Annotated in this window: 57 protein-coding genes and 4 pseudogenes; 23 read left to right on the forward strand and 38 right to left on the reverse strand. The window is 45.3% G+C overall.

Annotated features, from left to right (window positions below; translation table 11 throughout):
* Positions 1-197: 197 nt before the first annotated feature.
* Complete coding sequence (locus QUA54_RS11880) at positions 198-410, forward strand: helix-turn-helix transcriptional regulator (RefSeq protein ID WP_333198146.1); 213 nt, start codon at positions 198-200, stop codon at positions 408-410.
* A gap of 29 nt (positions 411-439) precedes the next feature.
* Here the strand turns inward: QUA54_RS11880 and QUA54_RS11885 are convergent, their stop codons facing one another.
* Positions 440-814, reverse strand: coding sequence for a hypothetical protein (locus QUA54_RS11885; protein WP_172184513.1), 375 nt, complete (start codon positions 812-814; stop codon positions 440-442).
* A gap of 63 nt (positions 815-877) precedes the next feature.
* Here QUA54_RS11885 and QUA54_RS11890 point away from each other — a divergent pair, with 63 nt between their 5' ends.
* Positions 878-1051 (forward strand): DUF2442 domain-containing protein, encoded by a 174-nt coding sequence (locus QUA54_RS11890; RefSeq protein WP_333414797.1) that lies wholly within the window; start codon positions 878-880, stop codon positions 1049-1051.
* 344 nt (positions 1052-1395) lie between these two features.
* Here the strand turns inward: QUA54_RS11890 and QUA54_RS11900 are convergent, their stop codons facing one another.
* The 9 genes from QUA54_RS11900 to QUA54_RS11940 form a co-directional block, all read right to left on the reverse strand.
* Positions 1396-2349, reverse strand: a complete 954-nt coding sequence (locus tag QUA54_RS11900; protein ID WP_172184545.1) for a F0F1 ATP synthase subunit gamma — start codon at positions 2347-2349, stop codon at positions 1396-1398.
* A 128-nt stretch (positions 2350-2477) separates the two neighbouring features.
* The gene (atpA, locus tag QUA54_RS11905; protein WP_333198149.1) at positions 2478-3995 is read right to left on the reverse strand and encodes a F0F1 ATP synthase subunit alpha; all 1518 of its coding nucleotides are present in this window, start codon (positions 3993-3995) and stop codon (positions 2478-2480) included.
* Between the two features lie 118 nt (positions 3996-4113).
* Positions 4114-4659 (reverse strand): ATP synthase F1 subunit delta, encoded by a 546-nt coding sequence (gene atpH, locus QUA54_RS11910; protein ID WP_172184541.1) that lies wholly within the window; start codon positions 4657-4659, stop codon positions 4114-4116.
* A gap of 3 nt (positions 4660-4662) precedes the next feature.
* On the reverse strand, positions 4663-5190 hold the full coding sequence (locus QUA54_RS11915) for a F0F1 ATP synthase subunit B (RefSeq protein ID WP_172184539.1): 528 nt from the start codon (positions 5188-5190) through the stop codon (positions 4663-4665).
* Between the two features lie 87 nt (positions 5191-5277).
* Complete coding sequence (locus tag QUA54_RS11920; RefSeq protein WP_333198150.1) at positions 5278-5745, reverse strand: F0F1 ATP synthase subunit B'; 468 nt, start codon at positions 5743-5745, stop codon at positions 5278-5280.
* A gap of 26 nt (positions 5746-5771) precedes the next feature.
* Positions 5772-6017, reverse strand: a complete 246-nt coding sequence (atpE, locus tag QUA54_RS11925; RefSeq protein ID WP_172184535.1) for an ATP synthase F0 subunit C — start codon at positions 6015-6017, stop codon at positions 5772-5774.
* Between the two features lie 146 nt (positions 6018-6163).
* The gene (atpB, locus tag QUA54_RS11930) at positions 6164-6919 is read right to left on the reverse strand and encodes a F0F1 ATP synthase subunit A (RefSeq protein WP_172184533.1); all 756 of its coding nucleotides are present in this window, start codon (positions 6917-6919) and stop codon (positions 6164-6166) included.
* 27 nt (positions 6920-6946) lie between these two features.
* On the reverse strand, positions 6947-7402 hold the full coding sequence (locus QUA54_RS11935) for an ATP synthase subunit I (protein ID WP_172184531.1): 456 nt from the start codon (positions 7400-7402) through the stop codon (positions 6947-6949).
* A gap of 757 nt (positions 7403-8159) precedes the next feature.
* Positions 8160-8612 carry a nitrate reductase associated protein gene (locus tag QUA54_RS11940; RefSeq protein ID WP_333414798.1) on the reverse strand — a complete coding sequence of 151 codons (453 nt, stop codon included), beginning with the start codon at positions 8610-8612 and terminating at the stop codon, positions 8160-8162.
* A gap of 269 nt (positions 8613-8881) precedes the next feature.
* On the opposite strand from QUA54_RS11940, the gene moaA reads away from it, so the two are divergent.
* Positions 8882-9871, forward strand: a complete 990-nt coding sequence (moaA, locus tag QUA54_RS11945; protein ID WP_333414799.1) for a GTP 3',8-cyclase MoaA — start codon at positions 8882-8884, stop codon at positions 9869-9871.
* On the opposite strand, the gene QUA54_RS11950 is transcribed toward moaA, so the two are convergent.
* The 8 genes from QUA54_RS11950 to QUA54_RS11985 all read right to left on the reverse strand — a co-directional run bounded on the left by QUA54_RS11950 (position 9868) and on the right by QUA54_RS11985 (position 13617).
* Positions 9868-10260 carry a Uma2 family endonuclease gene (locus QUA54_RS11950; RefSeq protein ID WP_333414800.1) on the reverse strand — a complete coding sequence of 131 codons (393 nt, stop codon included), beginning with the start codon at positions 10258-10260 and terminating at the stop codon, positions 9868-9870. The two genes, moaA and QUA54_RS11950, sit on opposite strands and share 4 nt — an antisense overlap.
* 17 nt (positions 10261-10277) lie before the next feature.
* The gene (locus QUA54_RS11955; RefSeq protein ID WP_333414801.1) at positions 10278-10460 is read right to left on the reverse strand and encodes a hypothetical protein; all 183 of its coding nucleotides are present in this window, start codon (positions 10458-10460) and stop codon (positions 10278-10280) included.
* A 154-nt stretch (positions 10461-10614) separates the two neighbouring features.
* Positions 10615-10785: a DUF433 domain-containing protein gene (locus QUA54_RS11960; protein ID WP_445301550.1), complete on the reverse strand. Its 171-nt coding sequence runs from the start codon at positions 10783-10785 to the stop codon at positions 10615-10617.
* Complete coding sequence (locus QUA54_RS11965) at positions 10782-11549, reverse strand: hypothetical protein (RefSeq protein WP_333414802.1); 768 nt, start codon at positions 11547-11549, stop codon at positions 10782-10784. Before QUA54_RS11965 ends, QUA54_RS11960 begins: the two co-directional genes overlap by 4 nt.
* Before the next feature lie 172 nt (positions 11550-11721).
* Positions 11722-11988, reverse strand: a complete 267-nt coding sequence (locus QUA54_RS11970) for a hypothetical protein (protein WP_333414803.1) — start codon at positions 11986-11988, stop codon at positions 11722-11724.
* Positions 11966-12088 carry a hypothetical protein gene (locus QUA54_RS11975; RefSeq protein WP_333414804.1) on the reverse strand — a complete coding sequence of 41 codons (123 nt, stop codon included), beginning with the start codon at positions 12086-12088 and terminating at the stop codon, positions 11966-11968. Before QUA54_RS11975 ends, QUA54_RS11970 begins: the two co-directional genes overlap by 23 nt.
* Positions 12085-12258 carry a hypothetical protein gene (locus tag QUA54_RS11980; RefSeq protein WP_333191884.1) on the reverse strand — a complete coding sequence of 58 codons (174 nt, stop codon included), beginning with the start codon at positions 12256-12258 and terminating at the stop codon, positions 12085-12087. Before QUA54_RS11980 ends, QUA54_RS11975 begins: the two co-directional genes overlap by 4 nt.
* Before the next feature lie 171 nt (positions 12259-12429).
* On the reverse strand, positions 12430-13617 hold the full coding sequence (locus QUA54_RS11985; protein ID WP_333414805.1) for a class I SAM-dependent methyltransferase: 1188 nt from the start codon (positions 13615-13617) through the stop codon (positions 12430-12432).
* 34 nt (positions 13618-13651) lie between these two features.
* Between QUA54_RS11985 and QUA54_RS11990 the strand changes: the two genes are divergently transcribed.
* The 5 genes from QUA54_RS11990 to QUA54_RS12010 all read left to right on the forward strand — a co-directional run bounded on the left by QUA54_RS11990 (position 13652) and on the right by QUA54_RS12010 (position 21246).
* Positions 13652-13774 (forward strand): hypothetical protein, encoded by a 123-nt coding sequence (locus QUA54_RS11990; RefSeq protein ID WP_333414806.1) that lies wholly within the window; start codon positions 13652-13654, stop codon positions 13772-13774.
* Between the two features lie 523 nt (positions 13775-14297).
* Positions 14298-17078 (forward strand): phycobilisome rod-core linker polypeptide, encoded by a 2781-nt coding sequence (locus QUA54_RS11995; RefSeq protein WP_333414807.1) that lies wholly within the window; start codon positions 14298-14300, stop codon positions 17076-17078.
* A 1147-nt stretch (positions 17079-18225) separates the two neighbouring features.
* Complete coding sequence (locus tag QUA54_RS12000) at positions 18226-19611, forward strand: P-loop NTPase fold protein (RefSeq protein WP_333414808.1); 1386 nt, start codon at positions 18226-18228, stop codon at positions 19609-19611.
* A gap of 163 nt (positions 19612-19774) precedes the next feature.
* Complete coding sequence (locus QUA54_RS12005; RefSeq protein ID WP_333414809.1) at positions 19775-20752, forward strand: shikimate dehydrogenase; 978 nt, start codon at positions 19775-19777, stop codon at positions 20750-20752.
* 62 nt (positions 20753-20814) lie between these two features.
* Complete coding sequence (locus tag QUA54_RS12010; protein ID WP_333414810.1) at positions 20815-21246, forward strand: hypothetical protein; 432 nt, start codon at positions 20815-20817, stop codon at positions 21244-21246.
* A gap of 258 nt (positions 21247-21504) precedes the next feature.
* On the opposite strand, the gene QUA54_RS12015 is transcribed toward QUA54_RS12010, so the two are convergent.
* The 3 genes from QUA54_RS12015 to QUA54_RS12025 form a co-directional block, all read right to left on the reverse strand.
* Complete coding sequence (locus QUA54_RS12015; RefSeq protein ID WP_006631083.1) at positions 21505-21792, reverse strand: YggT family protein; 288 nt, start codon at positions 21790-21792, stop codon at positions 21505-21507.
* 236 nt (positions 21793-22028) lie between these two features.
* Complete coding sequence (locus QUA54_RS12020; protein ID WP_333414811.1) at positions 22029-22352, reverse strand: hypothetical protein; 324 nt, start codon at positions 22350-22352, stop codon at positions 22029-22031.
* A gap of 172 nt (positions 22353-22524) precedes the next feature.
* Positions 22525-22893, reverse strand: a complete 369-nt coding sequence (locus QUA54_RS12025) for a YkgJ family cysteine cluster protein (RefSeq protein ID WP_172188354.1) — start codon at positions 22891-22893, stop codon at positions 22525-22527.
* A 346-nt stretch (positions 22894-23239) separates the two neighbouring features.
* On the opposite strand from QUA54_RS12025, the gene psb30 reads away from it, so the two are divergent.
* Positions 23240-23380 (forward strand): photosystem II reaction center protein Ycf12/Psb30, encoded by a 141-nt coding sequence (gene psb30 / locus QUA54_RS12030; RefSeq protein WP_333188310.1) that lies wholly within the window; start codon positions 23240-23242, stop codon positions 23378-23380.
* A 121-nt stretch (positions 23381-23501) separates the two neighbouring features.
* On the opposite strand, the gene recJ is transcribed toward psb30, so the two are convergent.
* The gene (gene recJ, locus QUA54_RS12035) at positions 23502-25583 is read right to left on the reverse strand and encodes a single-stranded-DNA-specific exonuclease RecJ (protein WP_333414812.1); all 2082 of its coding nucleotides are present in this window, start codon (positions 25581-25583) and stop codon (positions 23502-23504) included.
* 371 nt (positions 25584-25954) lie between these two features.
* Here recJ and QUA54_RS12040 point away from each other — a divergent pair, with 371 nt between their 5' ends.
* Entirely contained in the window at positions 25955-26860 is a 906-nt protein-coding gene (locus QUA54_RS12040; protein WP_333414813.1) for a bestrophin family ion channel, read from the forward strand.
* A 73-nt stretch (positions 26861-26933) separates the two neighbouring features.
* Here QUA54_RS12040 and lnt read toward each other — a convergent pair whose 3' ends face one another.
* The 3 genes from lnt to QUA54_RS12055 form a co-directional block, all read right to left on the reverse strand.
* Positions 26934-28685 (reverse strand): apolipoprotein N-acyltransferase, encoded by a 1752-nt coding sequence (gene lnt, locus QUA54_RS12045; RefSeq protein WP_445301551.1) that lies wholly within the window; start codon positions 28683-28685, stop codon positions 26934-26936.
* Between the two features lie 188 nt (positions 28686-28873).
* Positions 28874-29956, reverse strand: coding sequence for a photosystem II q(b) protein (gene psbA / locus QUA54_RS12050; protein WP_333414814.1), 1083 nt, complete (start codon positions 29954-29956; stop codon positions 28874-28876).
* Positions 29957-30503: 547 nt separating this feature from the next.
* Entirely contained in the window at positions 30504-30851 is a 348-nt protein-coding gene (locus tag QUA54_RS12055) for a histidine triad nucleotide-binding protein (protein WP_172188364.1), read from the reverse strand.
* A 2-nt stretch (positions 30852-30853) separates the two neighbouring features.
* Here QUA54_RS12055 and QUA54_RS12060 point away from each other — a divergent pair, with 2 nt between their 5' ends.
* Together QUA54_RS12060 and QUA54_RS12065 are read left to right on the forward strand one after the other, a co-directional pair.
* Entirely contained in the window at positions 30854-31048 is a 195-nt protein-coding gene (locus tag QUA54_RS12060) for a hypothetical protein (protein ID WP_333414815.1), read from the forward strand.
* Between the two features lie 48 nt (positions 31049-31096).
* Positions 31097-32626, forward strand: coding sequence for a YifB family Mg chelatase-like AAA ATPase (locus QUA54_RS12065; protein ID WP_333414816.1), 1530 nt, complete (start codon positions 31097-31099; stop codon positions 32624-32626).
* A 335-nt stretch (positions 32627-32961) separates the two neighbouring features.
* Here the strand turns inward: QUA54_RS12065 and QUA54_RS12070 are convergent, their stop codons facing one another.
* Complete coding sequence (locus QUA54_RS12070; RefSeq protein WP_333414817.1) at positions 32962-33246, reverse strand: type II toxin-antitoxin system HicB family antitoxin; 285 nt, start codon at positions 33244-33246, stop codon at positions 32962-32964.
* Positions 33247-33731: 485 nt separating this feature from the next.
* On the opposite strand from QUA54_RS12070, the gene QUA54_RS12075 reads away from it, so the two are divergent.
* From QUA54_RS12075 to QUA54_RS12085, 3 genes are all read left to right on the forward strand, one after another.
* Positions 33732-35888, forward strand: a complete 2157-nt coding sequence (locus tag QUA54_RS12075) for a helix-turn-helix transcriptional regulator (RefSeq protein WP_333414818.1) — start codon at positions 33732-33734, stop codon at positions 35886-35888.
* Between the two features lie 380 nt (positions 35889-36268).
* Positions 36269-37564, forward strand: coding sequence for an adenylosuccinate lyase (gene purB / locus QUA54_RS12080; RefSeq protein ID WP_333414876.1), 1296 nt, complete (start codon positions 36269-36271; stop codon positions 37562-37564).
* A 302-nt stretch (positions 37565-37866) separates the two neighbouring features.
* The gene (locus QUA54_RS12085) at positions 37867-38592 is read left to right on the forward strand and encodes a M15 family metallopeptidase (protein WP_333414819.1); all 726 of its coding nucleotides are present in this window, start codon (positions 37867-37869) and stop codon (positions 38590-38592) included.
* Between the two features lie 73 nt (positions 38593-38665).
* On the opposite strand, the gene QUA54_RS12090 is transcribed toward QUA54_RS12085, so the two are convergent.
* Entirely contained in the window at positions 38666-39505 is an 840-nt protein-coding gene (locus tag QUA54_RS12090) for an SH3 domain-containing protein (RefSeq protein ID WP_333414820.1), read from the reverse strand.
* Between the two features lie 245 nt (positions 39506-39750).
* Here QUA54_RS12090 and QUA54_RS12095 point away from each other — a divergent pair, with 245 nt between their 5' ends.
* The gene (locus QUA54_RS12095; RefSeq protein ID WP_333414821.1) at positions 39751-41124 is read left to right on the forward strand and encodes an NACHT domain-containing protein; all 1374 of its coding nucleotides are present in this window, start codon (positions 39751-39753) and stop codon (positions 41122-41124) included.
* A 6-nt stretch (positions 41125-41130) separates the two neighbouring features.
* Here the strand turns inward: QUA54_RS12095 and QUA54_RS12100 are convergent.
* Positions 41131-41354 (reverse strand): annotated as a pseudogene (locus tag QUA54_RS12100) (hypothetical protein); the annotation flags it as partial.
* A 773-nt stretch (positions 41355-42127) separates the two neighbouring features.
* Between QUA54_RS12100 and QUA54_RS12105 the strand changes: the two are divergent.
* Positions 42128-44020, forward strand: coding sequence for a glycosyltransferase family 39 protein (locus QUA54_RS12105; protein WP_333414822.1), 1893 nt, complete (start codon positions 42128-42130; stop codon positions 44018-44020).
* A gap of 96 nt (positions 44021-44116) precedes the next feature.
* On the opposite strand, the pseudogene QUA54_RS12110 reads toward QUA54_RS12105, so the two are convergent.
* Positions 44117-44382, reverse strand: a pseudogene (locus QUA54_RS12110) (IS701 family transposase); the annotation flags it as partial.
* A gap of 1 nt (position 44383) precedes the next feature.
* Positions 44384-44836: a Uma2 family endonuclease gene (locus QUA54_RS12115; RefSeq protein WP_333414823.1), complete on the reverse strand. Its 453-nt coding sequence runs from the start codon at positions 44834-44836 to the stop codon at positions 44384-44386.
* Positions 44837-45030: 194 nt separating this feature from the next.
* On the opposite strand from QUA54_RS12115, the gene QUA54_RS12120 reads away from it, so the two are divergent.
* Together QUA54_RS12120 and secD are read left to right on the forward strand one after the other, a co-directional pair.
* Positions 45031-46014, forward strand: coding sequence for an alpha-ketoacid dehydrogenase subunit beta (locus tag QUA54_RS12120; RefSeq protein WP_333025386.1), 984 nt, complete (start codon positions 45031-45033; stop codon positions 46012-46014).
* Between the two features lie 151 nt (positions 46015-46165).
* Positions 46166-47563 carry a protein translocase subunit SecD gene (gene secD / locus QUA54_RS12125; protein WP_333414824.1) on the forward strand — a complete coding sequence of 466 codons (1398 nt, stop codon included), beginning with the start codon at positions 46166-46168 and terminating at the stop codon, positions 47561-47563.
* Between the two features lie 73 nt (positions 47564-47636).
* Here secD and QUA54_RS12130 read toward each other — a convergent pair whose 3' ends face one another.
* Complete coding sequence (locus tag QUA54_RS12130) at positions 47637-47783, reverse strand: hypothetical protein (RefSeq protein ID WP_333414825.1); 147 nt, start codon at positions 47781-47783, stop codon at positions 47637-47639.
* Positions 47784-47786: 3 nt separating this feature from the next.
* On the opposite strand from QUA54_RS12130, the gene secF reads away from it, so the two are divergent.
* Both secF and QUA54_RS12140 read left to right on the forward strand, forming a co-directional pair.
* A complete protein-coding gene (gene secF / locus QUA54_RS12135) occupies positions 47787-48755 on the forward strand; it encodes a protein translocase subunit SecF (protein WP_333414826.1) in 969 nt (322 codons plus the stop codon).
* A gap of 81 nt (positions 48756-48836) precedes the next feature.
* A complete protein-coding gene (locus QUA54_RS12140; protein WP_333414827.1) occupies positions 48837-49217 on the forward strand; it encodes a hypothetical protein in 381 nt (126 codons plus the stop codon).
* 194 nt (positions 49218-49411) lie between these two features.
* Here QUA54_RS12140 and QUA54_RS12145 read toward each other — a convergent pair whose 3' ends face one another.
* The 6 genes and pseudogenes from QUA54_RS12145 to QUA54_RS12165 all read right to left on the reverse strand — a co-directional run bounded on the left by QUA54_RS12145 (position 49412) and on the right by QUA54_RS12165 (position 52832).
* The gene (locus QUA54_RS12145; RefSeq protein WP_333198185.1) at positions 49412-50893 is read right to left on the reverse strand and encodes an ATP-binding protein; all 1482 of its coding nucleotides are present in this window, start codon (positions 50891-50893) and stop codon (positions 49412-49414) included.
* Positions 50894-51478: 585 nt separating this feature from the next.
* Positions 51479-51649, reverse strand: a complete 171-nt coding sequence (locus QUA54_RS12150) for a hypothetical protein (protein ID WP_333414877.1) — start codon at positions 51647-51649, stop codon at positions 51479-51481.
* Positions 51638-51844: pseudogene (locus tag QUA54_RS12155) on the reverse strand (WD40 repeat domain-containing protein); the annotation flags it as partial. The pseudogene QUA54_RS12155 and the gene QUA54_RS12150, both read right to left, overlap by 12 nt.
* A gap of 54 nt (positions 51845-51898) precedes the next feature.
* A complete protein-coding gene (locus QUA54_RS34455) occupies positions 51899-52045 on the reverse strand; it encodes a WD40 repeat domain-containing protein (protein WP_445301552.1) in 147 nt (48 codons plus the stop codon).
* On the reverse strand, positions 52045-52335 hold the full coding sequence (locus tag QUA54_RS12160) for a hypothetical protein (protein WP_333414828.1): 291 nt from the start codon (positions 52333-52335) through the stop codon (positions 52045-52047). Before QUA54_RS12160 ends, QUA54_RS34455 begins: the two co-directional genes overlap by 1 nt.
* 281 nt (positions 52336-52616) lie before the next feature.
* Complete coding sequence (locus QUA54_RS12165; RefSeq protein WP_445301549.1) at positions 52617-52832, reverse strand: AAA-like domain-containing protein; 216 nt, start codon at positions 52830-52832, stop codon at positions 52617-52619.
* Between the two features lie 1103 nt (positions 52833-53935).
* Here QUA54_RS12165 and QUA54_RS12170 point away from each other — a divergent pair.
* Complete coding sequence (locus QUA54_RS12170; protein WP_172191511.1) at positions 53936-54334, forward strand: DUF4342 domain-containing protein; 399 nt, start codon at positions 53936-53938, stop codon at positions 54332-54334.
* A gap of 470 nt (positions 54335-54804) precedes the next feature.
* Here QUA54_RS12170 and QUA54_RS12175 read toward each other — a convergent pair.
* A pseudogene (locus tag QUA54_RS12175) lies at positions 54805-55530 on the reverse strand (transposase); the annotation flags it as partial.
* 376 nt (positions 55531-55906) lie between these two features.
* Between QUA54_RS12175 and QUA54_RS12180 the strand changes: the two are divergent.
* Positions 55907-56743: a hypothetical protein gene (locus QUA54_RS12180; RefSeq protein WP_333414829.1), complete on the forward strand. Its 837-nt coding sequence runs from the start codon at positions 55907-55909 to the stop codon at positions 56741-56743.
* Positions 56744-56847: the final 104 nt, after the last annotated feature.

The following is a 56847-nucleotide window of genomic DNA, read 5'->3' on the forward strand; positions in this document are numbered from 1 at the left end:
GTTAGGAGTTGGGATTCAATCAACTCTCAGCAAAACTTTTCATTATATCATAAAATTATTTTGCAAGAGGTCTAATACATCCCACTTGATGGGATTTGAACTTTGATAGGCGATCGTCTTTAAGTTTTCCAGACGTTGGGGCGATCGCTTTTTACATTACAAGTTTATGACTTATATTAGTCAAAAGTCAAGAGGTTATGGGATTAATTAAGTTGCGGGTTCGAGAATTTGCTGCCGAGAAAGGCTGGACTCTAAAAGAAGTTTCAGAGCGATCGGGCGTAGTCTACAGCACGCTCAGAACCTATGCCCGATCGCCCGGATTAGCAACAGTTGACGTGACAGCCTTGCACAAGTTGGCGAGGACTTTTGATTTGCCGATCGAAGATTTGTATGAGATTGTGCAGGAATAGTCGATCGCTTTTAGGAACTAATTATCCACTCAATATTGCTCGACAGTTGCTAGCATCTGATTGACAGACTCGCTTTGTTGTAGCGCTTCCCAATCAGATGTAACAGGTTGGTAAGAACAGTAACACACCACAATTCGCTCCTCAGTATCGGAAGCAAAAAACTGCTGAACGCGAGTAACTACCCAATCTCCATCTTTTCCGTGGGTAACTCCATTACCGGGGTCAGATAGATTTTCATAATCGCGGGTTTTGTCCCCTACTTGAGGAATTTCTGGGTTTTCTTCCCAAGTCCAATTTTCCCAAAGTATATTAGTGAGACCGCCCCTCGGCATAAGCTGACGTTTTTCCCAGCCGGGAGCACTCATGCTTTCGGTTTTGTAGACAATCCAGATTTTTTTTGCCATTTTTCCTCCCTTTCCTTTAATCTTGGTAATCTTGCCACATATCCTGAAATAATAACTTTTTTAATGGTTGAGTTGCTAGAAATCCCCCAAGCACAAAAAGTAGTTGTTACAGACGACACGCTAACAGTCGATCTATCCGATGGTCGTAGTATTTCTGTTCCTTTAGTTTGCTATCCTCGGCTATTGCACAGCACACCAATAAATCGCCAATTATTGGCGATTTATTGGTGGAAATGAAGGAATCCACTGGCCGGATATTGACGAAGACATTAGCATCAAAAATATCATTCTCGGTAAACCATCTGGAGAAAATCAGAAGTCATTTCAGCGGTGGTTAGAGGAACGCGGGAAGATAGATAGTCTAATCCAAAATTCTGTGGCTTCGGAATTGATATTACCCACAGTCAGGACACGGCAGTGCCGTTTCCCTACAATTAAATCGGTGATGGTTACATCCGAGCGAGGAAGATTGATTATTTTGGGTAGGGAAACGGCATTGCCGTATCCTCAGTTGCTTCAAAAAAAAGCGCCTGAGTTCCCTCAGACGCCTAGCATAAAATCAACAAATTGTCAACCCTAACCTAACCGTTCAAAGCCTCTGCACCGCCGCAAACTTCCAGGATTTCCTGAGTAATTGCTGCTTGCCGCGCCTTGTTATAAGTCAGCGTCAAACTACCGATCAAATCGCTAGCATTCTCACTAGCATTGTTCATCGCCGTCATCCGCGCCGCCAACTCGCTAGCAGCAGACTCTTGCAAAGCCCGCAGCAATTGGTTGTTCAAATACAATGGCAAAAGAGCATCCAGAATTTGCGCCGGATCTTGCTCAAAAATCATGTCGCGGGGCAAACTCTTCTTAGTAGGTGCAGAAACCTTTTCGCGCGATACTTGAAACTCTCCGCCTTTGCTAGTCAAGCGGAAGATTTCATCGTCTTGCACTTCAAAACCTTGGGGGTCGAGGGGCAGCAAAGTTTGAATTACCGGACGCGAACTAATTAGCGACACAAACTTGGTGTAAATTAGCTCAACTCTGTCCACAGTTCCCGACAGGAACAAGGAAAGCAATTCGTCAGCAATTTGCGCGGCTTCCGGTGCTGTGGGAATTTGTTCTAAGTTAGCGTAAGTAGCATCAATCGGCTGTTCGCGGCGTTGGAAATACTGAGTAGCTTTGCGTCCTACCAACACGTATTTGTAGTCTAAGCCTTCAGCTTTGATTTCCTTAGCGCGATTTTCGGCGTATCTGATGATGTTGCTGTTGTAGCCGCCGCACAAACCCCGATCGCCCGAAACTACCAACAGTCCCACCGATCGCACTTCGCGTTTTTTCAGCAGCGGCGAATCCAGGTTTTCAAACTGCAAGCGTTCCGCCAAACCGTACAATACCTCTGCCAGCCGATCGGCAAAAGGCCGAGTTGCAGTCACCTGTTCTTGAGCGCGGCGCACCTTAGCAGCGGCCACCAAGCGCATTGCTTCTGTAATCTTTTTAGTGTTCTTGACCGACTTAATGCGATCGCGAATAGTTTTCAGATTTGCCATAACTTTCTCCTTACATCCTTGCCCGCATCTTCTTAATTAAAACCGCAGATTAACGCAGAGTAACGCAGATCAACTTCAGATTATCTGCGTTAATCCGCGTTCATCTGCGGTTCAAAATTTCTACTTTTCTACGCAGAAACTAGAAAACTTTGCTTGTATTCAGTGATGGCTTCTTTCAGCAGCTTCTCAGCTTCATCAGTCAAGGCCTTTCCGCCTTGAACAATTTCGCCGTACTTCGGCTTGCTAGTCCGCAAATAGTCGCGCAAACCAACTGTAAACTTGCTGACTTTTTCCACAGGAATGTCATCCATATAGCCGTTAATACCGGCATAGATTACAGCCACTTGTTCGTTCATCGGCAGAGGCGAACTTTGGGGCTGTTTCAACAGTTCCCGCAAGCGCTGACCCCGCGACAATTGATTCTGAGTAGCTTTATCCAAGTCAGAAGCAAACTGAGAAAATGCTGCCAGTTCTTCAAACTGCGCCAATTCCAGTTTCACCTTACCGGCTACTTTTTTCATCGCCTTAGTTTGAGCCGCCGAACCTACCCGCGATACCGAAATACCGGGGTTTACTGCGGGACGCAAACCAGCGTTAAACAAGTCAGAAGAAAGGAAGATTTGACCGTCGGTAATCGAAATTACGTTCGTCGGAATGTAAGCAGAAACGTCACCAGCTTGGGTTTCGATAATTGGCAAAGCAGTCATGCTGCCTTCGCCCAAATCGTCGCTCAATTTAGCAGCGCGTTCTAGCAAGCGAGAGTGCAGGTAAAACACGTCTCCGGGATAAGCTTCGCGACCGGGAGGACGGCGCAGCAACAAGGACATTTGGCGGTAAGCTTGTGCTTGTTTGGAAAGGTCATCGTAAATGACCAAAGTGTGCTTGCCTTTGTACATGAAATACTCGGCTAAGCTAGCACCTGTGTAGGGAGCCAAGTATTGCAGGGTTGCGGGGTCGCTAGCGTTGGCTGCTACTACGATCGTGTAGTCCATTGCGCCCTTTTCTTGCAGGACGTTGACGATGTTAGCTACTGTAGAAGCTTTTTGACCGATCGCTACGTAAACGCAGATCACGTTTTCCGATTTTTGGTTAATAATCGTGTCGATCGCGATCGCAGTTTTACCGGTTTGTCTGTCACCGATAATCAGTTCCCGCTGTCCTCTTCCCACCGGAATCATCGCATCAATAGCGGTAATTCCTGTTTGCATCGGTTCGTAAACAGAACGGCGAGAAACAATCCCCGGTGCCGGAGATTCAATCAAGCGAGATTCAGTAGTTTTAATGTCCCCTTTGCCGTCAATCGGACGGGCCAAAGCATCAACTACCCGTCCCAACATTGCTTCACCCACGGGGACTTCAGCAATTCTGCCAGTAGCTGTTACCACCGAACCTTCTTCGATGCCGAGTCCTTGTCCCATCAGCACAGCGCCGACGTTATCTTCTTCCAAGTTCAGTGCAATACCAACAGTGCCGTCGGCAAATTCTAGCAATTCCCCGGACATTGCTTTATCTAAGCCATAAATCCGGGCAATACCGTCGCCTACTTGCAGAACCGTACCGACGTTAGAAACTTTAACATCTTGGTCGTACTGCTCAATTTGCTGGCGAATAATGCTGCTAATTTCGTCTGGTCTGATTGCTGCCATGTCAGTTGTCAGTTATTATTTGTCAGTTGTCCGTTGTCAGTTGTCAATTGTCAGTTGTTCAAAACTACTAACAGTTAACCGCTAACTAAATTAGCTAATAGTTATCAGCTATTAACTATTAAGAATTCAAGCGAAATCCCAAGCGGCGCAATTGTCCTCGCAGGCTGGCATCAATCACTTGAGAGCCTACTTTAATCACGACTCCGCCGATTAAATCTGCGTCTATTTTGGTTTCAATTTCTACTTGCCTTGCGCTTGTCATCGCCTGCACTTTCTCGCGAACAGTTTGCTGCTGAGCGTCTGAAAGCGGGACAGCCGAGGTAACTTCCGCCAAAACAGTTTGGTTGAGTTCTCGGAGCTCGGTCAAGTATTTTTTGCCAATTCCTTCTAAAAAAAGAATCCGTCCTTTGTCTACTAACAGCCGCAAAAAGTTCCGCATCAACGGGTTCATTTCCGATCCCGCTATTCGATCGATTACGGCTTTTTTATCCTGCGGTTTCACCAGAGGACTGCCTAGAAATAGGCGGAGTTCCTCCGAATTTTCTAGCAGGTTCAGCAAGGAGCGGATATCTTCGCCGAACTGCTCTGAGAGGTTGTTAGACTTAGCCAGTGACATCAAAGCGGATGCGTAAGGCTGTAAGACTTCGGTGCTGACTTTACTCACTTTCTAGCCTCCCAGTAACGCAATGCTGCGATCGATTAATTGGTGTTGAGCGTTTTCGTTCAAGCTAGTTTTTAGCTGGCCTTCCACCCTTTCTAATGCCATAGATACAACCGCAGATCTGAGTTGGGCGATCGCTCTTTCTCGATCTGCTTCCAACTCTTGACCCGCTGTTGCTTTCATGCGTTCAACTTCCTGCGCTGCCTGAGCTAGAATTGCTTCTTTGGCTTTCTTCGCATTTTCTTCAGCAGCGGATCGAATCCGTTCCGCTTCTGCTTGCGCTTGAGTCAATTTTTGCTGTTGCTCTGCTAGAGCTGCTGCTGCATCTTTTTGGCGAGTTTCTGCTTCTTTAATTGCCTCTTCGATGCCGGAGCGTCTTTCGCTGAGGATGTTCCCTAAAAAGCCGCGCCCGAAGTAAAACAGCAATCCAATAACAATGATCAGGTTAATCAGGTTGGTTTCTAAAATATCGAAATTTAAACCGAAACCACCTTCCCCGCTAGCTTCTGTGGCTAGCAATAAAACAGTCCCCATGATACTCTTCCATAATTGCGCGTGCAGGTTTGGTGAACCGATTTTAGATTTGAGGATTTACCCAAAATCTCAAACTGTTCGATCGAGCTATTTGACCAGTGCAGTGCCTAATAGCTTTTCAAGAATTTGTCGGCTCAGGACATCTACTTCTTGCTCCAGCGAGCGCATTGCCTCTTGTTTTTGTTGCTCAATCTCTTGTCCTGCCTTTTCTCGCGCCACTTGAGCTTCTTTTTGAGCCTCAGCTACTTTTGCCGACGCGGTTTTTTGGGCATCTGCTTGAGCCGCAGCAATTACTGCTTGAGACTGTTTGCGAGTTTCTCCCAGTTTTTGTTCGTATTCCTGCGCTAATTTCTGAGCTTTCGCCAAGCGTTCCCCAGCAGACACTTGAGTGGTGCGGATGTATTCATCCCGCTCGTCGAGCATCTTTGTCAGGGGCTTATAGAAAACAGCGTTCAGGACTACCATCAAAACTAGGAACTGCAACGCCATAAAAGGCAAAGTTGCATCAAAATCAAACACTTTTAGTTCCTCCTTTGTTTTGGGGCGGAAAGACATCCGCCCCTTTTTGCAGTCCTTCAGTATTAAGCGAAGGGATTAGCAAACAGCAGCACCAATGCAATAACCAGACCGTAGATGGTCAGGGATTCCATGAATGCTAAGCTCAGCAGGAGTGTCCCGCGAATTTTGCCTTCTGCTTCCGGCTGGCGGGCAATACCTTCTACTGCTTGACCCGAGGCATTACCTTGACCGATGCCAGGTCCGATCGCGCCCAAACCAATAGCTAAACCTGCGGCGATAACTGAAGCAGCAGCAACTGTCGGATTCATGATAAATTTCCTTAACTTTGTGTACAGATTGAAAAACAGATAGTGCGTAATTGGTAATTGGTAATTGGTAATTAGTCATCAGTCATTAGTCATTGGACTGCTGATTTCTGACATATCGCTATTAGCCATTAACCAATTCCAGAGTGTTAATCGTGGTGTTCGTCGCCGTGTCCTTCCAATGCTTCGTGAATGTAAGCTCCTGCCAAGGTGGCAAATACCAAAGCTTGAATCGCACTGGTAAACAGACCCAACATCATTACGGGCAGAGGTACAAACAGGGGAACTAACAGCACCAGCACCGCTACCACTAATTCATCCGCTAAAATGTTACCAAATAAACGGAAACTTAGGGAAAGAGGCTTGGTGAAATCTTCCAAGATGGCGATCGGCAACAAAATTGGGGTTGGTTCGATGTACTTACTAAAGTAACCCAAACCCCGCCTGCTGAAACCCGCATAAAAATATGCCAGAGAAGTCAGCAAAGCAAGTGCTACCGTCGTGTTGATGTCGTTGGTCGGAGCAGCTAGTTCGCCTTCTGGCAACCTAATTAGTTTCCAAGGAACTAAGGCCCCCGACCAATTCGATACAAAAATAAACAGGAACAAAGTGCCAATAAATGGCAGCCAGGGACGGTACTCTTTCTCGCCGAGTTGATTTCTAGCCAAGTCTCGAATGAATTCTAAGGCGTACTCCATGAAATTTTGCATTCCGCGCGGAATTCTCTGCATATTGCGAGTTGCCGCCAGGGAAGCTATCAGGAGGAGAGCAATCACAATCCAGGAGGTGATGAATACCTGCCCGTGAACTTTGAGATTGCCTATGTGCCAGTAGAAATGCTTGCCAACTTCCAACACAGCGAAGGGAAGAGCATTAAAGGCATTTAAGACATTTAGCATTTCCATTCACAAGAAGTTCACACAGTGGAGGGTTCACCGACTGCCTGACCCATTGACGGGATCGGGAATGAACAGGCTTTGCAGCATATAAAACACGAGCGCGCCCTTATATGTCAGAAATCCCAAAAATACGGGCAAAATGTGTAGCTGATTCCACTGAGTTGCTACTACAATCAACCCAATAAATACAGCCAACCGATTTTTACTCAGACTCCTCTTTTGCGGGCCGAGGCGCTCAACGTCTTTGGCCAACATTCTCAAGTAAACCACACCTACGATCGCCCCAATCAAGTAATTTAGGGCAATGTTGAGCGAATAAAAAATCCACACAGAGATAAAAATTATTCCCGTGAAAGCGAGTGTGACTACAAACAACTGTTGCTGAAGTTTGTAGAAATCTTGCATAGCATCAGTGGACTCCGGTTCGGACGAACCTGTCTGAGAGATGTCCTGCGTTTGGGCGGTGGATGCGCGAGATTGATCTGACAAGGTTACTTGACTTTCAAAGCAGTCGGTGTTAGTTGACTCCCACTACAATTAATTCGGTTGAAACCGTCTTGTAGCGACAAGTGTGACAAACGTTACAGATCGCACACTTCACATCGAATAATACCACGTGCAGGTAACATAACTTAAAAAAAATGAATTTTTTGATGGGTTTCTCAGAACGGTCTGCCTGAGCCACTTGACCTCGCTCGGCAAGCGTACCGAACCGTTCCCAAGTCTGAAGCTAGAAGGCTTTGATGCAGATAGCCGCAAATTTTATGAATATTTATAATGTTGTCGCGATCGCCCGTCCTCTGGACTAAACTTTAGCACTTTTGGGGCGACAGCGCTCAACGGTGAGGCTCTAACCAGCAACCAGCGTCAATCACGGCGGTCGAAATTACTCGCAGTTGGTGAGGGCAGCGGGGTACGGGCTCGTTCTCCAGCCATATGGCGGTACCATCATCGGTTCGTAGCAAGCAACAGTATCAAAGGTTCCAGGCTGTGCTTTGAACTCAAATTGTTGTCCGGGCCGGTACCCGAATGCTTCGTCCCAGTCTACACCTGCACATAAGTCCACGATCGGCTTCCTGTAATTAGTAGTCTTTGATACAGATTTTAGAGGCGAGATCTGAAAATAGCCAGCATTTCGTAGTTTTAGATACAAAAAATAACTTGACAGGAGTCTATGCACAGGCGGTTCGTGCAGTCTTGTGCGGGACTCTTAGCCAGAGTACGAACTACAGGCAGGGCAAGAGACCTATGATTCTACGAGGTGAAACTCTTTAACAGCCGGGAGAAAGTTTCTATTTTCGTGGCTCGATCGACTAAGCTTAATCAAAGCAAATCGCTGTAGAGGGTGCAAATTCGCCCACTGTGCCAAAGAAATTGTCACGCCGAGCTCTTGCGCTTTTGCAGAAACCGACTCCGGTACAGTTGCAGCATCCATCCACGGGGGATTTTCATCAACCGCCAAATCAGTTCCCGGTTTGCCTGTGTGTTGAATTAATATTTTATTTAGCTGTTCTCGGTAATCAATAATTTCTGCTGGTGTCAAGCAAGGTTTCTCTACAAGGATTTCACGTTCTGCTTGGTTAAAATGATTCCAATCCTGCAACTTTAATTTAATACCGCAAGTATCTAACTTGAGACGTACCTGCATCGGAATGCAGCGCAGAGCTTCCACAAAATCAGCTTCAAATTCAAAAAACATAAATCTACCAATTTTAGATTTTAGATTTTAGATTAGAGATTTACTCTACAGCCTGGAGCTGGGGGCTTGTATCCCTCAATTGTATTTTAGATTTTAGATTTTAGATTAGAGATTTAATCTACAGGCGGGAGCTGGGGGCTTGTATCCCTTTTTGGATGATATCAATTGTATTTTAGATTAGAGATTTTCGATTTTAGATTAGTCTACAGCCTATAATTGCAGAAAATCGAGTCTGCATTTATAATTAAATAATATTACAAACTATTGACATGGATACCGTAGACTACCTTCGGATTAGCTTGATAGACCGCTGCAATTTCCGCTGTCTCTACTGTATGCCGGAAGGTAGCGAGTTGGACTATGTATTGCAGCAGCAGTTGTTAACTCACTCGGAATTGCTAACTCTGCTGCGGGAAGTTTTTATACCCGTGGGATTTACAAAGTTTCGCTTGACTGGAGGGGAACCGCTGCTGCGGCCTGGGGTGGTGGAATTGGTGAGGTCGATCGCCTCAATGCCGGAAACGCGAGATTTATCCATGACAACCAACGGATTTTTGCTCGCCGGAATGGCCGAAAATCTCTACAATGCTGGTTTGCGCCGGATTAATATTAGTTTGGATTCCTTGGAACCGGAGACTTTCGATAAGATAATTGGTAGTCGGGGACGTTCTCGATGGACGCAGGTTTGGGAGGGAATTCAAGCGGCTTATCAAGCTGGATTCGACCCGCTGAAACTGAATGTTGTGGTAATTCCCGGTGTGAATGACGGCGAAATATTGGATTTAGCGGCGTTAACAATTAACCGGAATTGGCACGTTCGATTTATTGAGTTTATGCCGATCGGGAATGGGGATTTATTTGGCGATAAAGGTTGGGTAGCATCAGCCGAATTGCGGCAACAAATTAGCGAGAAATACGGGTTAGCAGACTCGGGAGTGCGCGGTAACGGGCCGGCGGATGTGTTTCAAATTCCGGGGGCGAAGGGTACTTTAGGATTTATCAGCCAAATGTCGGAGTGTTTTTGCGATCGCTGCAACCGGATGCGTTTGTCTGCAGACGGGTGGCTGCGGCCTTGTCTGCTGAACGAAACAGGTCAAATTGACTTAAAAACTGCTCTCCGCAGCGGGACTCCTACAAGCGAATTGCGCGATCGAGTGCAGCAGATATTAGAGATTAAACCGGAGATTAATTTCAAGCAGCGGGATTCGGGAACTACTCAAGGAAATTACAGCCGCACAATGTCTCAAATCGGTGGCTAAAGCTCCCCTTCCAGGACTTGTTGGGCCGTCAAGTTCAACTGCGGAAAAGTCGGCGATATCAGCGCTTGTTCCCCTTGAAAAACCCCAACTTCGACATACTCACCTGATTCTAGTCGTAGTACCGCTACTATCTCCTCTTGAGGGTCAACAATCCAATATTCAGGGATACCCCGCGCTGCATATTGAGCTCGTTTACTAATGTAATCGCGATCGCGCCCAACTCTACCTGGACTAACAACCTCGACAACCAACTGAGGAGGTGGCATAGTTTGGGTGATGGTTAGCCTGGTTGCTGTCAGCAAGATGTGTTCGGGGCGCAAAACCACCAAATCTGGGTAGCGGTTAGCTGCGTCGCCCTCCCGCAGGATCGGAACTTGGATTTCGCACATATGTGTTCTGATCAGCCTCAGTGGGATGAACCCGCTACTAGCCAGAGTGAATAGTAGATAGTTAGCAATGAAATTGTTGGGCCCGATTCTGGTGGCAATGTTACTAACTTTCCATCAATTAATTCGTAGCGGTTGTCGGTGTCGTCCTCATAGGTGAGGTACTCTTCAAAGGTAAGTTTCTGTTTGTGGGCTTGTGTCATCTTTTACCTTCCATGATTGCTATTGTTATTAAAATATTTACACATCCGAGGGAAGCGGCGGTCGCAGTGATTTTCATTGAATTAACAAGCTGGGTAGCACTGTTTCAATTATATTATAAGGCTGCATCTGAGAGGTTTTCTTCAAATAGAAGTTTCACAGGGATGCCACAAATAACTTTTTTTCACGATCGGCTGCAAAAGCAAGGCAGGCTTTGATGTCTGCTGAAGTTAATTCTGAAAAATCTTCCAGAATTTCTGCTTCCGTCATGCCACCGACGAGATATTCTAAGATGTATGTAGTAGAAGGTTTTAACCTCGATTTTATTTAATTAGATAGGCGTAATTATCCTTAATTGTTAATCCCAATAATTCTGCAAATTTACCAGATTCATAGTGCATTAATTCGCCTTTTAAAGAATCGGAAAATTGTTCTAATGCTAACTTCGCCTTTTTATAATCGGATAAAGGAATGGTTAGATTGTCACGAGATGGGTAATAATTCCAACACCCACTTGAATGCTTTACTGCTATCATTAATTCTCCTCTGTCGTTGGTATTATCCTTGCCCTTATGAATTATTAAGCTTTCTCCCCAGTAAATGATATTGTTTTCGTGAAAAGCTAATCCTATTTCTATTGTTGTCTCTCCAATCGAAACAAATTGTGTCTGAGCTTCTTCCAAAAAATCTTGTTCATAACGCTTGCCTAAAGAATTACGCAATTCCTTTACGGCAAATAGAGTTGCGCCTTTTATACGAGTCAGCCAATACCAATGCTTGGGAAGCCTAATGTCTATTCGCCCCAATATATTAACAATATCGTCTTCCCAATAAGTTCTCCAAAAATTTACGGCTTCCGTTTTTGTAATACTGCCTGCTTCTGCGAGTTGAGCAAAAGCAACCATACGAAGCCAAATTTCAGCCAGTAAGGGAGATTGTTCGCGAGCTTGTTGCAATTCAAAATCTCCATCGCAAGCAAATTCTTCACAAAGCTTTGCAAAAGTTTTTTCAAATTTGGTAAAAATTTTGCGCCTAGGTACTGTTGGAACACCACGAGCTTGCGCTTCTTTTCTGCGTTTTGCTTCTCCCATAATGCCTCTTAACTATTCAAAATTTCCATATCTAAAATCTTAACTGGTTCCCAGGCTAAGGCCGGGGAACCGAGATCCAGAGGCTCTGCCTCGCTAACGGATAAAAATAAAAACAGGAGGCAGAGCCTCATGGAATGTGTTCCCAGGCTAAGGCCTGGGAACGAGCAAACACCTACGCTTTGCGCTTCCGACGGCGAATCAGCACACTCATCACTTGGTTCGGATTAGCTGCACGTTGTAGGGGACTCCAATCGCCAACTTGGGCAAATCCCAGGCGGTACAAAGTGAGTATGGTTTCCCTGACACCCGATTGCGAACCTGTCACCGTTACACACACCACATCCTGTTCCGATTCTGCTGCTGAGTCGTCATTTGGGCGATCCTCTTCGAGGGCTTCGCTAACGAATTTGTTGTCGTCAGGCAAGAATTCCTGTGACATAATTATGTTCTCCTGGTTTTGGGTTTTCTAGAAAAACCCCAAAAACCCAGCCGCCCCGCTTTTCAACACATAGCAGGGCGGCTACAGAGAGTGTTATCATACTCCGTTAGCCTCCAGACTGCTTGTCCCAGTTTGGCGGTTAGCTGTCCATTGCTGTTGGTAGCAGCTTTGGGCAGTGCAACTAGATTTTTGGGCGACGCCGGCTACTTCCTCTACAAGCAAAGCAACCTCTAACTTCAAAGCGTAGCCGCAGACGGGGGCCTGTGTCAATCCATGTTGGATTTTGGATTTTACGGGAAGTTACCCACAATCAGGAGACGGCAGTGCCGTTTCCCTACAGTTAATCTGGCGATGGTTACATCTGTTGCGAGGGGGATCGATCGATTATTTTGGGGTAGGGAAACGGCATGGCCGTGTCCTCAATTCCCCTGTTGTCGATTGTTATATCCGATCGGACGGTGTTAGCAAAATTAGCTGTTTTGATAAGATCGATCGCACTTCATCCAATCCCATCTCCACATCCGCCAAAATCTCTCCCACAGTTTTGGTATTGCAAGCTTGCAAAAACTCAAATTCCGCACTTGACAAATTGAGCAATTGGTAGTTGCAATCAAACACTTGTTGACTAGGCCAACCGTGCATACAACTACTCAACTCGGGAATTGCCGCCAAAAGTGCCTTATCGTCCGACCAATCAATTTTATTAACAGGCTTTTTGCCCAAGAAAAACTCGTAATGAGTGATTTCCGTATCCAACAATTCAATTAATCGATAAAGCTCCCGTTCCGTCAAACCCTGAGCTCTTTCTATCAATTCCGGCGCTTTCCCCAAAAGTCTTTCTAACTGCCAATATCCCGGATTTGAAAAACCGATAAATTCCAATCCCGAAGCATCGATTAACTCGAACAAAGTCTCGATATTGTAGTCAATTTCCTGCGGGTGAACGTACATATCAGCAAAACATTCGTCCCGCTGATTTTCTCCTGCCCAACGCTGTTTTTCGTACTTGACAAGACGGTTGTTTTCTGGTAAAGAAGCAAAGAGTTGACGACCGACTTTCACACCATCGGGATAGTCACCTTTTTGGCGGCCTTGAAGAAGTCCGATCGCCTTTTGCATGAGTTGAATTTCCCAGCGTCCGAGCTCAGCATACACAAAAATGTGCATCAAACCGCCCTCCGCCAACTTCGCCGCCAGCGCTTGAATGCCCCGGATCGGATCTGGTAAGTGGTGCAGCACGCCGACGCAGTTGATCAAATCAAACTCGCCATCTAACTCGGCGGCATCGTACAGGCTGAGGTGGCGAAAATCCGCTTCGCGCGCTCCCGATCGCCGACAGCGTTCTTGTGCTACCTTCAAAGCACCTTCACTCAGGTCGATCGCCGTCACCGAAGCTTCGGGATTGAGGTGAATCAGATAATCGGTGCTCGAACCAGTGCCGCAGCCAGCATCTAAAATCCGAACATCTAGTTTTGGCGGCTTTTGGCCGGTGCAAAAATTGTAAGCATCAGGCCAACTCCAGCGCCAGTTGTACCCTGGGGGCGGTTCATCTGACAAAGGATCGGGCGGGAAAGGGAAAGTATCGTACAGCCGCCGCACGGCAGCACTGATATCAGGCGTAGTATCCATAGGTGAGGTAATAGTGCGTGAGTTTTGAGATTGGTTGTCAGTAGCTACGGACGAACAGCGCTACGCGATGCACTTCTATTGCTTCGTTACTCGCAACCAAAGTGTCGCTCCGTCAAGTTGGGCAAGCCTGAAAGAAAGGGATCGGGCGATCGACTAACCCCTGATAGCCAAGCCCTGACAGCTTCTGCGTAATAAAACTTATCATTTTTTCTCATATACGCTCTCTTAAATCTATACAATAAATCTCGGCAGGCTTTTTAACAAACAAGGACTGTCAATAACCCACCGCTGAGCTTTCGGGTAAAGCGGAGGCGTCTTTCAAGAGAGCAAGAGGCCCAGAAAAAGGCAGAAGAAAATTTTAGATTTTCTTTTCCCTTAATTGACGGCACTTCCTGCAATCGCCCAAAGGCAACTCTCCTGCCAAGTCTTTGTTTCCACGGGTTTACGGGCGGAGCTCCGCGGAGGGAGTGCCCCCTGCCTGCCTTCGGGTCGGACATTTGCCGGCAGGAAGAAAGATGAAACCAAAACATTTTAATCTAAGAAAGTAAGCGCGCCCGAACCTCGTGATAGGTAAAGGCAAAAAGTAAACAAAGCAAAAATACCTAATTTTACCTGCATGAGAAGGCAAGGTTAGTCTGGGTAAATGCTTCAACGATTTAGATAGGGAGCTAAGGAGTCTAATGACTGTAAAGGCAAGTGGTGGAAGCTCAGTTGCACGTCCGCAACTATATCAAACTGTACCAGTCGCAACAATTTCGCAAGCAGAACAGCAAGACCGCTTTCTACAGCGGGGCGAACTCAGCGAACTGGCAAGTTATTTCAGTTCAGGGGCTCTTCGGATCGCGATTTCTGAGACGCTGACCCAAAACTCGGAACTGATTGTATCTCGCGCAGCCAACCGGATTTTTACCGGCGGTTCTCCGCTGGCATTTTTGGAAAGACCACAAGAACCTGCGATGGCTGTAGCAGGCGCGGCTCGCGGCGGCTCGGGGAATGTCTCTGAAGGCATGAAACTGGGAACTGTTACCTACGTTGAAGGTCGCGCAGGCGGCGGTGGCAACGGCTCAGGCGGCGGCGGCGGATTCTTGGGGCTGGGAAATCTGTTTTCTGGCAACGGTGGCGGCTACAACGGCCCAATCCCAGCAGGATTTCAGCCGATCAATGTCTCGCGCTACGGCCCGGGCAACATGACCAAATCTCTGCGGGATTTGAGCTGGTTTTTGCGCTACATCACCTACGCGATCGTAGCTGGCGACCCGAATATTATTTCGGTGAACGTGCGCGGATTGCGGGAAATCATCGAAAATGCTTGCTCTTCGGCGGCCACAATTGTGGCAATGCAGGAAATGAAGGCAGCATCTTTGGGCTATTTCCGAAACAATGCAGAGGCCGCGGCGATCGTCGGACAATATTTCGAGGTAGCGATTACCGAATTCAAAGCTCCCACACCTTCAGACAAGGTGCGGCAGCGCGAAAGCAACGATCAGCAAGGGCTGCAACTGCCTCAAATCTACTTCAACGCAGCCGAGCGACGGTCGAAATTCGTCATGAAAACCGGCCTGTCATCGGCAGAAAAGCTAGAAGTAATCAAAGCAGCTTACCGCCAAGTATTCGAGCGCGACATTAGCCGCGCATACAGCCAAAGCATTTCTGACCTGGAATCCAAGGTCAAAAACGGCGAAATCTCGATGAAAGAGTTTATCCGCCGGTTGGGTAAATCTCCTCTGTACCGCCAGCAATTCTACGAGCCGTTTGTCAACAGCCGCGCTGTAGAATTGGCCGCCCGTCACTTTCTAGGCCGCGGTTTGAGCTCGCGGGAGGAGTTCAGCAAGTATTTTGCGATCGTCACTAAAGGCGGTCTGGCAGCCCTCGTAGACGCGATGGTTTATTCCCAGGAATATTCCGACTACTTCGGCGAAGAAACCGTGCCTTACCTGCGCGGTTTGGGTCAAGAAGCTCAGGAATGTCGCAACTGGGGCCCGCAAATTGATTTGTTCAATTTCAGCGCTCCGTTCCGCAAGGTTCCTCAGTTCATCACCTTGTTTGCGGGCTACACTCAGCCGCTACCAGACCAGCACGTTTACGGTGTTGGCAATGACCCCTTAGAAATTCAGTTCGGCGCGATTTTCCCGCAAGAAACTCGCAACCCCAAAAACCGTCCAGCTCCCTTCGGCAAAGACACTCGCCGTATCCTGATCCGTCAAGGTGCGGGGATTGACAATCAGTTGAGCAATCCGGCGGCTCGCGGTGCTGCTCCTGGTTCTCTGGGCCCCAAGGTCTTTAAATTAGACCAGTTACCGAGCAACTATGTTGCTTCCAAGAAAACTGCCCGCGGTGCCTCCAGCAGCTACAGCAATGCTTCCAGTGTCAAATATACCGAAAGTTCCACCCAAGCGGTGATTCGGGCAGCTTACCTGCAAGTGTTCGGTCGCGACGTGTTCGACGGCCAGCGCCAAAAGGTGGCGGAAATTAAGCTGGAAAACGGCGACATTCCGATGCGCGAGTTTATTCGGATGTTGGCGAAGTCAGACGTGTTCCGCAATATGTACTGGAGCAAGCTTTACGTTTGTAAGGCGATCGAGTACATTCACCGCCGACTCCTGGGACGCCCTACCTACGGCCGCCAGGAAATGAACGCTTACTTTGACATTTGCGCCAAGAAGGGTTTCTACGCGCTGGTCGATGGCATCATCGACAGTCTGGAGTACAACGAAGCTTTCGGGGAAGATACAGTGCCCTACGAGCGCTACGTAACTCCCGCAGGTTTGTCGATGCGGACGATGCGATCGAGTTCCGTCGCTGACCAAAATCTCCAAGCTCAGATTGCGGACACGCCTCGGTTTATCGAACTCGGTGTAGCAGGCGATCGGGGCGATTTGGATCTGCAAAATCGGATTGCTCAAGGTGTCAGCAAGCGACGCGAACAAACTAAGGTTTTCAAGCTGACGACTACTTCGGACAAGGTAGCTTTGAAAACTTTAATTCAAGCTGCTTACCGTCAAGTTTTTGAACGCGACTTGAATCCCTACGTTGTGAAGAATGAATTCACGGCGCTCGAAAGCAAACTTGGCAACAATGAAATCAATCTCAAGGAGTTCATTGAAGCTTTAGGTTGTTCGTCGCTGTACGTCAAACAGTTCTATGCACCTTATCCAAATACTAAGGTGATTGAGTTGGGCACAAAGCACTTCTTGGGCCGCGCTCCTCGCAATCAAGCGGAGATTCGGACTTACAACCAAATCTTGGCAAGTAAAGGGATTAAGGGCTTTATCAACGCGATGTTGAACAGCGTTGAATATGCGGATGCTTTTGGTGAGGATACTGTTCCTTACCGCCGCTTTCCGACTCTACCGGCTGCTAATTTCCCGAATACTGAAAGACTGTACAACCAGTTGACTAAGCAGAATGGTGAAATTGTGGTTCCGAGTTTTGAGCCTGCGGCTGCGATCGACAGAAGCTAGATTGATTTGAGGTTTGAGATGTTAAATTGCTGTTAATTTAACGTCTCAAATTAGTTGAAGGGCTGGTGTGGTTACCAGCCCTTTTTTTGGTATAAATTGGGGATTTTTAACCGCAGATACACGCACATGAAGAGAATATAAAAGTTTTATTTGATTGAGATAAAGAGTTTTTTAAATAAGCGCAGAGACCGCAGATTTAGGGAAGAGAGAGTGTGCTAAGAAACCCGGTTTTTACCAAAATAAGAGATTTAGCAACGATAAATATAGGAAGAAACCGAGTTGTTGAAGAAAGCGTGGGTAAGACCTAATTTAATCAAACAGCTACGATTCTAGCATCCGTTTTATTTTTGGCTGTTGTTTTTTCTAACTTTCAAGTTTACGTTATTGCGATCGAGAGGCTGGTCACAGGTCAAAACCAGGCTTCAGCAGGTGTACGCGAACGAATGGTAAGATTTATGGAAAATAGCACTGTCAGTCGATTTTAGATTTTAGATTTTAGATTTTAGATTTACTACACACATGAATCTGGGAGATTGAATAAGAGTCTAAAACTTTGATCTCTCTACGACTGTTGTCCTTCGCAAGTATCCGTTTTTGCTCGGGTCAAATCTGCTGAATCGGTGCAGCAAACAGTTTTAAATTTGCCACTGGATTTGCTGCTGCAATTAGATTTGAGGTTTGAGATTTGAGCCAATCTGGACTTGATAATCGCATCGGGGCGGGTGCAAGTACCCGCCCTTTCTACATTCGGTTAACCGTACTAAAATAGCCACTTTGACGCGAGAACATTACCGCGAACTTTTCGTCTTTGATTTCAATATACAAAATCGCGATCGCCACAGACAGAGCGATTGCCTAGTTATCTATCGGGTATTAGTGACTTCCCTTAATGCCCAGCCTGCAAAAATTAGGTATAATTGGTGAGTCCGTATTTTGATAGAAGTAAAAAAAAAATACCAATGCAGGCAAGCTTCAAACCCCGATAGTGATGAGTCATTCCCAATCTCAAATCTCAAATTTTATGAGCTAGCTCGATATCTTGGCGACCAAATAAAATATTAGAATAAACTGGCCACTTGTTCTGATTAGTAAAATAGCTAAATGAATAAGGTATTAGGGCATAATGTTGTGAAAGATGGAACAGGGTATGGAACTAAATTTACAGAAATTTTATAGGGCCTGCAATCCCAGCTACACCCTGGCAGTAGCAAATCAAAAAGACCGACAATACTATATCGATTTCTCATCAGTGCGGGGCGGCACAATCGTAGAACAATTGGAGCGCACCATCAGCCGTCTGTCCCCCGATGCACCTACCTGTCAATTATTCACCGGTCACATCGGCTCTGGTAAATCAACAGAATTGCTGCGGCTGCAAGCTCAATTGCAGCAACAAGGATTTCATGTTGTTTACTTTGAGTCGAGTAAAGACTTAGACATGGCAGATGTAGATATCACTGACATTTTGTTGAGCGTTGCTCGTCAGGTGAGCGAAAGCATCGAGAAAATGAAAATCAAGCTGCAACCGACGGGTTTTAAAGCTTTGCTCAAAGGGGTTGCTGAGGTTTTTCAAACTCAAATAGATTTGAGGGCTGAAGCTAATGTCCCTGGTTTTGGGGAAATAAATGCCAGCACGGAGGGAGAATTTTCTCTGGCGTTGGGAATTGGCAAAATTACTGCTAAAGCGAAAGATGCTCCGAATCTGCGATCGGAGTTGAGGCAATATTTGGAGCCGCGAACTAACGTAATTTTAGATGCGCTTAATAAGGAGTTGCTAGAACCGGCTAACCAAGAACTGAAACGCCAGGGAAAACAGGGACTTGTAGTAATTATCGACAATCTCGATCGCATACACCTGTGCGCGAAACCGACGGGGCGGCTTCAGCCGGAATACCTGTTTGTCGATCGCGGCGAGCAGTTGGCAAGACTAAATTGCCACGTCGTGTATACAATTCCTTTGGTGCTGATTTTTTCTAACGATTTGGGCCAGTTGACCAATCGGTTTGGGGTCGATCCGAAGGTTTTGCCGATGGTGCCGGTGCAGTTAAGCGACGGTTCAGAGTGTTCTGAGGGTGTGGAATTGCTGCGGCAGATGGTTCTGGCGCGGGCTTTTCCGACGGTGCAGCCTTCGCAGCGCTATGCTTTGGTTGGCAAAGTTTTCGATTCTGCGGAAACTCTCGATCGCCTGTGTCGAGTCAGCGGCGGTCATGTCCGCAATTTGCTGCAACTGCTGTATAGCTGTCTGCAGAAACAAGACCCTCCTCTGTCGCGGGAAACTTTGGAAAATGTGATCGTCCAGCGCCGCCACCAGCTTACTTTGGCGATCGAACCGGATGAGTGGCAATTGCTGCGCCAAGTATCCGCTACCAAAACTGTGAGTGGGGAAACTAAATATCAAATCTTGCTGCGCAGTCTCTGGGTGTTTGAATACCGTTACGGCGAGGATTACTGGTTTGATGTCAATCCGATTTTGGCTGACGCCAAAGAGTTTCGGCACACAGTTGATAGTGGAGAGTTGAGTGTTAACAGTTGACGGTTTACAGTCACTCGGCGAGGCAAATCGCTTCTGAACCAACGAAGTTCACTCCTAGCCGACTAAAGAATAAGGGCGCAACTGTAGCAGGCTCTGGTATGAAAACTAACAAAACTCAACAGTCAACAGTCAACCGTTAACAGTCAACACTCAACTAACAAAAATGATTAAAGGCACTACTAAACTGTTGGGAGTAATTGGTCATCCCGTCGAACATTCTCTGTCGCCGGCGATGCACAATGCTGCTATTTCCCACTTGGGAGTCGATTTTGTTTACCTGCCATTTCCGGTAAAACCAGGGGATTTAAAAGCTGCTCTTGCAGGATTTGCGGCGATCGGCGTTCGGGGATTTAGCATCACGATTCCGCACAAACAAGCAATCTTACCGCTGCTGTCGGAAGTTTCCCCGATCGCCCGAGCGATCGGCGCCGTCAATACCGTATACCTGACTAACAAAGGTTGGTGTGGCACAAATACTGACGTTGAAGGCTTTCTCGCACCGCTGCAAACCCCCCCAACCCCCCCTTACCAAGGGGGGGCTAAAGACGCGACCTCTGGCTTAGAAAGGGGCAATACGGCTGTTGAATCCTGTCCCCCCCCTTACCAAGGGGGGGCTAGGGGGGGTTCCGATTGGAGTCAGAAAGTAGCGGTAATTTTGGGGAATGGCGGGGCGGCGAGGGCTGTTGTGGCTGGATGCGCTCAATTAGGATGTGCAGAGATTCACGTTGTCGGCCGCAGCGAACAAAATTTAGCGGAATTTCAGCAGAGTTGGGTCAATTGTCCGATGCCCGTGCAGAATTTGCAGGTGCATACTTGGGATAATTTGTCAATGTTAATCTCGCAGGCAGATTTGCTGGTGAACACGACGCCTGTGGGTATGTATCCGCAGGGGGAAAAGTCGCCGGTTGCGGATGCTGCGATCGATCGAATTTCAGCAGGTGCGATCGTCTACGATTTAATTTACACCCCTAATCCTACCCAGTTTCTCAAAGATGCGCAGCTTCGCGGAGCGCAAGCTATTGACGGAATCGAAATGCTCGTTCAACAAGGAGCAGCCGCCTTAAAAATTTGGCTGGATAGAGAATCCGTCCCAGTCGATGTGATGCGCCTCGCCTTGCAGAAGCATTTAGGCTTAAGCTAAGTAGCAATTTACAACTGAATTCGCGCTAAGCTGAGAATTAAAATATACTTGCGCTGCCATTTATGAAATTTCGAGCTATCAGCCTTTTTTTTGCTACTTGCCTGATCGGAATTTTTAGTTTGGTATTCACTCCACCTGCTTGGGCTCTGACGCCGATTAAACTTTCCGACCTTTCTTATCGCGAATGTCCGGCAGAAATGGCAGAAGGAACAGTCACCAGCGGCAGTTCTATGGAAGCTAACTGCTTTTTGATTACTGGGAAAGCTGAAAATAGCTCCGGCAAACCAGTTGTCAATGCCGATATTTTCGGCCGCATTTATGATGCCGACGACAATCCGGTGATGCAAAACCGGACTCGCTTGGGGTCTATAGAAGAAGTTCCTCCCGGAGTTAGCGATTTTCAGCTCAGAATTTCGGTTGCCACCAATCAACGAACACCTTTGAAGCTCAAGCAATTTAAAGCTACAGGTTTTACTGGCGTGGTTCGCCGCTAAGGAAACTCTTTGAGATTTTAGATTGCTAATTTGAGATTTTGGGTTGGCTGTTGACAAACCGCGATGCAGTTTTAGATTTGAAATTGGAGATTTTAGATTGTTGAGTGGCTGGCAATTTCTCATTTCTAATGTATGAGTAACTCCCCAGCTTTTCAACCGGGGAGTTCATGTCACAATCTCAAATCTAAAATTTAGTTGTCAGCAGATATAGCTGCCAAACAATTTAGGCTAGATGCTTAAAAGCTTAAGCTTTTCCCACTACAATGATGTTTGCAAGCTGGTCAAAAGACCGATCAAAAATTCCGAGCCGAACTGAAGTACAAAAAACGCAATCAGCGGCGAAAAGTCAATCCCTCCTAAGGGGGGGATAATCGATCGGAATAGATTGAGGTAAGGGTCTGTTAACTGACTCAAAATTGAAAACGGGGGGTCGTACCAATTGATATTGGGGAACCAGCTTAACAGCACCCGAAAAATCATCAGGACTAGATAGATTTGCAGAAATGTCGCTAGCGTGGTTGCCAAAAGGCCTATTGAAGAACTCATAAATTTTGCTTGTAGTTTTGAGTAAAGTTTACAGACACTTTAACTGTGAGTTTAGCATAGCTGGGGGAGTGGGGGGGAGTGGGAGTGGGGGGATAGGGGGAGAGGGGGAGCGTTTTTGTTGTTCCTTGTTCCTTCTGTCTCCCGCTTTTAGCTGGAAAGATTGAAGAGAGAAATGTGCGACAGTTTGCCGATCGCCCGCATCGATCTGCCAGACTAATCTAAAATTTTAAATGGATTCAGGAGTCTTGGGCGATCGAACCCTCGCTGTTGTGGGTCTGCGAGTTCCCGTTTACGTCGCCGAGTTGCAGCCGCACGTCATCTATTGCCTGATTTAGCTGAGCAATTTTATCTTCTAAACTAAGCCTTGCTACTTCCATGCTGTCGGCTTCGAGTTGACTGGCTTTCCTCTGGCGGATCTTTCTTGTCTTTGCTTCTGAAGGTTCACTAAGCAAAGTTTCCGCAGCGCGCCGCGACAGCACCGTGCCCAAAACTGCACCCACCAAGCCGCCAACGGCAGCTCCGGCAATAAATCCCCCTGTAAAACCCTCTCGATTGCTCATGGCTCAACTCAACTGCGCGATATTTCTTTGATTTGTTTATTTTGACACTCTCCCGGTGAGAAACCGGCAGACGATCGTTCGATTTTAGATTTTATACTGTTGATTAAAAAATTGAGATGCCGATCGGGAAAATGCTCGGGAGCGACAAAAGCCCAAAGGCGCATCAAGTCGGTTAGTTGTCAGGTAAGGCGAGGATTCCAACTTCAGAGTTAAAGCGGATCATTTCCAAAGATCGATCGCCATAAAGATCTTCAATGTGTTCCAAGCAGCAGTCGATCGCGAAATCGTTCAATTCAGCCGGCTCAACGCCGTACATTTCCTCAAACACCTCTGAGTCTACCCGACAAAAGCGCGGTCGATCGGCATAAATTCCGCATTCTCGGGTTGCTTTGTCAAAATTGATACACCAACCGTCGTCTCCAACTAAGCTCAAATAGAGCGCTAATTCGTCTTCAGATAAATACTCGTCTAAGTCAGGGCGCTCTGTTGGGTCGAGGTAACAACAAGCACCGCACTGCTTTACGCAACGCCAAGTAGCCATAGTTCTATTTTAGATTTTAGATTTTAGATTTTAGATTTTAGATTCGGAGGATTATGTGGAAAATGCCAAACTTTAGGAGATTGGGGCTCTTCAAGTATATCAATTGCCAGCGCCGGAGGCGGCTATCCCGAAGGGGCGGTGCGATTTGATGAGATTTTAGATTCAGATCGCTTTCCGGGAAGGGGCATCAAGTCCCCGGTTCCCTGTGACTGGGAGGTCGACCGTAGTTTACATTTTGTTGAATTTTGTGAAGTTCCTTAAAAAATAGGGACGATAGCCCGGTAAAATCAGAAGCGGATTTTCTAATTCAACAATCTAGACTTAATCACTACAGTCAGGAGGACACATGGACTTTATAACGGATCTTTTCAGCGGCCTGGCTGGTGTAGACTACCAACTCATTGTTCAGGTAGCTTTACTCGCAGCCGTCGTGCTTTCGGGCCCGATCGTGATTTTTCTGCTGGCAGCTAGAGGCGGCGACCTGTAATTATAGCACGCTCCGGGGCGATCGAGAGTTGGGAGTTTGGAGTTTTAAATTATTCAAAATTCACAACGCTCGATCGCCAGTTTTCCCAGCAGCACGAGCTTAATTATCAAATACCGAGTTATCAAATACCGAGGGCGTGTTTAGCAGTTTGAATCAAATTCTCAAAAAAAGGTAGAGATACATCGACTTCTCTAGCATCTTTGCGGGAGTTGCCTAACAAACCAATGTTTTGTCCGGGTGCAACAGCCAAAACTTGCCCTTGAGAGTTGCGAATTCTCAATTCCTCGATCGATCCGGCGGGAGAAAGACTGCAAGAATAAGTGCGATCGCAATAATCAAACTCAACTTTTCCAAAAATCGGCGGCCTCGAACTAGCAGCATTTGCGGGCAGCCGGACACCCAACAATTCTAACTCCACTGACGTCTTGCCATTAAAACTATTTTCCCGCAATCGGTAAGCAAGATCGACCCGCCGAGGCAAAGGAAAATATTCGCCCCAACGCCAAGCAATCGCCTTCACACTAGCCGATACTTTTCCATCTTGAGTTGCAGTTAGTTTAACGTGACCTCCTTTACCAACAATTTTCTGTTCAGTTATGCAAACATTAGGCGTCCAAAATACAGGAGCCTTATTTTCAATCCCGCAAGGTTCCAGAGCATCAATTTGTCGGTAAAGGTCGAGATTAATCTCAGCCAAATCGGCTCGCACATCTACTGAAACCAGCGGTTTTAGATGTTCTGGCTGCAAACATTGATTGGCAAAAATTGAGAGTTGATTGCGGAATTGTTCGAGATTATCAGCCGGCATCGAAAAACCGCCAGCCGCTTTGTGTCCGCCAAATTTAGTTAATAAATCCGCGCAAAAATTCAGCCCGTCAAATACATTAAACTCAGGAATTCCCCTCGCCGAACCCCGGACAATTTTATGGGCAACCGCCCCTACAGCCTCATCCTCAAAAGTACCGATAAACACAGGTACGCCGTAGCGTTCGACCAACCGAGAAGCTACAATCCCGATCACCCCGTGGTGCCAACCGGGCTGCACGACAACTAAAACCCGTTCTTGCTGCAAGTCTATCGCACTATTCTCGCACCAAGCGATGGCTTCCTGCTCAATTTCCTGGCACAACTCCTGCCTGCGCTGATTGATTTGTTCGCACTGCATCGCGTTTTTAAGAGCCAATTCGCGATCGTCCGTAGTCAGCAACTCTATCACAATTTGAGGGTCAGCCAGCCGCCCCACAGCATTAATCCTGGGCCCGAGCCGAAAACCAATATCTTCAGGCTTTAACGAATTTTGAGTTTGAGTTTTTGAGTTAAGAATTGAGGGACTTTCCCCACTTCCCGGCTGCACTCCCGCCACGTGAATCAAAGCCTGAATACCCGCCAATTGCGAGTGAGGCAACAGTCGCAAACCACGCTTTACCCAGCGCCGATTTACTCCTGTCAAAGGCGCTAAATCCGCAATAGTTCCCAACGTAAATAACTCCAGCAGCGGATTCACCAACCCGCCCACTTTTTTCATGTCCTGAGCCAAGGTAATAGCTAAAACATAAGCAACGCCAACGCCAGCCAAACCGCGATAAGGTGAAGATTCCGCAATTAATTTCGGGTTGAGAATAGCATCTGCCGGGGGCAGTTTTGGCGGCAAATCGTGGTGGTCTGTAATAATAACTTTGACACCGAGTTCTCGCGCTCTGGCAACCGGGCCGTAGGCTGCAATTCCGTTGTCAACCGTGAGAATGAGAGCGACACCTTCCGAGTGAAATTCTTCTACAATGCGATCGTTAATCCCGTAACCTTCTCGCATCCGGCTGGGAATAGCATAATCCACATTCGCCCCCAGAAGCCTCAGTGCTCGCAGCAACAAAGCCGTGCTCGTCATCCCGTCAGCATCGTAATCGCCGCAAATCGCAATTTTTTGCCCTCCCGAAATTGCCTCCCGCAACAATTTGACACTCGCAGCCAAATCTGGAAACTCATCCGTTGGCGCCGGCAAAACCAAAGATTCCGGTTCTATAAACCCGTGTACTTCTTTGACAGAATCGATGCCGCGGTTAATCAGCACCTGCGCTAGCAAAGGCGACAAACCGATTTCGGCGGCAAACTGTTCGGCTTGCTGTGTTTGAGGCGAATAAATTTGCCACCGTTGGTTCGGCAATCGGTGAAAATGCGGAGGCACAGATGTCGGTAGCTCTTGCACGGAAGCTGAGGTTTAAAGATACATAGTTAATCTTACCGAATTAAGTGCCTCAGTCCATCAATTTTAGATTTTAGATTTTAGATTTTAGATTGAGGCTAAATATGAGTTTTTTGGGTAAAATCCAAAGGTTGTTTCTAGGAAAGCTTTTTTCGGAATACCTCACCCCACCCAAATAGGGATACAAGCCCCCGATAGCAGTCGTGGAGACCAAAAAATTTTAGACAAAAGTTCAAACCAGCCAGATTTATCTGTGGAGTCAATCTAAAATCTCGAATATCCAATCGACTGGCGGCAGCCGCAGAACTAAGTTTACCAGGCATTTTCGCCGCCCGCGCTAGGGCGCTGAGTGCTAATTTAATCAGGAGACTTGCATGAGTGGCGATCGACCGCCTTGGTTTAAAATTGCATTACAGGTTCGGGTATCTGTCATTCCGTCAATTTTGCCCCGCGTTTTGCTGTGCGGCGGCTTTGGAGTTTTTATTTCCCTGCTGCACTTTTTTAACTTGCCCGTTTCCATGCCGACTTTGTCGAGTATTGTACCCAGTATTGTGCTGGGTCTACTGTTAGTTTTTCGGACAAATACAGCCTACGACAGATTTTGGGAAGGTCGAAAATTTTGGGGTACTTTAATCAACAACGTCCGCAATTTGGCGCGCCAAATCTGGGTAGCAATTGAGGAAAAAGACCCGCAGGATATCGAACTAAAAAAGTCAGCCCTGCGCCTGTTACCTGCCTTTGCAGTGGCGATGAAACTGCACTTGCGGCAAGAATCAGTAAATCCCGAATTGGAGCCGTTAATGTCCCCAGCGCAGTACCAAAATCTCAAATCGATGAACAATCCCCCGCTAGAAATTGCCTTTTGGATTGAGGATTACTTGCACGAGCAGTACGAACGCAATTGCCTCGATGTCTATCAGTTAACTGGTATGAAGGAGTTGATCAACTCTATGATTGATGTATTAGGCGGCTGCGAGCGGATTTTGAAGACGCCTATCCCTTTGGCTTACGCGATTCACCTGAAACAACTATTGTTGCTTTACTGTTTGGCACTGCCCTTTCAGATGGTGAACGATTTGGCTTGGGGAACCGGCCCAGTTGTAGCTTTAATTAGTTTTACTTTGTTCGGCATCGAAGAAATCGGCATTGAAATAGAAAATCCCTTCGAACACGATACCAATGATTTGCCTTTGGACAGCATTTGTGCTACCATGCAGCGCAATATCGACGATTTAATTTCTTTATGTCCTAGCATTCACGATCGCGTGAAAGATAAGTAGAGTCATTCCATTTTAGATTTTAGATTTTAGATTTTAGATTGGTATATAAAATCTAAAATCTATAACCTACGGGTTAATTTTTAACAATAAACCGCATTAATCCAGCCAATACTAAAAATACAGGCGTCAGCCAATCTCCCCACCGCACGTACAAAGTCCGAGTTTGCCGCCGATAAATAGTAGCATCTCGGACTTCATAAGTATTAATTCCCGACTTCCAAATAGTCTCGCCGCGAGGATTTACAAAAGCAGAATAACCCGTATTAGTTGCGATAACTGCCCATCTATCCGTTTCAATTGCCCGCATCACATCGAGAGCGTGATGCTGAGCCAGCATCGGCGGTTTGTAATGGGCATTGTTGGAAGCTGTGAGCATAAATTCGCCTCCATTCGCCGCCTGATATCGGAAAATTTCCGCAAACGCCGAATCGTAACAAATTCCGACAATGGCGCGGCCAAACGGGGTATCAAACAATTGTTTAGAATTGCCGGGTACTAAATGAGCATCTAAGGGAGAAAGCCGATTAATAATCCCGCCTAAAATTTCGTAAAAAGGGATATATTCGCCTAAAGGCACTAGCTTTAGTTTATCGTAGCGGCCGATAATTTCTCCCGTGCGATCGATCGCCAATAAGCTGTTAGTGATACTATTGTCTTGCTGTCCGAATCCTCCAATCCAAGCCACCACACCGCGTTCGAGAATAGCTTGATAAAAGGAAAGAGTAGAACGTTGATACTCGTTTGTCCAGATAAAAGGCAAAGCTGTCTCTGGAATTAACACAGCATCGACTTTTCTGTCTGCTAACTGTTTGTATCCAGTGGTGTAACCTTCCAAAGCGCGCCGCCAACCCCCTGAGTCAAACTTAATCTCGTTAGGAATATTGCCTTGAATAATGCCAATTTTTAAAGCGGTTGCAGCTTCTTGATTCAAAGGGCGGTTGTATAAACTCCAGCCTGCAATATGCAAAACTAAACACAGAATCGCAGGTAAAATATAAGGAATCCAATTCTTCCTTCTTCCTTCTTCCTTCTTCCTTCTTCCTTCAATAAAAGCTTCTGCGATTAAGCCATTTACTGCTACAATTGCCGCTGTGACTGCGCTGGGCCCGGAAAGTTGACCGAGGTGCAATATTGCTAAATTGTGCGGGCTTTGCGTGTAAGATAGTGATGTCCACCACAGGGAACCTGTACTCCAAATACTTTCTAAGGCGCACCACAAAGCTGTGCCAATTACAACGCGAGTTAACGCTGAAAATTGAGCTTTACCCCCCCCAGCCCCCCCTTGTAAAGGGGGGGAGTTAAGAAGAATAAGATCAGAGCTACCCCCCCCAGCCCCCCCTTGTAAAGGGGGGGAGTTAAGAAGAATAATTGAATTTTTCCCTGGTAAACTGAGGGAGTTGAGAATTACAAATAGCCACGCCCAAACGGCGACTAATGCGGCTCCCCAGAGGGTGATGAATGCCCAGCAAAAAAGTGCGATCGCCAAACTCGGCCACCAAGGAACTCCCAACCAAGTCATCGGGTGAATTCCCATAATCCAAGATAAAGCTAATCCGTGATAGCCAATTCCCCAGAGTAAAGGAAGAAGCAAAAATGAATCAGGAAGGACAATAAATTTTGGTTTTTTTTGTGTTATTATTGGTCGTTCATAACTAACAACCAAAACCCAGAGGGGAACTAGGGCTACCCAAGCGAACAGCCAAGCATTTACTGGTGCGGTTGTCAGTGCCATCAAAATGCCGCTAAAAAATGCGATCGCCCAGGCTAATGTTTTAGATTTATCAACCGCGAGTTTTTCAAATTTGTGCCTGTTAAATATCGCCACTTTGATGATTGCCAAAAATAATAATTCTTAATCAATATATCAGATCGATCGGGAAGTTCGGCAAGGCGCAGTGTATGGGATTTAACGGATTTAACCGATTTAACCGAAAAAAATCTCTCAAATTCTACTTGCCAAAACAAAAAGCGCCCCTATTTCTAGGAGCGCTTTTTGTTAATCAAAAGCTAAATTTAGCCGTTGATGGAAGGAGCAACCATTGCTACTGGGGTGACTTCACCGGCGGCCAAGTCGAGGGGGAAGTTGTGAGCGTTGCGCTCGTGCATTACTTCCATACCCAAGTTAGCGCGGTTGATCACATCAGCCCAAGTGTTGATGACGCGACCTTGCGAGTCGATAACCGATTGGTTGAAGTTGAAACCGTTGAGGTTGAAGGCCATCGTGGAAATACCCAAAGCGGTTAACCAGATACCGACAACTGGCCATGCACCTAAAAAGAAGTGCAAAGAACGGCTGTTGTTAAAGCTCGCGTATTGGAAGATCAAACGACCGAAGTAGCCGTGGGCTGCGACGATGTTGTAGGTTTCTTCTTCTTGACCGAATTTGTAACCGTTGTTTTGCGATTCGGTTTCGGTTGTCTCGCGAACCAAAGAAGAGGTAACTAAAGAACCGTGCATTGCAGAGAACAAAGAACCGCCGAAGACACCAGCTACTCCCAACATATGGAAGGGGTGCATCAGGATGTTGTGCTCGGCTTGGAACACGATCATGAAGTTGAATGTGCCGGAGATACCCAAGGGCATACCGTCAGAAAAGCTGCCTTGTCCGATCGGATAAATCAAGAATACTGCGGTAGCAGACGCCACAGGTGCAGAGTAGGCTACGCAAATCCAAGGACGCATTCCTAAGCGGTAGCTCAGTTCCCACTGACGGCCCATGTAGCAAAAAATGCCGATGAGGAAGTGGAAAACTACGAGCTGGTAAGGGCCGCCGTTGTACAGCCACTCATCGAGGGAAGCAGCTTCCCAGATGGGGTAGAAGTGAAGCCCGATCGCATTCGAGGAAGGAACAACAGCACCAGTAATAATGTTGTTGCCGTACATCAATGAACCTGAAACTGGTTCGCGGATGCCGTCGATGTCCACTGGAGGAGCAGCGATGAAGGCGATGATGTAGCAAATGGTGGCTGTCAGCAGAGTAGGAATCATCAGAGTCCCGAACCAACCCACATAAATGCGGTTATCCGTGCTAGTTACCCACTCGCAGTAACGTTCCCAAACGTTGGCGTTTTCACGACGCTGTAAGGTTGTTGTCATTTGGTTTATGATTGCTTAATTGAATTTTCAAGGTTCGTTGTGGGGATGCCCCACGCTTATATTAGTAACATCATTCACTAAAGTTTGCCAAGGGATTAGTGGTTACTATTTAAATATTTTACAAACATTTACAAAAGCTGAATTTTGAGTAAATTTGTGTGGTTTTTTACAAAGTAATATTACACGCCGAACGGGTTAAATATAGCGGACTGAAGAACTGAATGTATTATATTTATGTGGGTTCAGGAGTGTGAAAAATTATTTTTGTTCAGAGCAATCCTCTTTCTATTTAAAGATATCTTAATTAGGTATTGAAGAGATTATTTTTAATATTTATTCACAGATCGCTGGTGGATGCGGTGAGCGTAAATTTTTATTGGGAGAATAGTAAAAACCGGGTTTCTAGTGCGATCGGGCTGCATTCTCAATAATCTCCAATCTACCGGGTTTATTGACGAAAAAGAAACCCGGTTTCTGAAGCGCTGGGCAATAGAAATCAACCGGGTTTCTGAGGATGAGTCCGCAAGTTCTGCGTAAAACTTAGCCTTTAGCCTGGGGGCCACTTCATCTGCCGCCCGCCGAGAATGTGAAGGTGCAGGTGGTCTACAGTTTGGCCGCCGTCGCTGCCGCTATTAATGACGACGCGATAGCCGTTGCTAAGTCCGAGTTGTTCTGCTACCCGTTTGACAGTCAGCAGCAAGTGTCCCATGAGAGCATGATCTTCCGACTCGGCATCGGCTAATTTGGCAATAGGCTGTTTGGGAATGACGAGGATGTGGACGGGTGCTTGCGGATGGATATCTCTGAACGCGAGGGCCAAGTCGTCCTCATAAACGATGTCTGCTGGAATCTCTTTGCGGATGATTTTGCTGAAAAGCGTTTCTTGAGTTGTCATGGGTGTTAACGAAGGAAGAAGGAAGTTCGGCAACGGATTCTGTAACGGATGTAACGGATGTAACGGATGTAACGGATGTAACGGATGTAACGGATGTCGGGAAGAGGGAAGACGCAGCAGGAGAGAAGGAAGAAGAGAAAAGGAAGAGGCAAGAAAAGTTTTTCTTGCCTCTCCCGATATTCATTAGTCATTGTTAATCATAATAGATGATGAATCAAGGACAGGCAAATTAAGGATAAAGAAAAATGCTTGCTAGGGTTTGGAGTGCATCGATCGTAGGAATTGACGCGGTAAAGGTTGGTGTTGAGGCTGATGTGTCGGGGGGGCTACCGAAAATTGTGGTTGTGGGGTTGCCGGATTCTGCGGTGCAAGAAGCTAAGGAAAGGGTTAGGGCTACGCTGAAAAATTCGGGATATGCTTTTCCGATGCGGAGTATTGTGATTAATTTGACTCCGGCGGATTTGCGGAAGGAGGGGCCGAGTTTTGATTTGCCGATCGCCATTGGGATTTTGGCAGCATCGGAACAAGTCAGCGCTGAACTTTTGGGAGATTATTTGTTTTTAGGGGAACTTTCTTTAGATGGGAGTTTGCGACCTGTGGCTGGGGTTTTGCCGATCGCCGCTGCTGCTCAAAAAATGGGTATTTCGGGGTTGGTTGTACCGGCTGGTAACGCGCAGGAAGCGGCTTTGGTGCACGGAATATCTGTTTATGGTTTTGAGAATATTTTTGCAGTTACTGATTTTTTGAACAATCCTGAAGCTTATTCGCCTGTAGAAGTAAACGGTCGAAAAGAGTTAGCTAAAACGCGGTTTTCGGGTTTAGATTTAAAGGATGTAAAGGGGCAAATTCACGCGCGGCGGGCTTTGGAAATTGCGGCGGCGGGGGGACACAATTTAATTTTTGTGGGGCCGCCAGGGAGCGGTAAGACTATGTTGGCGAGGCGTTTGCCGGGTATTTTGCCGCCGCTGACTTTTGAGGAAGCTTTGGATGTAACTCAAATTCATTCGGTGGCGGGGTTGTTGAAGGATAAGGGAAGTTTGGTGAGCGATCGGCCTTTTCGCAGTCCTCACCATTCGGCATCTGGCCCTTCTTTGGTAGGTGGCGGCAGTTTTCCGCGTCCGGGTGAAATTTCTTTAGCACATCGCGGCATTCTTTTTTTGGATGAATTAACTGAGTTTAAAAGAGATGTTTTGGAGTTTTTGCGTCAACCGCTGGAAGACGGTTATGTGACGATTTCTCGAACTAGACAATCGGTGATGTTTCCGGCGCAATTCACATTAGTTGCGAGTACGAATCCTTGCGCTTGCGGTTATTACGGCGACTCGATTCAACAGTGTACTTGTTCGCCGCAAAAGAGGGAGCAATATTGGGCTAAACTTTCGGGGCCTTTGATGGATCGGATTGATTTGCAAGTGGCGGTTAATCGTTTGAAACCCGAAGAAATTACGCGACAGCCGACGGGGGAGGAGTCGGAACCGGTGCGGGTGAGGGTGCAGCGGGCGCGAGAGCTCGCTACTCGCCGTTTTCAGTCGGAATCTAATTTGCGCTGCAATGCGGAGATGCAAAGCAGTCACATTAACAAATGGTGTCAGTTGGATGATGCTTCTCGGAATTTATTGGAGATGGCGATTCGGAAGTTGGGGCTGTCGGCGAGGGCTAGCGATCGAATTTTGAAGGTTGCTAGAACTATTGCCGATTTGTCGGGGGATGAAAGCTTGAAAACGAATCATGTGGGAGAGGCGGTTCAGTATCGGACGATCGATCGGATGCAGTAAGGCGGAGGTGCGATCGTTTTTCAAGTCGTAAGTTGATATATTGCAGGTCGATATTTTGCTTCGGGAATGGGTTTTCCGGCAGTTGTTGCAGCTTCCAGCCCTGCTGTTTTAGCAATCTGTAGTTCCTGCAAAGCTGATTCTGGGGTTTCGCCAAAAGCGGAATTGCTCCTTCATCTAGCAACTTGACAAGAAATAGTCGCGATACATTCAGGATATCCGCAGCTTGCTGCGTCGTCTGTTGGCGATTGTGCAGAATATCAAGCAAATACATGGGAAACAGAAGACAATCATTAAATACAACAGCAAGTTTAGCCCTATTAAAAAGTGAATTAATCCTATTCCTCGTATAAACCAGCTTCTTCAGTCATTTCGATGAGCTTATCTAATAGTTTACGGCGCTTTCTATCGCGATGTTCTTGATAAATCATTGTTGCTGGCAATGGTTGACCTTCAGCTTGGCAACTTTCGATTAGTAACTCTATTACCTCTCGCGCATTGTAGATAGCTTCTTCATAAGAATTTCCGTGAGTTACTGGTTGCATTACATCCTCAAATTCAGGCAAAAACACGATAAAGCATCGATCTTCTTCTGACCATTGGATAACAACTATATATTTCATGGTTCTGAAGTTTCGGGTTGAAATTATAGTCCTGGACACCCTAGCCCACAAAGAAACCGGGTTTTTTAACTCTTATTGAGGGTTTTAAGCAAGTATTGTGGTTAAAAAACCCGGTTTCTGGCTACCCGTGCGCATTCAAGCGGCAAAAGCCAATAAGCCTGAAACTACCGTCAGCCAAGAGTTTTAGAGAAGCATTATCCACTTCCAAGCTGGGAGTGGATGACTTTTTCAGTCAGCAAGGCAGTTTGCCATAACGCTAGGCACGGGTAAGCTCTGAGGTAAGCGATCTCAGTTCCGTAATACTTTGCTAAATCTGGGTTACAGCCTACCGAAATAGTAGGGAGATTGCAAGACCCCTGTTCCCCTTATCTAAGAAAAGGTCAGATCTCCTAATGTTACTCGCATAAATTTTGCTTTTCCCCATTTTTTTTGCATATATGCTATAATCGGTTTATGTTTTATAGCATATATGAGAAAATAGCGTCATGACAGATAGCATACATGATTTTCCGTCCGACCTGGGGCAGACTCTAGCTGAGCTGAGAAACGCAGCAGGTAAGACGCAGACTGATATCGCTGGAAATCTCAAAATAGATCAAAGCCGTGTCTCGCGTATCGAGAAAGGGACTGTCAGTCCCACTCAAAGCGAGATTGATGGATATTTAAGTGCTATTGGAACAGATGATGCAAAGGTTTATCACGAGTTTCTGAAGCTGCGTTGGATACATTTAAATAGGCCGTCTTTCAGGCATCCACAGCGAGAAGAACTGTGTAAAGCTGAGACTTCTTTGCAAAAGCTGGAAAATTTCAAATCTCAGTCGAAGGTGTTGAAGCAGCAGCTAAATGAAGCTCAGTTATATGGTGATACGCTACTGCGTGAGGCAAAATATCTTAGCGATCTCAATCACTCCCTTGCCTTCGTTGGGAAAGTTGGTATTGGTAAGACAACAGCCATTTGCAAGCTAACAGGACTTGTTAATCCCCAAGAGCCAAAATTCAATCGAAAAAGTGTTCTTGCAACAGGCAAAGGCAGAACAACTGCTTGTGAAGTTCATATCCGGCCTCGGAACAAATTTGGGCTAGTTGTTCATCCTTTTTCGGAAGATGAGATAAATAAAGTAATTGAGGACTTTTGGGCAGTTTGGAAAAATAGCACTGAAGAAGATGCAGAGAATAAAAGAACAGATGTTTCTTGGGAAATAGAGCGTGCGCTCCGTAACATGACTAAGTTAGTTAGTGAGAATGAGGAAAGTGATGATCCTTTGGTAGATCTAGTGAAGGAATGCGAAAATCTAGCTACTTTCCGAACAGAAATTTTTGAACTGCTGAAACTTTCGGAAAAGAAACAACAAGAATTCTGGTTTGATGAAACGTCCGAACAGACAAATCGCGAAAATATTCAGAAGAAGTTTAAGGATATTAACTATAGCTTAGACAACGAGTTACCCTTGCCACAACGAATTGATGTTTTTGTTCCCGATAATTTTTTTCTGTTTTCCCCCTACGAATTAGAACTTGTTGATACAAGAGGAGTAGATGTAGAAGGTACAGCGAAAGGAACGGTTATTAGACAGGATTTGATTGACTACCTAGACGATCCACGTACTCTAACTGTTTTATGTTGTAAGTTCGACGATGCACCAGGGGATCTGATATATAGTCTCATCGATAAGCTAAGTGAAACCCGCGAAGAAGCATTTAAAGAGCGGGTCATTATCCTTATTCTACCCCACAATGATGATGCTCTCGAAACAACAGATAATGCTGGCAACGAAATAGAAACAGAAGAAGAGGCATACAAGCAGAAGCACAGTGAAGTTCAAAGAAAGCTAAGAAAGCTACAGCAAAAGAGCAATGAAGTGCTCAAGATGCCCATCTTCTTCTTTAACGCTAGCTCAGAAGGTCCCGTGCAGGTTGCAGAATTACTAAATAAGCCGCTAGAAACCTTGCGATTGACCCATGTTAAACCTCTCCTAGAGGCTGTAGATGCCCTTGATGTTCTAATTAAAGACATAGAAGAAAAAAACGCACGGGAGGCTCGCAAAAATGTCATCGCAGCTTTAAAGATTTTCTTGGAACAAAATCCGAAACTTCCGCTTTCAGCACGGAAAGTAGAAGATGAATACCTAATGGAAGAAATGAGCAAAGCACATCCACGTAAAGTATTAGCAACTGTTCGTCGTTGTGGCAGCTTGGATAGTCTTAATGTTTATGTTCTTCTTAGTAATGGAGCTAGAAATATTGCTTGGTACAGTAGCAATAAGCCTTTCTTTGAATTAATGGGTATCACAAATAATCTGCTTGGCAATTCAGACCTAAAACCCGCACACAATTTCTTGAGACAAATTAAAACGAATTGGAGTGTGTGGCGTGAAGATTTCATTAAGTATGCTGAACAAACTGGCAAGCAAGTATTTCAATTTCAACTTGAATACTATTTCAGTTGGGCAGAGTGTGCTGCTATGTACGGTCAAGGGGGCAAATTTCGCGATCGGGTTACCGAAAAACTTGAACAGTGGTTTAATGCACCTGAACAACAGCACTTGCATGATCTCTTAAAAAACCGCATCGAAAAAGCATGGCAGGAGAAAGTTTTAGAGCAGTTGAGTAATCTAACAGATGAGGACATAGAAGCTGAATAAAATGGCATTAATCAGGGGTATCGGAAGGTGTTCTAGATATCCCTGAAAATGAAGCGAAGGAAGCTGCTGCTACAGTCTCCGCGCCCGATCGAATTCGATACCTAGATACCTTCAATCTCCTGCGGCGTCCAAGCTGGTGTTATCAGTCACTAGGTAATTAGAGCAACGCAGTCCCGTGCTGCTTTACCAGATGGCCTAAAGCGTGCAGAATCTTCTGTTTCGATCGACTCATCTGCCAATTTTCAGTCTCTGCGGACGATCGGTCTACGGACTATGTGTCACATATCTGGAAAGTTCGATCGCCCCAAATTCCCCATCCCGACTGAAGACCGATGCCTCGCAGAGGTACAATAGGACGATCGCATTCCCCAACTCCCACCGTGATAGAGCGCTACACTTTGCCCGAAATGGGCAACATCTGGACTGAAACCGCCAAGCTTAAAAGCTGGCTGCAAGTAGAAATCGCTGTCTGCGAAGCTCAAGCCGAACTCGGCTACATCCCCGCCGCCGCAGTCGAAGAAATCAAAGCAAAGGCTAATTTTGACCCCAAACGAGTCCTCGAAATTGAAGCCGAAGTCCGCCACGACATGATCGCCTTCTTGACAAATGTCAACGAATATGTAGGCGATGCCGGCCGCTACATTCACCTCGGCTTAACCAGTTCCGACGTGCTCGATACTGCTTTGGCGCTGCAATTAGTCGCCAGCGTCAATATTTTGTTAGAACGTGTCGAAGAATTGAGTCAAGCTATTCGCTATCAGGCTCAACAGCATCGCAATACCGTCATGGTTGGCCGATCGCACGGAATTCACGCCGAACCCATCACCTTTGGCTTTAAACTAGCAGGATGGCTGGCAGAAGTCTTTCGCAGCCGCGCCCGATTAGTGAATTTGCGATCGTCCATTGCAGTCGGCAAAATCTCCGGCGCAGTCGGAACCTATGCTAATATTGACCCGCGAATTGAAGCGATCGCCTGTCAAAACCTCGGACTCGAACCCGATTGTGCATCGACTCAAGTCATTTCGCGCGATCGACACGCCGAATACGTCCAAACCTTAGCACTCTTAGCAGCATCGATCGAGCGTTTTGCAGTAGAAATCCGCAACCTGCAACGCACCGACGTTCTCGAAGTCGAAGAATTCTTTGCCAAAGGGCAAAAAGGCTCATCCGCCATGCCCCACAAACGCAACCCGATTCGATCGGAAAGACTCACAGGGATGGCAAGAATCGTCCGCGCCAACGCCGTCGCAGCCTTAGAAAACGTAGCGCTTTGGCACGAACGAGACATCTCTCACAGTTCCGTAGAACGGATGATTTTGCCCGACAGTTCTACAGTAACTCACTTCATGTTAGTAGAAACCACAGACTTAGTAAAACACCTGCTAGTCTATCCCGAAAATATGAAGCGAAACATGAACCTTTACGGCGGAGTCATCTTCAGCCAGCGCGTGATGTTAGCCTTAGTAGAAAAAGGCACCAGTCGCGAAGACGCCTACAAAATTGTGCAATCTTGTGCTCACGAAGCTTGGAACAAACCGGGCGGCAATTTCTACAATTTAATTGCCAAGGACGATCGGGTAACAGCTAAGATGACGACCAAAGAAATTGATGATTGTTTCGATCCGCAGTATCAATTGAGGCACTTAGATTTAGTGTATCAGCGGTTGGGAATTTGAGGACAATTAACAATTAAAAATGACTCAGAGAGAGAGAAGAGAGCGAGCGTTCTCGCGCTTGTCCGACAGTCCGTCGGGGGTTGAAACCCCCGTCTTATAGCTAAAGTCGGTTGAAACCGACTGAAAGACTCACCAGATAAAATTTTTAGAGAAATATTTTAGTCCTCTTCAGAGGACTTTAGCTATGAGACAGGGGTTTCAACCCCTGTCGGTCTGGGTGGCTGGCAGACAACACGAAAAGCGCGAAAATTCCCCAAAATATCCAATGTAAAAACTCTATTAAATATCCACTTAACAGAGCTATGAAATTAAACCGATTTACAAAATATTTAATTGTATTCGCTCTAATATTACTGTCTACAACCACACTAAATTATACAACATCGATTCGCGCCCAGGAGCCGCCACAAGTGCAAATTCCCCAACCAGAATCAAACCCAGTAGTACCTGAAAGTATTTTCATGAGTCAACTTCCCCGTTCGGCGCGACTGGTTGACATCCGCACCGTAAATCCCAACATTCGCCTCGATATCCGATACGCCACTACTAACAATTTCTTAAAAAGAAAACTTTACCCTATATCGAAATGCGCTTTGAGAAGTTCTGTTGCTCAAAAGTTAGGGCTAGTTCAAACAGATTTGGAAAAAATCGGATTGGGTTTGAAAGTTTACGATTGCTACCGACCTTTCTCTGTGACTAAGCAAATGTGGCAAGCTTGGCCTGATCCGCGCTATGTTGCTAATCCTGCTAGGGGTTCGCGGCACAATCGCGGTGCTGCTATTGATTTGACTTTAGTCGATCGCACCGGCAAAGAATTAGAAATGCCTACACCTTACGATGATTTTACCGAAAAAGCTCACGGAGATTATCAAGGCGGCAGCGCGGAATCTCGGAAAAATCGTCAAATGCTTAAGAATGCGATGAAAAAACACGGATTTATCGGTATCACAACAGAATGGTGGCACTTTGATTCGGAAGATTGGCAGAAATTTGCGATTCTTGATATATCACTTGCCGAGATTCCTTAATTATACTATTTATTAAAAATGGCAGCTTCTGGTAGGACACGGCACTGCTGTGTCCCTACAAATATCAGGAAATTTATCGCAATTTAACCGAAAATTCGTATTCGTATCCCCGGAAATTAGAGTCTAATTGTAATGTGTAATTGCCAGTAACAGGGATTTTTCCAGTCCATTCTGTTTCATTGCCTTGATAAGGATCTCCGACTAAAAGTTTGCCACCAGGAGTTATAATTTGCGGGAAAACCTCTTTTCGAGTCCTAACAGTCATTGTTTGACCTTTTCTGGCGCGAATCCGGTAAGAGTGACTGCCGCCGCCGATGATTCGACCTTTGACGATCGCCTCATTTCCTCCCGGCAGAAAATTAATCTGCTGGTTGACGTTAGAACAACTGCTTTCGGTGCGGTTTTTGGCAATCCAACCGGGCGGATCGGTAATTCGCAGCCAACCGTTTTGTTCTTCGGCAACTGAAACAAAGGTATTATTTTTAAGTTTTCCTACTATTTTGCTGCCCCTTACTTGCGGGTTCGATCGCACATTTAGCGGTGGATTCGGATCGCTGACTACAGCCATAGTGATTTTGCAACCCGAATTTGGCGGTGTGACAACTACTGGCTCAACTTTTCGCGGAGAGACTCCTGCAACTCGCGAGGATTGAAGTGCTGGAGTTTTGGCTGCTTGAGATTGAGATGGGGGAGATTCTGCAGCTTGGGTTTGTGCTGGCAGAGGTTCTGGTTGCCGAGATTCAGGGTTGTTCGTCTCCCCTGCAATCTGGTTTCTGGTGGATGCCGGGGATTCTGCAAGGGGAGGATTGGATTCTTTCATCGCACCCGACTGTATAGTTGCAGCAGCCACTCCCACCGCTGTTGCCAGTCCTGCTAAGCTTACCGTGATGATTTGAGCTTTCGTAAATGACATAAAAAACCCTCTCTGTATCTATATTGATAATTTTTATTTGGGAGTTGGGGCGATCGCCAGTTAATTTATAGTGGAAATACCTAGTGCGGGCCACAGGGTAAGGATTTTTAGATAAAATTTCAGAGCCATAATTGTCGCAATAATTTGAGTCAATATATACTGGACACCTATACTGATGGTAATCTTGCTCTGGGTTATTTGCGCGCCAATTTACGAAAGTAAGCGTTCAGCGCGAGGTACATAAAATGTCAAAATTGATTCCTCTGAGATTACAACCGCCCCGCGATCGATTGTTGGAGGAGGTGAAGCAGGAAGTCCAAGCAGGACGATCGCAGTCTTTGCACGCTGCTGTGCTGGCTAACCTCAGCCAAGACTCGCAGCCTCTTGGTGTTAACCGCTGTTGGGATGTGGAAGTGAAAGCGGGCAACCGTCCGAGTTTTCGGCTTTCTCCCAAAGCAAGCGTTGCTAAAGTTTTCGATCGCACAGGCGGCAAATTGGTAATTTTGGGAGCGACGGGTGCAGGCAAAACTACGACGCTGCTAGAATTAGCTCGGGTGTTAGTTTCCCGCGCCCAAAAAGATGCTAGTTTGCCAGTACCAGTGCTGTTTGAACTCGGATCGTGGAAAGCAGAATCCGGGGCGATCGCAGATTGGTTAATCGCTCAACTTCAGTTTAAATACGGCATCTCTCCTGCTGTCGGCAAAAAATGGCTTGCCGAACAAAAATTGCTGCCTCTCCTCGACGGCTTGGACGAAGTAGAAACACACCGCCAAAATATCTGCATTCAAGCAATCAATCAATTTGTTGAAAGCGAATTTAAACCCAAACATTTAGTAGCTTGCAGCAGTTTTGAAGCTTACAAAAACTGCGATACTAGATTTCGCCTGCAAGCAGCGGTTTTATTGAAACCTTTAACAGAAACTCAAATTCACAATTATTTACTAGAAGCCAGAAGCCGCGAACTTTGGTACAGCATTGAGCGCGAGCCGGAGTTGTTGAAATTGGCAAAAGTTCCCTTGCTTTTGAGCATGATGGCTCTGGCTTACGACGATATTTTAATTGAAGCTTGGAAGCGCATAACTTCCGCAGAAGAACAGCGCAAATATCTGTTAACTGCTTATATTCGCCACCAAATGACCGGGCAAGTCAAGCAGTATCCCAGAGGTAAGGAACTGCGGCCCGAACAAATTCGCCACTGGCTGGGATGGTTGGCGAGAAGGATGGAACAGCAAGGAATTCAAGAATTTTACCTCGATCGCATACCGTCTAGCTGGCTGCAAACAGACGAGGAACGGCGCAAGTATCAGTTTGGAGTTAAGCTACTTGGCGGGCTGATTTGGGTGATTTTGGGATTAATTGCCAGCCTAGTCTCCGGGTCGATTTGGGGGTTGATTGCGGGTGCTGTTGCTGCGGTAATTAGTGCTTTGTTGCCGGGAATTCCGGGGATTGAAAGTTTTATATTGCGCCTCGTGCTGTGGTCTAACGGCTACATTCCTTGGGATTACAGGCGTTTTCTCGATGCTGCGACCGATCGCCTTTTGCTGCAAAAAACGGGCGATCGGCGCTATCGATTTATTCACGATTTATTGCAAAAACATTTTGCTGAAATTAGTCATTAGCGGGACTTAAATAAGTTTCAAGCCCAAACAGAGCATCGAACTAGCTTTATAAGCAGAGAATACGTCCCAATTTTGATTCAGCCATAACACACAAACCGAAAACATATTGCTGTGCGAAACGCTGAGAGCGCATCAGTAAAGCTGTTTAAAGGTTTATTTGCCCACCTGGGTCTTAATCCTCCAGTTAAGGTATGCCAGAGAATGAAAGTGTAGGCACAAAACGTAAGGATTCAGGTATCTGAAACGTAGTCACAGAAGGACTTCTATAATTCAAGCATTCGCTAAATCAACAGCTTAATTCTCAAGAGGTACGAAAATCAAAGCTTTCATAGTTTCTTAATAAGAATGTATATTTGACCCTTATTCGATCAAATGGTTACAGCGTATAGGTTTTACTGCTTTTTACCTGACCTGAATCCTTACCACAAAACACCAAAATTAAAGGCTTCCGAGGACTGCGTTTATCTCTGGCTTGGTATTCTTTTAGTCCTAACAGTCACGAGAGCTTCTCTATAGCACGTCTCAATGAGTTGTGCAACTTAAGAGAATGGTAATATACTAACTAAAACTAAAAATTATATGGTGAGAGGTAAAGAGATATCAATTGATGAAATCTAGGATATAAAAGGAAAGCTCCTGGAGTTACAATAATTTTTTGATAACAATAGAGATGTGATAAAATGGAATAGAGGATAACCCGTTAGATTAATCTTGTTAAGAGGAAGTTATCAAGAAATCCCAAAAAAATTAGGAATTTCAATAAATACGAGGCTTTTGCACAAATCATTTAAACGTGCTATCTAACGACTAAGGTTCGCCAAGTTGACTTGGGTATACAACAGCAGAATTGTGCAAAATAAAATTACTCTTTTTTTTTTCTTGACTAATCCCTAGCATTTATTGTAAAATGGAGTCAATACTTTTTCTAAAGCTATCTGTTAAGCTCATATTTTTTAGCTTAACTTATATCTCTAACGACTAATGACCCATTAAGTATAAAGCGATGAAGTTATTTTTGTGGAAAAAATTACAAAAGTTACTCCACTATTTTTTTATCTTGTTACTTTGCTATTTTTGCTTCCAACTTGCGGTTTTTGCAGTTACGGCAAATTCAACCCCTCAAGCATTAGTTTCGCAGGAAATTCGATACTCTTTACCAGCCAATTATCATGTTGTCGCTGTGCAAGGAAATATAGCTCAAAGAGATTCCCAAACTACTACCCAAAAATGGCGGTCGCGACTTGATAATACTTCTAGTAGAACATTTTTGTTATTATCAGGAATTGTTATAATTTTTTATATTTGTTTATTACTTGCGCTTTTAAGGTTCAACACCGAGGATATATCTACTACTCGTAATTCATTGGTAAGCACAATCTATAAAATTGTAAAACATCGGTTTTCAATTAGTTTAGGGCTGTTTGTTGTTGCTTGTTATTTTGTATTTTTAATCAACTTAGGTGTAGCACCTGTTCAGATGTGGGATGAATCGCGGCGAGCGGTTAACGCCTTAGAAATGGCTTTTAACGGCAACTTACTTGTCACCTATTTTAACGGAAATCCCGATATGTGGGGGACTAAACCACCCCTATTAATTTGGATGATAGTATTGTCTATGAAAAATTTCGGATATAACGAATTTGCGCTCCGGTTGCCATCAGCATTATCTGCTATGAGTACAGCTATTATAATTTTTATATTTGCTACTAAATACTTGAAAGATCTCAAAATAGGTTTGGTAAGTGGGTTGGTATTAATAACAAGTTCTGGTTTTATGGGTTATCACACAGGAAGAACCGGAGATTATGATGCCATACTTGTGCTTTGGATTACTATTTATTCACTCTCATACTTTATTTATTTGCACTCCACTGAACCAAAAAAACAAAATTTTTATTGGTCAATAGCAACGGTTGCAATAATTTTAGCAGTTTTGACAAAAGGCGTAGCGGGTATTCTTCCATTACCGGGTATTCTTCTCTATACTGCTTATCAAAAGAAAATGGGAAAATTACTATTTTCCTCTCGATTTTATATTTCAGTTATTCTTTTTAGCGGAGTGGTATTAGGCTACTATTTTTTAAGAGAGCATTATAACCCTGGATATATTAGTGCTGTGTTCAATAATGAAGTGGGTGGGAGATATTTAGAAGTTAACGAAAATCACAGTGCTTCATTTTTGTTTTATATAAATAACCTAATAAAAGACAGATTTATTCCTTGGATTTATGTGCTACCTGTTGCTTTGTTGAGCGGTATCTTCAGCCTAAAAAAAAATCTGAAAAACATTGGAATTTTTGGGCTTTTCTACTTAACCTGCCATTTGTTAATAATTTCTTATTCAAAAACTAAGCTTTACTGGTATGATAACCCTCTTTATCCTATAGCTGCCCTAGTTATTGGTGTAGGGATATCTGAAATTTTCAATTCGCTGAACAATTATTTCTCTATTAACGCTTTGAAGCGTCAGTTAATCTTTGCTTTAACTGTAATATCTATTTTCTCTATTCCTTATTTTAATACTACCTATAACTTAGTTTACAAGCAAGAAATACTAAGTTTTGACCAATACAATCCTCTCATAAGGTATAGAGATTACTTTCAAGAGGTTTTCAAGGATATGCCACAACTAAACAATTTTACAGCAGTAAGCAATAACTATAATGCTCACTTAGTTTTTTACTCAAAGTTAGCGAATATTACCAGAAAAAAATATTCAATATTATACCTAGTTGAATATGGTCACAAAAATAAGAATTATAAGTTTAGTCCGCCGGAAGTTATTGTAACTTGCGAGGCTGAAATCACACAAAAACTTGCCCGACGCTACCAATTAAAGTTATTACACAGTAAGGATTTTTGCTCTACATTTGTTATTGAAAAAGTTAGAAATTAAGCTAGGAACCCACAATCGCTTTTAATTTTAAATTTGAGTGAGAATACAAGAATGAGATTCGGGCAAATGTGGCGTTAACGGTACTTAAACAAAATTCTAGCCCACACAGAGCATCGAACTAGCTTTATAAGCAGAGAATACGTCCCAATTTTGGTTCAATCATAACACACAAACCGAAAAGATATTGCTGTGCTAAACGCTGATAGCGCATCAGTAAAGCTGTTTAAAGGTTTATTTGCCCACCTGGGCCTTAATCCTCCAGTTAAGGTATGCTAGAGAATGAAAGTGTAGGCACAAAACACCAAAATTAAATGCCTCCGACGACTGCGTTTATATCTGATTTGATATTCTGTTAGTCCTAACCTAAAAAACTGTAAGGCTTCTCGCCTTGCTATCTACTAACCAAACCCGCAATACCTTAGCATCTAAATAATTTCTCGCTTTAGCAGCTAAGTGACCGAAAGTTGGTTCGGGTGAAATAATTTCTATGACTAATTCTGGGACTACAGGACAGGCTTCATCTTGATTCCAGTCTGGAGATAAGCGTTGGTAAGAAACATATAAAAGGTCTGGTACTGGCACCCAATCTCGCCCCAGTCTGGTTAATCTTACCGCCCATTCTACACCTATTTCGCCCCGTTCCTCACCCCACTGTTCGAGGAGTTTTATTAGGCTTCTGGTGAGGCGAGAATGAAATTTTTTAGGTGAAATCTTCGGTACTGCTTGCTCGTCAATAAATTCGTAGGTAATATCGCCTTCTCCTTCGGGAAGAGCGAGAAACTCTTCCAGAGTTAGCTCAGTTTTTGTCTGGAGCATAATATTCCTCTGCTGTGGGCAGGCAAGTTAGTATTATTTTAACTTAAATATTCATTGACATAATACAAATGTTATGATAATGATTGGCAAAATGTCAGGTTTTAACTGTCAAATTTGCGATCGACTCCTAGATCGACACCCCCAAAAGGTTAAGATTCTAGTCTGACCCTCCTGCAATCATTGCTTCACCTCCTATGGCAGAAACCTTATTGTTCAACGCCCTCCGCGAGGCGTTAGACGAAGAAATGGCCCGCGACTCCGCCGTATTCGTACTCGGCGAAGACGTAGGTCAATACGGCGGTTCCTATAAAGTCACCAAAGACCTCTACAACAAATACGGCGAACTTAGAGTGCTCGACACCCCGATCGCCGAAAATAGCTTTACAGGCATGGCAGTAGGCGCAGCAATGACGGGACTGCGGCCGATCATCGAAGGCATGAACATGGGTTTTTTGCTGCTGGCCTTCAACCAAATTTCCAACAACGCCGGAATGCTGCGCTACACCTCCGGCGGCAACTTCAAAATGCCAATGGTAATTCGCGGGCCAGGCGGCGTGGGCCGGCAACTCGGCGCGGAACACTCCCAACGCTTAGAAGCATATTTCCAAGCTGTACCGGGTTTGAAAATAGTCGCCTGTTCGACTCCCTACAACGCCAAAGGACTCTTAAAATCAGCCATCCGCGACGATAACCCGGTTCTGTTTTTCGAGCACGTCCTTCTTTACAACCTCAAAGAAAATTTGCCAGAAACAGAATATTTAGTGCCGCTGGACAAAGCAGAAATCGTGCGATCGGGCAAAGATGTCACCATCCTGACATATTCCCGGATGCGGCACCACGTCTTGCAAGCGGTGCCCGCACTGGTAAAAGAAGGTTACGATCCAGAAGTAATCGACCTAATTTCTCTCAAACCCCTGGACATGGAGACGATCGGCGAATCCATTCGCAAAACTCACAAAGTAATTATTGTAGAGGAGTGCATGAAAACAGGAGGCATCGGTGCCGAACTAATTGCTTCGATTAGCGATCGATTTTTTGACGAACTCGACGCACCGGTTTTGCGCCTGTCTTCACAAGATATTCCCACACCTTACAACGGCAATTTGGAAAGACTGACAATTGTCCAGCCCACTCAAATTGTCGAAGCAGTCCAAAAAATGGTAGCTTTGCGAGTATAAATAGTGATTAGTCAGTAGTCATTGGTTGACTGTTGACTGTTGACTGATGACTGTTGACGGATGACTGATGACCGATGACTGTTGACTAAAATCTGCCAACCGCCAACTGCCAACTGACAACTGCCAACTGACCAATGACTAATAATTAAATATGCAAAAACAACGTTCCATATTAGCCCTAATTTTTGTTTTAATCATCGCCGCCATTACTGTAATAGTAACAATTCCGACGCGGCTGGGATTAGACTTGCAAGGAGGGTCGCAACTCACAATTCAGGTAAAAACTACCCCCACAATTCCCAAAATTGACCAGGGAATGTTAGAAGCAGTGCGGCGGATTGTCGAAAACCGGGTTAACGGTTTGGGAGTTTCCGAAGCATTAGTCCAAACAGTAGGAGAAGACCAAATTCTCGTGCAGTTGCCCGGAGTAAATGACCCGCAGCAAGCAGAACGAGTTTTGGGAGGCACGGCAAAGCTAGAATTTAAGGAACAACTGCCCGGGACAGAAACACAATTAGCCATTGAGAGACAGTTGCAGCAGGAATTGCTGCTCAAACAAACAGAATTAAAAACTAGCAAAAATGAGGCAGCCATTCAAGAAAATCAGGCTGCTTTGAAAAGAAGCAATGAGGCGATCGCCAAACTCTTCAAAAGCAGCGGACTCGGTGGCGAAAACCTCAAAGACGCTCAACCTCAACCCTTGTCGGCTGGGAACAACTGGAACGTTGCTCTTGTTTTCGATACCCCAGGAGGCGAACTATTTGCCCAACTCACTAAAAATTTAGCAGGCACCGGACGCAGTATCGGCATTTTCCTAGACGAAAGAATGATCAGTTCTCCAGTCGTCGGCGTTGAATTTGCCCAGGCAGGAATTACTGGTGGGAGTGCCGTAATTCAAGGCAACTTTACAACGCAAGAAGCCAACGATTTAGCAGTGCAATTGCGGGGTGGCGCTTTGCCTGTGCCGGTCGAAATTGTAGAAAACCGCACGATCGGGGCTAGCTTGGGTAAAGACAGCATTCAAAGCAGTATTAACGCAGGTATCGGCGGCTTAGTTTTAGTCTTGATTTTCATGATTGCCTACTATCGACTCCCCGGCGTAATTGCCAATATTGCTTTGTTAATTTATGCTCTGTTAACTTGGGCAGCTTTCGTGCTTTTGGGAGTGACATTAACGCTGCCGGGTATTGCTGGTTTCGTGCTCAGCATCGGGATGGCCGTGGATGCTAACGTGCTGATTTTTGAGCGCACGCGGGAAGAGTTACGGGCCGGAAAAACGCTTTATCGATCGGTCGAATCTGGTTTTTACCGCGCTTTTTCCAGCATTTTAGACGGCAACGTCACAACAGTTATTGCTTGTGCTGCTTTGTTCTGGTTGGGCGCTGGTTTAGTTAAAGGGTTTGCTGTAACTCTGGCATTGGGCGTAGTAGTGAGTATGTTTACTGCTATTACTTGCAGCCGCACTCTACTTTTGGTAGTGTTGGGCTTTCCGGCCCTGCGAAAACCTCAGTGGTTCTGTCCAGATTTGTCGAAAACTGCTAATAGTTAACTGTTGACAGTTAACTGTTAACTGTTGACAGACTAGGTAAGGTGCGCCGTAGGTAAGGTTCGCAATGCGCACCCTACATTGAGAAATTTTTCTTTCTTCTTCCCTCTTCCTTCTTCCCTCTTCCTTCTTCCCTCTTCCCTCTTCCCTCTTCCCTCTTCCTTCTTCCTTCTTCCCTCTTCCTTCTTCCTTCTTCCCTCTTCCTTCTTCCCTCTTCCTTCAAATTATGAAATTCAGTGTTATCAAACAGCGATCGCTCTGGTGGAGTATTTCCGCCGCTATAATCCTCGCAGGTATAGTGTCGATGGCGATTTCTTGGACTCGTCCCGACATTCGCGCACCGCTGCGCCCTAGTTTGGACTTTATCGGCGGCACTAGGCTGCAATTTGAACTCGACTGCACGAAACCAGAAAATTGTAAACCGATCGATCTTGCTGCTGTCCGTGAAATTCTTGACACCCAAGGTTTAGGTGGCAGCAGCATTCAAGTTATCGGCAAAGAACAGCGAGGTTTATCGTTACGAACGAAAACTTTGGATGTCGAACAGCGGACTAATTTACAAACAGCTTTGAGCGAAAAGATAGGGGCTTTTGCTCCTCAATCTACTCAAATTGATACGGTTGGGCCTACCCTCGGTAAACAATTATTTACTTCGGGATTGTTGGCTTTATTTCTTTCCTTTGCTGGCATTACTATTTATCTGACATTCCGGTTTCAGTTGGATTATGCCTTTTTTGCTTTCGTTGCTCTATTCCACGACGTGTTGGTTACTCTTGGTGTTTTCTCGTTTTTGGGTTTAGTTCAAGGAGTGGAAGTTGACAGTTTATTTGTGGTCGCTCTCTTGACAATTATCGGTTTTTCGGTTAACGATACAGTGGTAATTTACGATCGCGTGCGCGAAGTAATCAAGCTAAATCCGGGACAGTCGATTAATCAAATTGTCGATGATGCTGTCATGCAGACGCTGGGAAGGTCAATTAACACGACGATGACAACGCTGCTGACATTGTTTTCAATCTTTTTGTTTGGCGGCGAAACCCTCAAATACTTTGCTTTAGCTTTGATTGTCGGTTTTATTGCTGGTGCGTATTCGAGTATTTTCATTGCCAGTACGCTGCTAGCTTGGTGGCGCAGTCGCACTGGCAACTCCATCCCTGTTCCTGTGGAAGCCATCAACCCGTCAGAGGAAGTTTAGGTGACTGTTAACTGTTAACTGTTAACTGTTGACCGTTGACTGACTCATAACTAATGACTAATGACTAATTACTCATAACTAATGACTAATGAAAGCGACGCAAATTTTCAAATTGAAGTCCAAAGGCTTCACAAACTAACAGTTTATGGCCGCTGGTTAACTGTGATATTGCTCTGGATTAGCGTCGGTTCTTTGAGCATTTGGGGTTTGCGCGACGAAATCGCTTTGTGGTTAGAACACTTCACTTGGGCTGCGGTGCGCTACGGTTTATCTTTTCACCGCTGGCCGACTCTCGGTTTGGGTTTGTGCTTGGGAATGACTTTAGCTGTGCTAACTTGGCAAAGTCGCAATATGGTGCGAGGATTGCCCCTGCGGGAAAAACAGGGTTTGGAACAACAAGTGCGCCGCATTCGCCAGCGGGGGCCGAGTCATCCTTTGTGGAAGTGGGTTTGCAAAGGTTAGCAGTAGCCGACAGGCTTTATTCTCCAGTCGTGGACGCACTCCAACCTAAGAAACCGGGTTTTTTCCGAATCTACGGGCTGCAAGCAAATATGAGGGTGAAAAACCCGGTTTCTGGCCACCGCTGCGTAGCTCGTTATTCTTTTAAATCCGTTAAATTCCGTACATTGCTCGTTGCCGAACTTCCTTCTGCTGTATCACGCAAAGCGAGGCAAAATCTGTGCTGGGGGAGACTGTTGAAGTGGAATCTCGATCGCAAATTCTGCTCCTTTTCCCGGTTCCGAAAAGCACTTCAATTCGCCGCCGTGTTGGTTGACAACAATTTCATAGCTAATCGAGAGTCCCAAACCGGTTCCTTGGCCGACTGGCTTAGTAGTAAAGAAAGGGTCAAACAACCGCTTCCGAACATTTTCTGTCATCCCCGGGCCGTTGTCAGAAATTTTAATTATTACCTTTTTTTTCTCAATTAACTCCGTGCGAACCCGAATCGCAGGAATCGGGCGGGTAGAGTTAGAAAGTGATGATTGACTATTTGTACAAGACTGCTCTTGCTCGCCTAGGGACTTGTTCTGGCTGTTTTTATCGACATTTTCGTGTTTGTTCGACTCAACAAGAGCGTAAATGGCATTAACTAAAATATTCATAAATACCTGATTGAGCTGTCCGGGATAGCAATGCACCAGCGGCAAGTCGCTGTATTCTTTGTGAATTGCGATCGCTTCCAGCCCGGGTTTCCCTTTAAGCTGACTTTGCAACAGCATAATCGTGTTGTTGATACCGTCGTGAATGTTGACCTGCTTCATTTCAGCTTCGTCTAACCTGCAAAAATTCCGCAGCGACAAAACGATGTCGCGCACTCTTTCTGCACCTTGCTGCATAGAATTTAAGACTTTCGGCAAGTCTTCAACTAAATAATCGAGTTCTATTTTTTCTGCTTCCGCTGCAATTTCCGGTATCAATTCGGGACAGTGCTGCCGATAGATGTCGAGCATCCGCATTAAACCTTCCGTATACTCTTTAGCGTGGTGCAAATTGCTGTAGATAAAGCCGATCGGGTTGTTGATTTCGTGAGCTACTCCTGCTACTAACTGCCCCAAAGAAGACATTTTCTCTGTTTGAATTAGTTGAGTTTGAGTGCGCTGAAGTTCCAGCAGGGCAAGTTCGAGCTGTTGGGCTTGATGTCTCAATTGCGCTTGCGACTCGCGCATCGCCACTGTTGACAACTCGTGAATTTGCAACTGAGACAGCAGCAGTTGATGTACGTCTAAAAGTTTGTAAGTTTCGGGTTCTACTTGTACTACAATTGGTTCGTGGATTAGTTCGGGCGATCGCTCCAAAGACTGCCGCACTGCCGTCATAATTGAGGTTTCGCGATCGAGAACCAACATATCAGTTTTAGTAAAGCGGTAGAGTATGAACAAAGGCTGTTGAGAAAATAACTCCAAGCTGTAGGGGCGGCTCATGTGTTCAAAAAAACGCCGCCGCGAAATCATCCCTGTAAACTTTCCTTGCTTAGTGATGATGATGCCGGGAACTAAAGGGTTTGCTTGAAAAATTTTAGCAACTTCGTTCCCCGGACACTCAGACTCTAGGAGAAAGTCGTAGAGGGTTAATTCCTGTAGAGTCGATCGCAAACCAAGCGGCGATTTCAGGGGACTCAACCCGTCATTTTCATACACTGCTCCCTCCTTTGGTAATTGGCAGTAGCGGTTGGATGCTAGTAGTATTGCGTACTATTTGGACTGCATTTTCGACTCTTTTTATAGCTGAAAAATCAACTCTACTCTGCTCGCTCGAATCGAGTTAATTCAGCAAGATTTTTTTGCTTTAAATAGTGCTGGTGTCACCCGAAATAAGCTTGCAGGTTAGATTAATTTAACAGCAGACACCCCTTTGAAACCTGACTGTGTAGTAAATTTTATCTCTCCAAGATTCTACTAATCCGAATATAGCAGTCATAACTATTTTTAATGTTTGATGACATTAATTTGCTTCAGATTGATAGACATCTGCGGCCTGTGGCAGTACATTTGGTATCACCCCTTGCGTAAAATTATATTACAATAAAACAAGACTAGCGACAAATTGGCAGCCGATCGCCCACTTTTATAATTCAGCCAAAACCGGTTTCGGGCAACGGCCAATAAATCTCAATTGTCAGTTTTTTCGCACAAATGCCGATCGCTCTGAACCCGAAGATTGTATTGTAGGTAGTCTTCCAGCCAGGAACACCCGATTCCGAGCAATTTGTCAAGTTCGGCAGCTTATACTTTAGCAGCATCGAGAGTCCAAAGCTTCACCGACGAATCTTTCCCGGCAGATGCTAACGTTGTGCGATCGGGAGTAAAACTCATACTCCACACATCGGCTTGATGTGTCCTAAAATTTTGCAGCAAAGTGCCATCAGGGCGCCAAAGTCTCACCTTACCGTCCATACAGTCCCCTGCGAGCATCTTGCTATCGGCGCTCCAACTGACACTACCCAAACCTGCTGTAGAATCGTCTAGAGTTTTGAGCAACTTGTCGCGGGTGTTCCAAAGTTTCACCTTCCAATCGTGACTCGCAGAGGCAATCATCTCACCGTCTGGCGAGAAAATCCAGCCCCAAACTTCATCTCCGTGTCCTAAAAGAGTTTTCTCAAGTCGAAACTGTTTTTCTCCGCTGCCTTTCCCTAGTTTGAAAGTTCAATCCTGACTGCTGGAAGCCAACATATTGCCGTCGGGACTGAACCTGACTGATGTAACTGGTCTAGTATGTCCTTTTAAAGTTTGCAGCAAAACGCCGCCTGCACTCCAAATCTTAATACTTTTATCATAACTGGCAGTAGCAATTAGTTGGAAGTTGGGCTAAAACTCGCGCTCCAAACTAAATCTAGGTGTCCTTTCAAAATTTGCAGCAAAGTTTCGTCGCGGCGCCAATTTCTGGCAGTATTGTCAAAAATTGTAGAAGCAATTAACTGACTGTCTAGACTGAAAACAACCTCAGTAATTGAATTGCTGTGTCCTGGCAAACTCAAAATCAGCTTGCCGTTTGGCTGAAAAACTTTAACAGTAAAGTTGTCACCCGCACTCACAATTAACTTACCATCTGGGCTGAAATTAGCGGTGTGTCCGTTAGCCAAACGATTGCGCTCTCGGACTACATTTACCGTGCGGAAATTGTAGCAAGATTGACAAATCTTGTGAGTTAGAAATGGCTGTCCTCCCGTCCAAGCTAATATGTGTTTGAGAATTTCTAGGGAATTTTTTATTTTTTAGCCCATCCTTGAGCTAAAAGTATGGCTTCTGCCAAATCAAATCCTTTGAACTAAATGGCGCGCCCTATATAAAACGGAGTTCTGGTTTGGTCAGAGATTAAATTTTGAGGAGTAGCGAATCCAAATAAGGCAAAACTCAGGCGGTTCTATTCGGGATTTTCGGCGCGTTTGTTGTAGCAGCCGCGCAACATTGCAAAAAAGTCGTCGCTGGAGAAGTTGAGGGAGAGAATACTGTCTATTTCATCGATAAAAATAACGATATTGCGATCGCTCGAAGCAAGCAATACCTGTTCGATAAATTCATTTAATCTGACGACTGGCGGCAAGTGTTCTCGATCTCGCCACCAAGTCCTGACATTCATTTTAATTTTAAGGCTGTTGCCGAGAGTGGCTGTAAAGCCCGCCTACCAATACACGGGAGTGATTTGGGCAGTGCCAATTCCTGTGATGTCAACAATCCCGCCGGCGGTGTTTTCTGCTTGCAAGCGGCGTGCTATTTGCACCCGCAGACTCGATTTTCCCATTTGCCGCCCGGTGAGCACGTAGCACAATTCGCTTGCTTTTAACGAGTCGTAAAGTTCGCGATCGGCTGATCTGGTGACGTAGGTAGGAGCATTCGCCGGTCAACTGCCGCCAACTTGATATTCAAATTCTGTTGCTGGCAAATCGCACACGGAGCATCAAGGAGAAGCTGAAGGAAATAATTCTATTTTACCTGAGATATTGCACCATTTTCAATAAGCCTTTTACGGGCGGGCTAGAAGAGCAAAGGGCCCACAAGAAAATTTACTCTTTGTGGAACGGGCCAAAGAGCCCGTTCAGCGAGAATAGTGCAATCTATGAGTTTTAGCCAACTTTTCCCCAACCTCCATTTCAATTTGAGAAAGTTGCTTTGGTTGCGATAATATTTCGATCGTTATTACTTCTCCTTCTCCTTGATTTTAGGCAATTCTCATTAGAAACTCTAAGATGTTGATTTGAGGAACCTTGGGGGCTCTGATTTTTTTGGGCGATCGCACTGAGCTAAATTGAACTGATATTTGAGGAAAGTAAGCGACGGTTTCCATGTGCGAGTTGCCCAGCTAGATGTGCTAACCATATAAACGGCCCGACGATCGTACTTTCAGTACAATGTCAGTATTTCAACCTGCACACCAGTTGAGTCTGACTCTGTGAGAGTGTGAATGTCCCTCTTATCCTTTGGCTGTATGGATTGGAGGTTTTTGAAGGGTGAGGCGGTGCCAGGCCCAGAGGCAGACAGTTAACCAAGCGGCACAAGGAAAGTCGGCCGCTAACGCCCGCGCAGGAAGGATTTTAGGCTCTCGCCATCAAAGAGCAAGAGAGAAAAGCACGACAGCACCAGCAGCAATATCACCCAAAAGAATGATTGATCGACAAAAAGTTGCGTGTTATAATTCTCAATAATTCTATACAAAAATACTTTTACCTAAAAGGAGAACAAAAAATGGAGACACCTACAGATCGCCTACAAGAACCGGTCGGGACAAGAGAACTCGAGTCAATACCTGTATCTGAAAAAGTTTCTGCCGACAAAGTTACTCAGGTTAATTTTGAAACGACTCCTTTAGAAACCCCTGCTTATACTCAGGAAAAAGTTAGCGTCGAGGAGTTGAAGATTAACGGCAACGAGTTGGTTGCTAAAGTTAAAGAACTGATTCACGAAGGCAATATCCGCCGCATCATTATCAAAAATGAAGAAGGACGGATATTGGTAGAAGTTCCACTGACGGTGGGAGTAGTCGGCGGAGTCATCGGTGCGGCTTTGTTTCCAGTCATTGCAGCAATAGGAGCCATAGGTGCATTGGTCGCTCACATGACTATCATCATTGAAAGAACAGAGTAAAAAAAACTCGGTTGTTACTAATGCTGATGTCCGGTTAATTTCCGGTAATAAGGCTTGTTTGTAGTGAGTACGATAGTTCTCTCTTTATGGATGAGAAAAAACTTGCCTTTATTACTACGATTAACCTAATTTTGGTTATCTAACCGGACTTAAACAAATTTCAAGCCCAAACAGAGCATCGAACTGGCTTTAGAAGCAGAGAATACGTCCCAATTTTCGTTTACTCACTTCACAAACGTAAAAGATATCGCTGTTCTAAACGCTTCGAGTGCCTCTGTAAAGGTGTTTAACGGGAATGAGACAAAAACTGAGACAAAAATGGCTTGAAACCTAGAGAGAGACTTTTAGCTCGACAGGGCATAAATCAAGTATTTACAAAGGTTTCAGGCATTTTTAGGTTATGGACATCTTTCCCCTGCGATCGAGAGGTTTTCAGCCCCTTTAGGAGCTTTAAAATGTTTAAGTCCCATTAAAGGTTTATTTGCCCACCTACGTCTTAATCCTCCGCTTAAGGTATACCAGATAATGAAAGTGTAGGCAAAAACACCAAAATTAAATGCCTCATTAAACTGCGTTTATCTCTGACTTGATATTCTTTGAGTCCTCATCATCAGAGCTTCACGATGATAGAAAACTTCGACCGAATTTCTTTGTAAATAGGTCTTTGCTATCTGCTCCCCTGTTACCGTTGAAAAGTCAACATTAGTAATCAAATAATCAATTTCACTGGCTTCATCGAAAATAGCTGCATTCATGACGCTCGCTATTACTTTCTTGTTTGTGTAGTTTGATAACTCGATTTATATTCTGGCTAACCACACCGCAATCGTTTTTTTTACTTGTAGGTAAAACTAGGGAAAGCTTTGTGGGGCAAGGTTTTTGCTAACTCGTCTCCTGGAATATCCTATTTGTCATCTGCTCCTTTTTGAATTATTACTTTTCGATTTTTGGCGATTCGTCCTATGTGTCCTATGTATTTTAATTTCCTTTTCTCTAATTTTTGTAAAAAATTTGTATTATTGCCATACCCAGCATCAATTAGCACTATCGAGGTTTTTTCGCTCCCGAGCTCCCAATAATCCGCCTAAATAGTTTTTAAAATCCCGTTTTTGGGCTTGATGACCAAAGATATCGTCAAATCTTTGACACCATTTATCAAAGCAGGGGGGCATTGCGGCGGGGGTTGTGTCTTTCATTGCTCATTTTTTAGATTTATACGTTTGCAGAGCAGGCATTATAACTCATTTAGCTCGTATTTTTTGTTTAAGTCCCGCGAATTCTATTCCTTTGGGGAACTTGGACAATCACTCTAAGGGTAGAGCCTGGTTAATGCGTTGGGGAGTTAAATTGGATACAAATGAAGGAAAAACCAAAAGTTCTCTAAACTCCTAAGCAGAAAGCTGTTAAGCATTTAAACTCGGTATGACCAAAACGCCAAATGCTTACACCTGAATCTTCACAGTGAGTGAATCGAAAGAACTGATTTCAATGCTGAACCGCTTAGCTCAAGTTTTCAAACTGAAGCATCTCCTACAGACTAATATTTTTTGAATAGTTGTGACGAAGATAATTATGAAACCTAACGAAGAAAATAGCTCTAGCCGTGAAATTCATCAAGAAGTTCACACAGATGCAAGTAACGGTCACGTCAGTACAACGCGAACTACTACAAGTGTTCCGAGTACAGCGGCGAAGGCTTCTAAAGAAGCAGCTCATCACCAAGGTTACGTACAGGGTGAAATGGCGGAAAACCACCGCCAAGTTGAAGTCCAAGAAGTCCGCGACAATCAGAATGCTGGTCGCGGGTTACTGTTAGGGATTCTTCTTGCTTCTTTGACCGGCTTAGTTCTGGGCAGTATATATTACTTTAATCGGGGTGAGGAGGCTCCTACTCCTACTGCTGCTCCTGTGATTGTTGTACCGAAATCGAATCAGCCTTCAGCAACACCTGCTCCGACTCGGACTATAGAGAGAGAAAAAACGATCATTGAAAAGATTGTTCCGGTTCAACCATCTCCCGTTCAAAAGGCTACGCCTGCTCCTCAACCAAGTGCAGCTCAAAAGGCTACTCCGGCTCCTCAACAAAGTCCGGCTCCCAATATCAATATTACAATTCCAAATTCACAGCAGCAAGATGCACCCGCTCAGCAAGCAGCGCCGTCTCCATCTTCGCCGTCAAATAATACCAATACTACGGTTCCGAATTCGGAGAACGAGCCAGCTACCACTCCGCCAACTCCAGCACCTGAGAGTTCAGCTACTCCATCTCCAACTCCAGATGATGGCGCTTCTGGAGCAGGTACCAGCGGCGAAACTAATACGCAAAGCCAGACCGATTCTAATCCTACGGGTACGGCTGTACCTGATAGCAACCCCGGCGCACAGGGTGCACCTGGTTCACAGCCATAGAAGTTGGATGTCTAATTAGTCCGCCTGGGGTTCAAACCCCAGACTCATAGCTAAAGTCCTTTAAAGAGGACTTTTTTTTATGGTTTAAATGAATATTTCTTCAA

This window comes from Microcoleus sp. MOSTC5 (assembly GCF_036701825.1).
GTDB lineage: Bacteria > Cyanobacteriota > Cyanobacteriia > Cyanobacteriales > Microcoleaceae > Microcoleus > Microcoleus asticus.

Bases quoted from the DNA above. Each gene is read 5' to 3' on its own strand.
- psbA (WP_333414814.1), bottom strand. From the start codon at position 29,956: ATGACAACAACCTTACAGCGTCGTGAAAACGCCAACGTTTGGGAACGT.
- atpB (WP_172184533.1), bottom strand. From the start codon at position 6,919: ATGGAAATGCTAAATGTCTTAAATGCCTTTAATGCTCTTCCCTTCGCT.
- secF (WP_333414826.1), top strand. From the start codon at position 47,787: ATGAAATTCAGTGTTATCAAACAGCGATCGCTCTGGTGGAGTATTTCC.
- QUA54_RS12165 (WP_445301549.1), bottom strand. From the start codon at position 52,832: ATGAATGTCAGGACTTGGTGGCGAGATCGAGAACACTTGCCGCCAGTC.
- QUA54_RS12075 (WP_333414818.1), top strand. From the start codon at position 33,732: ATGACAGATAGCATACATGATTTTCCGTCCGACCTGGGGCAGACTCTA.
- QUA54_RS12105 (WP_333414822.1), top strand. From the start codon at position 42,128: ATGAAGTTATTTTTGTGGAAAAAATTACAAAAGTTACTCCACTATTTT.
- QUA54_RS12065 (WP_333414816.1), top strand. From the start codon at position 31,097: ATGCTTGCTAGGGTTTGGAGTGCATCGATCGTAGGAATTGACGCGGTA.
- atpA (WP_333198149.1), bottom strand. From the start codon at position 3,995: ATGGCAGCAATCAGACCAGACGAAATTAGCAGCATTATTCGCCAGCAA.
- QUA54_RS11890 (WP_333414797.1), top strand. From the start codon at position 878: ATGGTTGAGTTGCTAGAAATCCCCCAAGCACAAAAAGTAGTTGTTACA.
- QUA54_RS12180 (WP_333414829.1), top strand. From the start codon at position 55,907: ATGAAACCTAACGAAGAAAATAGCTCTAGCCGTGAAATTCATCAAGAA.
- QUA54_RS11975 (WP_333414804.1), bottom strand. From the start codon at position 12,088: ATGATAACACTCTCTGTAGCCGCCCTGCTATGTGTTGAAAAGCGGGGC.
- psb30 (WP_333188310.1), top strand. From the start codon at position 23,240: ATGGACTTTATAACGGATCTTTTCAGCGGCCTGGCTGGTGTAGACTAC.
- QUA54_RS12085 (WP_333414819.1), top strand. From the start codon at position 37,867: ATGAAATTAAACCGATTTACAAAATATTTAATTGTATTCGCTCTAATA.
- QUA54_RS12015 (WP_006631083.1), bottom strand. From the start codon at position 21,792: ATGAGTTCTTCAATAGGCCTTTTGGCAACCACGCTAGCGACATTTCTG.
- atpE (WP_172184535.1), bottom strand. From the start codon at position 6,017: ATGAATCCGACAGTTGCTGCTGCTTCAGTTATCGCCGCAGGTTTAGCT.
- QUA54_RS12090 (WP_333414820.1), bottom strand. From the start codon at position 39,505: ATGTCATTTACGAAAGCTCAAATCATCACGGTAAGCTTAGCAGGACTG.
- QUA54_RS11995 (WP_333414807.1), top strand. From the start codon at position 14,298: ATGACTGTAAAGGCAAGTGGTGGAAGCTCAGTTGCACGTCCGCAACTA.
- QUA54_RS12115 (WP_333414823.1), bottom strand. From the start codon at position 44,836: ATGCTCCAGACAAAAACTGAGCTAACTCTGGAAGAGTTTCTCGCTCTT.
- QUA54_RS12150 (WP_333414877.1), bottom strand. From the start codon at position 51,649: ATGGACGGTAAGGTGAGACTTTGGCGCCCTGATGGCACTTTGCTGCAA.
- secD (WP_333414824.1), top strand. From the start codon at position 46,166: ATGCAAAAACAACGTTCCATATTAGCCCTAATTTTTGTTTTAATCATC.
- QUA54_RS12120 (WP_333025386.1), top strand. From the start codon at position 45,031: ATGGCAGAAACCTTATTGTTCAACGCCCTCCGCGAGGCGTTAGACGAA.
- QUA54_RS12010 (WP_333414810.1), top strand. From the start codon at position 20,815: ATGAAATTTCGAGCTATCAGCCTTTTTTTTGCTACTTGCCTGATCGGA.
- QUA54_RS11985 (WP_333414805.1), bottom strand. From the start codon at position 13,617: ATGGATACTACGCCTGATATCAGTGCTGCCGTGCGGCGGCTGTACGAT.
- QUA54_RS12170 (WP_172191511.1), top strand. From the start codon at position 53,936: ATGGAGACACCTACAGATCGCCTACAAGAACCGGTCGGGACAAGAGAA.
- QUA54_RS11880 (WP_333198146.1), top strand. From the start codon at position 198: ATGGGATTAATTAAGTTGCGGGTTCGAGAATTTGCTGCCGAGAAAGGC.
- QUA54_RS12025 (WP_172188354.1), bottom strand. From the start codon at position 22,893: ATGGCTACTTGGCGTTGCGTAAAGCAGTGCGGTGCTTGTTGTTACCTC.
- QUA54_RS12005 (WP_333414809.1), top strand. From the start codon at position 19,775: ATGATTAAAGGCACTACTAAACTGTTGGGAGTAATTGGTCATCCCGTC.
- moaA (WP_333414799.1), top strand. From the start codon at position 8,882: ATGGATACCGTAGACTACCTTCGGATTAGCTTGATAGACCGCTGCAAT.
- QUA54_RS12020 (WP_333414811.1), bottom strand. From the start codon at position 22,352: ATGAGCAATCGAGAGGGTTTTACAGGGGGATTTATTGCCGGAGCTGCC.
- QUA54_RS12040 (WP_333414813.1), top strand. From the start codon at position 25,955: ATGAGTGGCGATCGACCGCCTTGGTTTAAAATTGCATTACAGGTTCGG.
- QUA54_RS11940 (WP_333414798.1), bottom strand. From the start codon at position 8,612: ATGTTTTTTGAATTTGAAGCTGATTTTGTGGAAGCTCTGCGCTGCATT.
- QUA54_RS11965 (WP_333414802.1), bottom strand. From the start codon at position 11,549: ATGGGAGAAGCAAAACGCAGAAAAGAAGCGCAAGCTCGTGGTGTTCCA.
- QUA54_RS12140 (WP_333414827.1), top strand. From the start codon at position 48,837: ATGACTAATGAAAGCGACGCAAATTTTCAAATTGAAGTCCAAAGGCTT.
- QUA54_RS11915 (WP_172184539.1), bottom strand. From the start codon at position 5,190: ATGGGGACTGTTTTATTGCTAGCCACAGAAGCTAGCGGGGAAGGTGGT.
- QUA54_RS11885 (WP_172184513.1), bottom strand. From the start codon at position 814: ATGGCAAAAAAAATCTGGATTGTCTACAAAACCGAAAGCATGAGTGCT.
- QUA54_RS11955 (WP_333414801.1), bottom strand. From the start codon at position 10,460: ATGACACAAGCCCACAAACAGAAACTTACCTTTGAAGAGTACCTCACC.
- QUA54_RS11900 (WP_172184545.1), bottom strand. From the start codon at position 2,349: ATGGCAAATCTGAAAACTATTCGCGATCGCATTAAGTCGGTCAAGAAC.
- QUA54_RS11920 (WP_333198150.1), bottom strand. From the start codon at position 5,745: ATGTCTTTCCGCCCCAAAACAAAGGAGGAACTAAAAGTGTTTGATTTT.
- QUA54_RS12095 (WP_333414821.1), top strand. From the start codon at position 39,751: ATGTCAAAATTGATTCCTCTGAGATTACAACCGCCCCGCGATCGATTG.
- QUA54_RS12055 (WP_172188364.1), bottom strand. From the start codon at position 30,851: ATGACAACTCAAGAAACGCTTTTCAGCAAAATCATCCGCAAAGAGATT.
- QUA54_RS11950 (WP_333414800.1), bottom strand. From the start codon at position 10,260: ATGTGCGAAATCCAAGTTCCGATCCTGCGGGAGGGCGACGCAGCTAAC.
- QUA54_RS12000 (WP_333414808.1), top strand. From the start codon at position 18,226: ATGGAACTAAATTTACAGAAATTTTATAGGGCCTGCAATCCCAGCTAC.
- QUA54_RS11970 (WP_333414803.1), bottom strand. From the start codon at position 11,988: ATGTCACAGGAATTCTTGCCTGACGACAACAAATTCGTTAGCGAAGCC.
- QUA54_RS12070 (WP_333414817.1), bottom strand. From the start codon at position 33,246: ATGAAATATATAGTTGTTATCCAATGGTCAGAAGAAGATCGATGCTTT.